68 protein-coding genes (1 of these 68 cut by a window edge) are annotated in these 53301 nt (G+C 69.8%); 45 read left to right on the top strand and 23 right to left on the bottom strand.

Features of this window, described 5'->3' with window-relative positions:
- The 12 genes from ACIGW4_RS11955 to ACIGW4_RS11900 form a co-directional block, all read right to left on the bottom strand.
- A protein-coding gene (locus ACIGW4_RS11955; protein ID WP_359590053.1) for a peptidoglycan-binding protein crosses the window boundary here: on the bottom strand, positions 1–546 show its 5' portion. It extends 366 nt beyond the left edge of the window; only the first 546 of its 912 coding nucleotides appear in the window; its start codon is at positions 544–546; the stop codon falls past the left edge of the window.
- Positions 547–621: 75 nt separating this feature from the next.
- Positions 622–1005, bottom strand: a complete 384-nt coding sequence (locus tag ACIGW4_RS11950) for an ATP-binding protein (protein WP_399579973.1) — start codon at positions 1003–1005, stop codon at positions 622–624.
- Positions 1006–1036: 31 nt separating this feature from the next.
- A complete protein-coding gene (locus tag ACIGW4_RS11945; RefSeq protein ID WP_123454634.1) occupies positions 1037–1672 on the bottom strand; it encodes a hypothetical protein in 636 nt (211 codons plus the stop codon).
- Complete coding sequence (locus ACIGW4_RS11940; protein ID WP_399579970.1) at positions 1672–2781, bottom strand: hypothetical protein; 1110 nt, start codon at positions 2779–2781, stop codon at positions 1672–1674. The genes ACIGW4_RS11945 and ACIGW4_RS11940 overlap by 1 nt, the downstream gene beginning before the upstream one ends.
- A gap of 12 nt (positions 2782–2793) precedes the next feature.
- The gene (locus tag ACIGW4_RS11935) at positions 2794–3930 is read right to left on the bottom strand and encodes a hypothetical protein (protein ID WP_399579968.1); all 1137 of its coding nucleotides are present in this window, start codon (positions 3928–3930) and stop codon (positions 2794–2796) included.
- Between the two features lie 31 nt (positions 3931–3961).
- A complete protein-coding gene (locus ACIGW4_RS11930; RefSeq protein WP_260174454.1) occupies positions 3962–5275 on the bottom strand; it encodes a hypothetical protein in 1314 nt (437 codons plus the stop codon).
- Positions 5276–5324: 49 nt separating this feature from the next.
- The gene (locus ACIGW4_RS11925) at positions 5325–6521 is read right to left on the bottom strand and encodes a hypothetical protein (protein WP_398710141.1); all 1197 of its coding nucleotides are present in this window, start codon (positions 6519–6521) and stop codon (positions 5325–5327) included.
- Between the two features lie 133 nt (positions 6522–6654).
- A complete protein-coding gene (locus ACIGW4_RS11920) occupies positions 6655–7578 on the bottom strand; it encodes a phage distal tail protein (protein ID WP_123454642.1) in 924 nt (307 codons plus the stop codon).
- A 45-nt stretch (positions 7579–7623) separates the two neighbouring features.
- The gene (locus ACIGW4_RS11915; protein WP_398710143.1) at positions 7624–8892 is read right to left on the bottom strand and encodes a tape-measure protein; all 1269 of its coding nucleotides are present in this window, start codon (positions 8890–8892) and stop codon (positions 7624–7626) included.
- Positions 8889–10100 carry a phage tail protein gene (locus tag ACIGW4_RS11910; protein WP_398710144.1) on the bottom strand — a complete coding sequence of 404 codons (1212 nt, stop codon included), beginning with the start codon at positions 10098–10100 and terminating at the stop codon, positions 8889–8891. Before ACIGW4_RS11910 ends, ACIGW4_RS11915 begins: the two co-directional genes overlap by 4 nt.
- A gap of 29 nt (positions 10101–10129) precedes the next feature.
- The gene (locus ACIGW4_RS11905) at positions 10130–11110 is read right to left on the bottom strand and encodes a hypothetical protein (protein ID WP_398710145.1); all 981 of its coding nucleotides are present in this window, start codon (positions 11108–11110) and stop codon (positions 10130–10132) included.
- 95 nt (positions 11111–11205) lie between these two features.
- Complete coding sequence (locus tag ACIGW4_RS11900; RefSeq protein WP_398710147.1) at positions 11206–11418, bottom strand: hypothetical protein; 213 nt, start codon at positions 11416–11418, stop codon at positions 11206–11208.
- 300 nt (positions 11419–11718) lie between these two features.
- Between ACIGW4_RS11900 and ACIGW4_RS11895 the strand changes: the two genes are divergently transcribed.
- Positions 11719–12531, top strand: a complete 813-nt coding sequence (locus ACIGW4_RS11895) for a hypothetical protein (protein WP_399579963.1) — start codon at positions 11719–11721, stop codon at positions 12529–12531.
- A 35-nt stretch (positions 12532–12566) separates the two neighbouring features.
- Here the strand turns inward: ACIGW4_RS11895 and ACIGW4_RS11890 are convergent, their stop codons facing one another.
- From ACIGW4_RS11890 to ACIGW4_RS11875, 4 genes are all read right to left on the bottom strand, one after another.
- Positions 12567–12866, bottom strand: a complete 300-nt coding sequence (locus ACIGW4_RS11890) for a hypothetical protein (protein WP_398710150.1) — start codon at positions 12864–12866, stop codon at positions 12567–12569.
- Positions 12867–12979: 113 nt separating this feature from the next.
- Complete coding sequence (locus ACIGW4_RS11885) at positions 12980–13270, bottom strand: hypothetical protein (protein ID WP_030687847.1); 291 nt, start codon at positions 13268–13270, stop codon at positions 12980–12982.
- Between the two features lie 154 nt (positions 13271–13424).
- A complete protein-coding gene (locus ACIGW4_RS11880) occupies positions 13425–14033 on the bottom strand; it encodes a phage tail protein (protein WP_123454656.1) in 609 nt (202 codons plus the stop codon).
- Positions 14034–14225: 192 nt separating this feature from the next.
- Complete coding sequence (locus ACIGW4_RS11875; RefSeq protein ID WP_398710152.1) at positions 14226–14633, bottom strand: hypothetical protein; 408 nt, start codon at positions 14631–14633, stop codon at positions 14226–14228.
- A gap of 348 nt (positions 14634–14981) precedes the next feature.
- On the opposite strand from ACIGW4_RS11875, the gene ACIGW4_RS11870 reads away from it, so the two are divergent.
- A complete protein-coding gene (locus ACIGW4_RS11870; protein ID WP_399579959.1) occupies positions 14982–15806 on the top strand; it encodes a hypothetical protein in 825 nt (274 codons plus the stop codon).
- Between the two features lie 64 nt (positions 15807–15870).
- Here ACIGW4_RS11870 and ACIGW4_RS11865 read toward each other — a convergent pair whose 3' ends face one another.
- Genes ACIGW4_RS11865 through ACIGW4_RS11855 form a run of 3 tightly spaced genes read right to left on the bottom strand, consistent with a single transcriptional unit; the run spans position 15871 to position 17067 of the window.
- Positions 15871–16074 (bottom strand): hypothetical protein, encoded by a 204-nt coding sequence (locus ACIGW4_RS11865; protein WP_030687838.1) that lies wholly within the window; start codon positions 16072–16074, stop codon positions 15871–15873.
- A complete protein-coding gene (locus ACIGW4_RS11860; RefSeq protein WP_398710155.1) occupies positions 16068–16799 on the bottom strand; it encodes a hypothetical protein in 732 nt (243 codons plus the stop codon). Before ACIGW4_RS11860 ends, ACIGW4_RS11865 begins: the two co-directional genes overlap by 7 nt.
- Positions 16792–17067: a WhiB family transcriptional regulator gene (locus tag ACIGW4_RS11855; protein ID WP_123457441.1), complete on the bottom strand. Its 276-nt coding sequence runs from the start codon at positions 17065–17067 to the stop codon at positions 16792–16794. The genes ACIGW4_RS11860 and ACIGW4_RS11855 overlap by 8 nt, the downstream gene beginning before the upstream one ends.
- 252 nt (positions 17068–17319) lie before the next feature.
- Between ACIGW4_RS11855 and ACIGW4_RS11850 the strand changes: the two genes are divergently transcribed.
- From ACIGW4_RS11850 to tuf, 5 genes are all read left to right on the top strand, one after another.
- Positions 17320–17769, top strand: coding sequence for a helix-turn-helix transcriptional regulator (locus ACIGW4_RS11850; protein ID WP_123454664.1), 450 nt, complete (start codon positions 17320–17322; stop codon positions 17767–17769).
- Positions 17770–18290: 521 nt separating this feature from the next.
- Entirely contained in the window at positions 18291–18662 is a 372-nt protein-coding gene (gene rpsL, locus ACIGW4_RS11845; protein ID WP_003948652.1) for a 30S ribosomal protein S12, read from the top strand.
- Positions 18663–18664: 2 nt separating this feature from the next.
- Positions 18665–19135, top strand: coding sequence for a 30S ribosomal protein S7 (rpsG, locus tag ACIGW4_RS11840; RefSeq protein ID WP_015035567.1), 471 nt, complete (start codon positions 18665–18667; stop codon positions 19133–19135).
- Positions 19136–19174: 39 nt separating this feature from the next.
- Complete coding sequence (fusA, locus tag ACIGW4_RS11835; protein WP_123454668.1) at positions 19175–21301, top strand: elongation factor G; 2127 nt, start codon at positions 19175–19177, stop codon at positions 21299–21301.
- Between the two features lie 150 nt (positions 21302–21451).
- The gene (tuf, locus tag ACIGW4_RS11830) at positions 21452–22645 is read left to right on the top strand and encodes an elongation factor Tu (RefSeq protein ID WP_123454669.1); all 1194 of its coding nucleotides are present in this window, start codon (positions 21452–21454) and stop codon (positions 22643–22645) included.
- A 138-nt stretch (positions 22646–22783) separates the two neighbouring features.
- On the opposite strand, the gene ACIGW4_RS11825 is transcribed toward tuf, so the two are convergent.
- On the bottom strand, positions 22784–24778 hold the full coding sequence (locus tag ACIGW4_RS11825; protein ID WP_399579952.1) for a PIG-L family deacetylase: 1995 nt from the start codon (positions 24776–24778) through the stop codon (positions 22784–22786).
- Between the two features lie 177 nt (positions 24779–24955).
- On the opposite strand from ACIGW4_RS11825, the gene ACIGW4_RS11820 reads away from it, so the two are divergent.
- From ACIGW4_RS11820 to truA, 33 genes are all read left to right on the top strand, one after another.
- Positions 24956–25318: a YciI family protein gene (locus ACIGW4_RS11820; RefSeq protein WP_030687822.1), complete on the top strand. Its 363-nt coding sequence runs from the start codon at positions 24956–24958 to the stop codon at positions 25316–25318.
- Positions 25319–25349: 31 nt separating this feature from the next.
- Entirely contained in the window at positions 25350–26591 is a 1242-nt protein-coding gene (locus tag ACIGW4_RS11815; RefSeq protein WP_399579949.1) for an RNA polymerase sigma factor, read from the top strand.
- A gap of 430 nt (positions 26592–27021) precedes the next feature.
- Entirely contained in the window at positions 27022–27330 is a 309-nt protein-coding gene (gene rpsJ / locus ACIGW4_RS11810; RefSeq protein ID WP_003948644.1) for a 30S ribosomal protein S10, read from the top strand.
- Positions 27331–27343: 13 nt separating this feature from the next.
- Entirely contained in the window at positions 27344–27988 is a 645-nt protein-coding gene (gene rplC / locus ACIGW4_RS11805) for a 50S ribosomal protein L3 (protein WP_030687820.1), read from the top strand.
- Between the two features lie 7 nt (positions 27989–27995).
- Entirely contained in the window at positions 27996–28646 is a 651-nt protein-coding gene (gene rplD, locus ACIGW4_RS11800; protein ID WP_123454675.1) for a 50S ribosomal protein L4, read from the top strand.
- Positions 28646–28969 (top strand): 50S ribosomal protein L23, encoded by a 324-nt coding sequence (gene rplW / locus ACIGW4_RS11795; protein ID WP_041130775.1) that lies wholly within the window; start codon positions 28646–28648, stop codon positions 28967–28969. The genes rplD and rplW overlap by 1 nt, the downstream gene beginning before the upstream one ends.
- A 40-nt stretch (positions 28970–29009) precedes the next feature.
- A complete protein-coding gene (rplB, locus tag ACIGW4_RS11790) occupies positions 29010–29846 on the top strand; it encodes a 50S ribosomal protein L2 (RefSeq protein ID WP_030208986.1) in 837 nt (278 codons plus the stop codon).
- A gap of 12 nt (positions 29847–29858) precedes the next feature.
- Positions 29859–30140 carry a 30S ribosomal protein S19 gene (gene rpsS / locus ACIGW4_RS11785; protein WP_015035577.1) on the top strand — a complete coding sequence of 94 codons (282 nt, stop codon included), beginning with the start codon at positions 29859–29861 and terminating at the stop codon, positions 30138–30140.
- Positions 30141–30182: 42 nt separating this feature from the next.
- A complete protein-coding gene (rplV, locus tag ACIGW4_RS11780) occupies positions 30183–30530 on the top strand; it encodes a 50S ribosomal protein L22 (RefSeq protein WP_031012097.1) in 348 nt (115 codons plus the stop codon).
- Entirely contained in the window at positions 30530–31366 is an 837-nt protein-coding gene (gene rpsC, locus ACIGW4_RS11775) for a 30S ribosomal protein S3 (protein WP_123454677.1), read from the top strand. The genes rplV and rpsC overlap by 1 nt, the downstream gene beginning before the upstream one ends.
- A gap of 5 nt (positions 31367–31371) precedes the next feature.
- Positions 31372–31791 carry a 50S ribosomal protein L16 gene (gene rplP, locus ACIGW4_RS11770; RefSeq protein WP_017239579.1) on the top strand — a complete coding sequence of 140 codons (420 nt, stop codon included), beginning with the start codon at positions 31372–31374 and terminating at the stop codon, positions 31789–31791.
- A complete protein-coding gene (rpmC, locus tag ACIGW4_RS11765) occupies positions 31791–32015 on the top strand; it encodes a 50S ribosomal protein L29 (protein WP_017239580.1) in 225 nt (74 codons plus the stop codon). The genes rplP and rpmC overlap by 1 nt, the downstream gene beginning before the upstream one ends.
- Positions 32015–32296: a 30S ribosomal protein S17 gene (gene rpsQ, locus ACIGW4_RS11760; RefSeq protein ID WP_123454679.1), complete on the top strand. Its 282-nt coding sequence runs from the start codon at positions 32015–32017 to the stop codon at positions 32294–32296. The genes rpmC and rpsQ overlap by 1 nt, the downstream gene beginning before the upstream one ends.
- A 128-nt stretch (positions 32297–32424) precedes the next feature.
- On the top strand, positions 32425–32793 hold the full coding sequence (gene rplN, locus ACIGW4_RS11755; RefSeq protein WP_003956455.1) for a 50S ribosomal protein L14: 369 nt from the start codon (positions 32425–32427) through the stop codon (positions 32791–32793).
- Positions 32794–32795: 2 nt separating this feature from the next.
- The gene (rplX, locus tag ACIGW4_RS11750; RefSeq protein ID WP_041130777.1) at positions 32796–33107 is read left to right on the top strand and encodes a 50S ribosomal protein L24; all 312 of its coding nucleotides are present in this window, start codon (positions 32796–32798) and stop codon (positions 33105–33107) included.
- Entirely contained in the window at positions 33104–33661 is a 558-nt protein-coding gene (gene rplE, locus ACIGW4_RS11745; protein WP_123454681.1) for a 50S ribosomal protein L5, read from the top strand. The genes rplX and rplE overlap by 4 nt, the downstream gene beginning before the upstream one ends.
- A 5-nt stretch (positions 33662–33666) precedes the next feature.
- The gene (locus tag ACIGW4_RS11740; protein WP_003948630.1) at positions 33667–33852 is read left to right on the top strand and encodes a type Z 30S ribosomal protein S14; all 186 of its coding nucleotides are present in this window, start codon (positions 33667–33669) and stop codon (positions 33850–33852) included.
- Positions 33853–34072: 220 nt separating this feature from the next.
- Entirely contained in the window at positions 34073–34471 is a 399-nt protein-coding gene (rpsH, locus tag ACIGW4_RS11735) for a 30S ribosomal protein S8 (RefSeq protein ID WP_041130779.1), read from the top strand.
- Positions 34472–34492: 21 nt separating this feature from the next.
- Positions 34493–35032, top strand: coding sequence for a 50S ribosomal protein L6 (rplF, locus tag ACIGW4_RS11730; RefSeq protein ID WP_123454683.1), 540 nt, complete (start codon positions 34493–34495; stop codon positions 35030–35032).
- Positions 35033–35035: 3 nt separating this feature from the next.
- Positions 35036–35419: a 50S ribosomal protein L18 gene (gene rplR, locus ACIGW4_RS11725; RefSeq protein WP_030687809.1), complete on the top strand. Its 384-nt coding sequence runs from the start codon at positions 35036–35038 to the stop codon at positions 35417–35419.
- Positions 35420–35464: 45 nt separating this feature from the next.
- The gene (gene rpsE, locus ACIGW4_RS11720; protein WP_007265914.1) at positions 35465–36067 is read left to right on the top strand and encodes a 30S ribosomal protein S5; all 603 of its coding nucleotides are present in this window, start codon (positions 35465–35467) and stop codon (positions 36065–36067) included.
- A complete protein-coding gene (gene rpmD / locus ACIGW4_RS11715) occupies positions 36067–36249 on the top strand; it encodes a 50S ribosomal protein L30 (RefSeq protein WP_041130781.1) in 183 nt (60 codons plus the stop codon). The genes rpsE and rpmD overlap by 1 nt, the downstream gene beginning before the upstream one ends.
- 1 nt (position 36250) lies before the next feature.
- Positions 36251–36706: a 50S ribosomal protein L15 gene (gene rplO / locus ACIGW4_RS11710; protein WP_030209011.1), complete on the top strand. Its 456-nt coding sequence runs from the start codon at positions 36251–36253 to the stop codon at positions 36704–36706.
- A gap of 572 nt (positions 36707–37278) precedes the next feature.
- Positions 37279–38598, top strand: coding sequence for a preprotein translocase subunit SecY (gene secY / locus ACIGW4_RS11705; RefSeq protein WP_123454685.1), 1320 nt, complete (start codon positions 37279–37281; stop codon positions 38596–38598).
- Positions 38598–39245 carry an adenylate kinase gene (locus tag ACIGW4_RS11700; protein WP_398710166.1) on the top strand — a complete coding sequence of 216 codons (648 nt, stop codon included), beginning with the start codon at positions 38598–38600 and terminating at the stop codon, positions 39243–39245. The genes secY and ACIGW4_RS11700 overlap by 1 nt, the downstream gene beginning before the upstream one ends.
- Before the next feature lie 97 nt (positions 39246–39342).
- On the top strand, positions 39343–40194 hold the full coding sequence (map, locus tag ACIGW4_RS11695; RefSeq protein ID WP_399579934.1) for a type I methionyl aminopeptidase: 852 nt from the start codon (positions 39343–39345) through the stop codon (positions 40192–40194).
- Between the two features lie 340 nt (positions 40195–40534).
- A complete protein-coding gene (gene infA, locus ACIGW4_RS11690) occupies positions 40535–40756 on the top strand; it encodes a translation initiation factor IF-1 (RefSeq protein ID WP_003956442.1) in 222 nt (73 codons plus the stop codon).
- Between the two features lie 61 nt (positions 40757–40817).
- The gene (gene rpmJ, locus ACIGW4_RS11685) at positions 40818–40931 is read left to right on the top strand and encodes a 50S ribosomal protein L36 (RefSeq protein ID WP_003956441.1); all 114 of its coding nucleotides are present in this window, start codon (positions 40818–40820) and stop codon (positions 40929–40931) included.
- A 191-nt stretch (positions 40932–41122) separates the two neighbouring features.
- The gene (gene rpsM, locus ACIGW4_RS11680; protein ID WP_123454691.1) at positions 41123–41503 is read left to right on the top strand and encodes a 30S ribosomal protein S13; all 381 of its coding nucleotides are present in this window, start codon (positions 41123–41125) and stop codon (positions 41501–41503) included.
- 66 nt (positions 41504–41569) lie between these two features.
- The gene (rpsK, locus tag ACIGW4_RS11675; RefSeq protein WP_003956432.1) at positions 41570–41974 is read left to right on the top strand and encodes a 30S ribosomal protein S11; all 405 of its coding nucleotides are present in this window, start codon (positions 41570–41572) and stop codon (positions 41972–41974) included.
- Between the two features lie 157 nt (positions 41975–42131).
- A complete protein-coding gene (locus ACIGW4_RS11670; protein ID WP_004946635.1) occupies positions 42132–43154 on the top strand; it encodes a DNA-directed RNA polymerase subunit alpha in 1023 nt (340 codons plus the stop codon).
- A 171-nt stretch (positions 43155–43325) separates the two neighbouring features.
- Positions 43326–43796 (top strand): 50S ribosomal protein L17, encoded by a 471-nt coding sequence (gene rplQ / locus ACIGW4_RS11665; RefSeq protein WP_123454693.1) that lies wholly within the window; start codon positions 43326–43328, stop codon positions 43794–43796.
- An 82-nt stretch (positions 43797–43878) separates the two neighbouring features.
- A complete protein-coding gene (gene truA, locus ACIGW4_RS11660) occupies positions 43879–44736 on the top strand; it encodes a tRNA pseudouridine(38-40) synthase TruA (protein WP_123454695.1) in 858 nt (285 codons plus the stop codon).
- Here the strand turns inward: truA and ACIGW4_RS11655 are convergent.
- Positions 44707–45690: a hypothetical protein gene (locus ACIGW4_RS11655; protein WP_398710173.1), complete on the bottom strand. Its 984-nt coding sequence runs from the start codon at positions 45688–45690 to the stop codon at positions 44707–44709. The two genes, truA and ACIGW4_RS11655, sit on opposite strands and share 30 nt — an antisense overlap.
- 56 nt (positions 45691–45746) lie before the next feature.
- Between ACIGW4_RS11655 and ACIGW4_RS11650 the strand changes: the two genes are divergently transcribed.
- The 4 genes from ACIGW4_RS11650 to glmM all read left to right on the top strand — a co-directional run bounded on the left by ACIGW4_RS11650 (position 45747) and on the right by glmM (position 50084).
- Positions 45747–47369: an ABC-F family ATP-binding cassette domain-containing protein gene (locus ACIGW4_RS11650; protein ID WP_398710175.1), complete on the top strand. Its 1623-nt coding sequence runs from the start codon at positions 45747–45749 to the stop codon at positions 47367–47369.
- Positions 47370–47607: 238 nt separating this feature from the next.
- Positions 47608–48051, top strand: a complete 444-nt coding sequence (gene rplM / locus ACIGW4_RS11645) for a 50S ribosomal protein L13 (protein ID WP_041130788.1) — start codon at positions 47608–47610, stop codon at positions 48049–48051.
- A 44-nt stretch (positions 48052–48095) separates the two neighbouring features.
- Positions 48096–48608, top strand: a complete 513-nt coding sequence (gene rpsI, locus ACIGW4_RS11640; RefSeq protein ID WP_015035601.1) for a 30S ribosomal protein S9 — start codon at positions 48096–48098, stop codon at positions 48606–48608.
- A gap of 117 nt (positions 48609–48725) precedes the next feature.
- Positions 48726–50084, top strand: coding sequence for a phosphoglucosamine mutase (glmM, locus tag ACIGW4_RS11635; protein ID WP_123454701.1), 1359 nt, complete (start codon positions 48726–48728; stop codon positions 50082–50084).
- Positions 50085–50209: 125 nt separating this feature from the next.
- On the opposite strand, the gene ACIGW4_RS11630 is transcribed toward glmM, so the two are convergent.
- Entirely contained in the window at positions 50210–51160 is a 951-nt protein-coding gene (locus tag ACIGW4_RS11630; RefSeq protein WP_123454703.1) for a DUF389 domain-containing protein, read from the bottom strand.
- Between the two features lie 18 nt (positions 51161–51178).
- Positions 51179–52288: a type I pantothenate kinase gene (gene coaA / locus ACIGW4_RS11625; RefSeq protein WP_399579925.1), complete on the bottom strand. Its 1110-nt coding sequence runs from the start codon at positions 52286–52288 to the stop codon at positions 51179–51181.
- A gap of 243 nt (positions 52289–52531) precedes the next feature.
- Here coaA and ACIGW4_RS11620 point away from each other — a divergent pair.
- Positions 52532–53301: hypothetical protein (locus tag ACIGW4_RS11620; protein WP_399579922.1), on the top strand; the 770-nt coding region annotated here is incomplete at its 3' end.

The following is a 53301-nucleotide window of genomic DNA, read 5'->3' as shown; positions in this document are numbered from 1 at the left end:
GTCCGACCACTCCTTGTGGCCGATGACGGAACGGGCGCCCCAGCCGTGGGCCCGGCACAGGGCGGCGGAGACCCGTTCGATCGCGTCGAGCTGGGCGGGCGGCCAGGGGTCGGTGCCGTTGCCGAGGTTGACGCACTCGAAGCCGTAGAAGCGGGAGTTGCCGTCGACGGCGCCGGAGCTGCCCTGGTGCTCGCGGGGGGCGGGCGGCCGGTCCCCGTACGTCTCGGAGACGACGGCCTTGAGGACGGCCGGGTCGCCGCCGCCGGCGTGGTTGGCGCGCCCGTTGCCGACGAGGTGGACGGAGCCGTCCTTGGCGATGACGCCGTGGCAGAGCGGGCCCGGCAGCCCCTCGTATCCGTCGAAGCACATCTCGACGGTGTTGGCGGTGCCGGCGGAGACGGTGTGGTGGATGATCACGCCGGTGACGGGGCCCCAGGCGCCGTGGCCGTTGCGGTTGTGGGTGCGCCAGCCGGGGTGTTCGACGACGGTGACGCCTTCGGCGCGGAGCGCGGCGACGAACCGGTCCGCGGTGAGGGGAGTGGCCATCTGGTGTCCTCCGGGAATGCGAAAGCCCCGGCCGTGGTGCGGCGCGGGGCGGGCGTACGGATGGGGCGCGGCGGGTTACGGGGCGGGCGCCGGCGGGGCGGCCGGGTCCCAGGCCGCGCAGAGCGCCGCCTGGGCGGCGCGGCGGGTCTCGAAGTCGGCGAGCGCTTCGGCGACGGCGCTCTGCACGGCGGTGGGGTCGGGCACGGCCTGCCGGCCGGCGGTCGGCTGGACCACGGTCGTGCCGTAGCCGCGCAGCGAGGCGCCGTTCTGGCCGTTCTCGTTGACCTGGGCGCTGACGTACACCGCCGGGTACTCGCCGGTGATCGGGTCGATCTCCAGCGGGCCGCCGAACGAGTTGTCGTAGAGGCGGACGGTGATGGTGTGGCCGTTCTCGATGACGGTGCCGCGGCCCGCGTAGTCGATGGCGAGGCCCCAGGGGTGGCTCGGGTCGGGGGTCATAGGGTGCTCCTTTCCGGGGGAGTGGGGCGGGTCAGGACTGGAGGCCGTGCATCCGGACGGGCTGGGCGTAGACGGTGCTGGTGCCGGTGACGTAGCCCTGGATCTCGACGGTCAGGTCCTTGCCGAAGTCGGCCTGCATGTCGGTGGTGACGGCGCCCGTGAAGTCGAAGACGGACGTGGTGGTGACGGTGGGGCCGAACTGGACGCCGTTGACCATCACCCGGATCTGGCCGGTTCCGACGACCTTGGTCAGCATCCGCAGCCGCAGCCTGGGCTGCCAGATCACGTTGGTCGAGGTGGCGAACGTGGTCCAGGCGGTGGCGGAGGTGTAGGGCCAGTTCGCCTGGTTGACGGAGTCCTGCGGCGGCAGCATCGGCAGCCAGGGGCGGGCGAGACCGCCGGTGAGGATGTCGTCGGAGAGGATCTCGTGGCCGTAGGCGTCGTTGATCCGCAGCACCGGCTTGCTGCCGCCCGGGCCGCTGGTGATGAACTGGGCGACGGTGACGGCCGTGGTGGGGTCGTCGAGGTTCGGCTGCCGCTTCACGGTGAACGAGCCGTTGACGATCTCGTTGAGCGGCGGGCGGGTGTTCACCGCTGTGGACAGGGCCTGGATCCGGCGTTCCATCTGGATCAGCCGGTCGATGATGTCCTCGGGCAGCAGTGCCATCAGGCCTCCTCAAGGGCGAGTTCGGCGGTGTCGGGGCGGCCTCGTTCGGCCGGCCGCACCTTGACGCCGACGATGCGGTAGCGGGTGTCGAGGCCCGCCGGGTGCCATTCGTCGGTGATGCGGATGCGGGCGGTGCGGCCGAGGAGTGCCGGGGGCACGATCCCGCCGAGCCGGATGCTGATCTCGGGGATCACCGCCGACCCCGAGGCCTCGTCGACGGCCGCCTTCGCCAGCGAGTTCAGCGTGGCCTTGTCGCTGACGTCGTTGTGGTCCGACGAGAGGTCGAGCGGGGGCCAGTCGCCGTCGATCTTGTCCGGAGTCATGAGGTCGGACAGGGTCGGCCGGGATTCGGTGGCGGCGTTGCCGTTGGTCGTGGCGCCGCGCGCCAGGGCGGCGGTGCCGCCGCGGGTGGCGTCGTCCGAGAAGGAGTACGAGAGGATCGCGCCGGGCCGGTCGAAGACCATGTCGGTGGCGCCGGTACGGATCTTGGGCGAGCCGAGCCGCAGCTCGCGGACCCGCCTGTTCTTGCCCGGGTCCGGGTCGCGGTAGACCAGGATCTGGTACTCGAAGCCCTTCACCTGGGCGCCGAGCTGGTCGAGGGCCTCCTGGTAGACGATCTCGTCGCCGTACCGCCAGGACGCGGTCCGCAGCACGTCGGACTTCTCCTCCCAGTCGCCGACGTCGATGGCGCTTTCGGCCAGCCCTTCCGAGAGGTCCCGCCAGAGGGTGCGGGCGATGACGAACTGGTCGGTGGGCTGGGTGAACTTGATCTCCTTGCGGATGCGCCGCCGGGACGCGTACGAGTCGAAGGTGGCGGCCTGGACGCTCAGGGTCAGGACGCCCCGGTCGCTGCCCTGGAGGGTGGTGGTCCAGACGATGCCGCCCCACCACAGGTCCCCGCCGCGCTCCAGGTAGACCGTGGTGCGGCCCGGCCGGATCTTGTGGACCCGGTCGGCCATGGCGCGGTCGGGGATGGGAACGGTGCCGGAGAGGGAGCCGGCCCGGCCGATGTAGTCCTCGAACGAGACGTCCCGCAGCGGCAGGATGTCCAGCGTCTGGTCGGTGACCAGGTCGCAGAAGATGGCCCGGTAGGGCGTGTCGAGTGCCATGGGGCAGCCCCCTTACAGGACGTAGGTCGCGGAGATGCGCACGGACCGGCCGGCCACCAGGGCGCCGTTCGGGGACCAGGTGCGCAGGTTGACCTGCCCGCTGGGGGCTATGTAGGCGCCGCCGTCGGCGAAGCCGTCGCAGGCGGAGGCCTCGTGGTCGAAGGCGGGGCGCCAGCCGGCGGGCAGGGTGCACAGGGGTTCGTCGTTGATGTTGCCGGCGCTGTTGGCGTTGATGTCGGCGCCGTTGCGGGTGACGCTGATGAGGACGGTCGCGATGCCCCGGGTGCGTCGGGCGGAGAACGCCAGCACCGTCCAGCCGGGCAGCGCCGTGATGCCGCTGGTGGTGGTCTCCACCTCCACCGGCGGCTGGTACGCGGCCCACGTGGTGCCGTTCCAGCGCTGGAGCGTGCCGTTGTTCTCGCGGAACTGGCCGATGTAACTGCCGACGGAGAGCGCGCCGTTGGGGGCGACGCCGCCGATCTCCTTCGGGTACGCGATCCAGCCGGTGCCGCTCCAGCGCTGGAGGTAGTGGGTGTTGTCGTTGTCCTGGTACTGGCCCGGGTAGGAGCCGGGCACACCGGCGTTGTTGTAGACGGGCAGGATGCCGCCCACCGCGGCGACCGTGGTGCGCAGGTCGGTCAGGTCGCCGCTCGTCCAGCCGATGCCGCCGGTGCCGGCCGAGGTCCCGGCCTTGACCTTGACCGAGAAGAGGACGAGCGAGGCGGGGGGCGCGCTCGGGGCCGTCGGCTGTGCCTTCGGCTCGCCCCTGACGATCTCCAGGACCGCCTCGCTCCTGGTCAGGTGGTCGAACTCGTCGTCGTACACGCGCAGGACGACGAGGTCGATGCGCGGGTTGAGCGGATCGCCGTCCCCGAAGGTGAGGACGGTGTCCGCGTCGAGGGCGACGGGGTACGCGCCCTGGTTGTTCGTCCCCTGGACGACGGCGCGCCCGGCGTGGATCGTCGCGCTCATCGGGCCGCTGGAGGTCAGGGAGAGGCCGCTGACCCGGTACGTGCCGTCGGTCGAGCCCGGCAGGATGCCGGAGCGCGAGACGAGCGGGTCGGCCGGGGTGACGGCCCCGAGGGAGGTGAGACGGGTGGTGACACGGGTCTGCCCGGTCGGCGGGAGCCATCCGCTGCGCAGTGCCATGGTGTTCTCCTGTGGGATGGGCGGATCGGGGCTACGGCAGCGGGTCGACCTTGATGAACGTGTTGTCGAACCCGGCCTTGAGGCTGAGGGTGTTGGCGATGACCCGGAAGTAGGCCGTGAGCGTGTAGGTCGCGCCCGGGGTCAGGGACGAGTACCGGCGCGTGGTGGAGACCGAGACCATGTGCTGGCTGGCGGCGATCGTCGCGTAGTCGTCGTCGAGGTCGTTGACGACCGTGGCGCCCTGGGTGAGCTTGAGCGCCATGTAGGCGTAGTGGTCGGGGCTCCCCGACCGCAGCTTGCAGCCGAAGCTGACGGCGACGGCCTTCGACGGCGGGGCGACGAAGTTGACCGTGAGCGGGTTCGTGGTGCGGCCGGCCAGCGTCGAGGTGTAGGTGGTCGACGGGGTGTCGCCGTAGTCGCCGTTGTCGACGAAGTACGGGCCCGGCGTGACCGTGACCCATGACGAGCCGTTCCAGCGCTGGAGCTGGCCGCTCGGCGTGTCGCGGTACTGGCCGACGTAGCTGGCGGGCGCGGTGGAGGAGGCCGGGATGATGCCGCCGAGCGCCGAGGGGTAGGAGACCCAGGCGTTGCCGTCCCAGCGCTGGAGCGCGCCGCCCGCCGCGTCGCGGTACTGGCCGATGTAGCTGGCCGGCGTGGTGGAGGCGGAGGCCGGGACGATGCCGCCGAGCGCCGAGGGGTACGAGACCCAGGCGCCGCCGTCCCAGCGCTGGAGCGCGCCGCCCGCGTCCTGGTACTGGCCGGGGTAGGAGCCCGGCAGGACCGGGCCCTCGACCGGGAGGATGCCGCCGAGGGAGACGACCGGGGTGCGCAGGTCCTTGAGGGCGCTGGCCCACGGGATGCCGCCGTTGCCCGCGCTGGCGCCGGCCGGGACGGTCACCTCGTACAGCGGGAGGCAGCGCGGCGGGGCGGCCGGGGGCTGCGGGTCCTGGTTCGCCTGGCCCTGGATGACCTCCACCACGGCCTCGTTGCGCTGCTGGCCGTCGTACAGGTTGTCGTAGATCCTGAGGACGAGCAGGTCGATGCGGTTGTACTGGGCGTTGCCCGGCGCGAAGGTGACGGTCTCGGAGGTGGGCAGCGTCACCGGGTACGCGCCCTGGGAGATCTCGCCCTGGATGACGGCCCGGCCCTCGGAGACGGTGGCCGTCATGGCGGCGGAGCCGAAGGTCCAGAAGCCGGAGAGCCGGTACTGGCCGCCGTACGAGCCGGGCAGGACGCCGGAGCGGACCTGGACCGGGTTGGTCATCGTGGTGACGCCGGTCTGGGTGAGACGGGTGTCCTCGCGGGTCTGGCCGGTCTCGGCGACCCAGCTGCTGCGCAGGTTCATGGGGTTTCTCCGTTCGAGGAGTCGGGGGACGGTTCGGCGGTCGCGGGGGTCAGGACTTGATCCACTCGGCGGAGAGGTTGCAGGCGTAGCCGGAGCCGCCGAGGGTCTTGATCGCCGCGGTGTGGCTGTGGAAGCCGGCGAGCTGGAGGAGCTCGCCGGCGGTGAGCCTGAGCAGGCCGCTGCCGCCCACGGAGACGGCGCCGTTGCCGGCGGGGGTGAGCCAGGTCAGCCGGGACTGCCCGACGCCGCCGACCATGACGCGGGCGCCGCGCATGCCGGTCTGGGAGTCGTTGGCCCAGGTGGCGTGTGCGGAGATCCGCCACCAGCCGGTGCGCGGCACGGTGTAGGTGTTGTTGTTCGTGGTCCAGGCGGCGGCGTCGTCGACCTCGACGGTGGGCAGGCTGAGCACGGTCCAGGTGTTGGGGGCGATGCTCTGCTGCTGCGCGGCGAGCCACTGCGTGGCGCTGAGCAGCACGGTCGAGGCGCCCTCGACGTACTGCCAGGCGGAACCGTTCCAGCGCTGCAGCCCGCCGCCGTTGTCCCGGTACTGGCCGGTGTAGCCGCCGGTGGCCGTGGTGCTCGGGGCGATGCCGCCGATGGCCTTGGGGTACGAGACCCAGGTCGTGCCGTCCCAGCGCTGGAGGAGGTTGGAGGCGTCCCGGTACTGACCGGCGTACGCGCCCTTGTAGCCGCTGGTGGGCATGATCCCGCCGAGCGCGACGACCGGCCAGTGCATGGTGGTGACGGCGGAGGACCAGAGGATGCCGCCGGTGCCGGCGGAGGTGCCCTTCGGCACCCGGATCGTGTAGAGCGGGATCGTGCTGCCGGGCCCGCTCGCCGGGACGACGGGGGCGGCGGTGGCCTCGCCCTTGACCAGGCGTATCAGGGCCTGGGTTTCGCCGGTCCGGTCGTAGGCGTCGTCGATGACGGCCAGCTCGATCAGGTCGATCCGGTCGTACTGGGGGTCGCCGTCCGCGAGGGTGAAGCTCTCCGGCGCGGTGGCGGAGACGAGATAGGCGCCCTGGGCGGTGTCGTTGCCCTGGACGATCGCCCGGCCGGTGCCGATGGTGCACTGCATGGGCGCGCTGTCCTTGAGGACGAAGCCGCCCGGCACGACGCCCGGACGCGAGCGGAGCGGGGTCTCCTCGGCGCTCTGGCCGCTGGGGGTCAGCAGGGCGGCGAGGGTCAGACGGGTGTCCTCGCGGGTCTGGCCGGTGGGCTGGAGCCAAGCGGCGCGTACGGTCATGGGGTCACCTCTCCGAAAGGGGTCGGGATGGTCGACGAGAAGGGAACGGCCCGGCCCGCGAAGGCGACTGACGGGCAGTCACCGTGCGGGCCGGGCCGGGATCACCGGTGGACGGCGGGCCGTGGGGCGCGGATCACCATTCGGCGCTGCGCCAGCGCACGGTCATGAGCGCTTCCTCGGTCCCCTTCTCGGGCCGGAAGGACAGGTCCGTGCGACCGGGTTCCACCACGAACAGCTCCTCCGGGGTGGAGTCGGCCATCGCGGTGTGCAGCCGGGAGGCGGAGTTGTTGAGCATGACCGTGCCCGCGCGGGTGTCGACGGTGAGCTCGTCGCCGGCGGCCAGGTCGATCGCGTACCGCAGCCGGCGGCGGCTGACCCGCTCGGTGACGGACGGCATGGAGCAGGGGCCGCGGAAGACGATCACCGGGTGGGCCGGGGCGGAGCCGGTGTTCTCGACGACGGCGTCACCGGTGCTCTTCGCCTGGCCCCAGCTGAGCGGCCAGGTCAGCGGCCAGGTGAGGCCCGATTCCGGCTGCGGGGGAGTGGTGGTGGCGATCTCCTCGTTGACCGCGTACCGGCGGGGGTCGGAGGCGAGCCACTGGACCGACATGCGCGAGCTGCCCTGGGTGGCGAAGCCCTGGTCGGCCGGGACGACGCGCTGCGCTATCCGGGCGCGGACGGTGAGCAGTTCGCCGTGCAGCCGCACGGTGAGCCACCGCTCCTCGTCGAGCAGGGCGAGCGCCTGCCGCAGCGCGCGGACGGCCTCGACCGCGCCGCCGTACTCCGGCATCAGGACGATCGTGCCGCCGATCTTGCGGGGCTTGGCGTAGCGGGAGCCGGGCCAGGCGCCGTGGGAGGTGGGCCGGTCGGCGTCGGAGGAGTCGTACTCGGGGAGGTCCTCCCAGCCCGTCAGACCGGACTTGTCGACGTTGAAGGGGGTGCCGGGTCCGATGAGGAGCCCGGCCCACTGCATCTGCCCGTCCTGGGTGATGAGCGAGCCGGGCGCGAGGTCGGCGGTGTAGGTGTTTCCGGCGTACGGGGGCGTGGTCTCGGCCATGGGGCCGTCACCTCACTTCTGAGGGGATGTCGGGGCGGGAGGGCGTCAGCAGTGGGCGCCGGCGAGGAAGAGCAGGTCCTCCGCGACCGCCCGCGGGCCGGCACCCGGGTCCTCGTGGAAGTCCCGGAGGCGGTGCGGCGCCCGGGGCGGCTCGTCGGCCGCCGGGACGCGGCGGCTCTCGAGGACGGTGAGCGGGTCGATGCGCGGCGCGGAGTCGGCACCGGGGAAGACGACACCGCCCTCGGCGAGCATCGGGATCTTGTCGATGTCGACGCCGAACTTCTTGTTCGTGAGCGGGACCTTGAAGCTCAGCTTGTCGAGGCCGTCGATGATCCAGTTCGCGAAGGCGATGAGACCGTTGATCGGTCCCTTGACGACACCGAGCACGGCGCTCAGGGCGCCCTTGACCAGGTCGCCCATGCCGCGCAGGGCCTTGGCGACGGCGTCCTTCGCGTGCCGGAAGAAGCCGGGGATCTTGTCCGTGATGAAGGTCAGGACCGGCTTGACCGCGTTCTTGACGGCGCCCATGGTGCGGGACGCGATCCCGCGCATGGCGTTGGCGGCGGAGGAGACGGCGCCGCCGATCCTCCTGATGCCGTCGATCGCGGAGCCGATGCCCTTGAGCGCGGTTTTGAACAGGGTGAGGTACGCCTTGACGTAGGTCCCGACGGCCGTGCCGATGAGCTTGATGACCGGCTGGAGGAAGTTCCAGACCGACTGGAAGCCCTTCAGCGCGGCCTGGAAGACCTGCTTCATGATCCGTTGGCCGGTCTCGGTCTGCATCGCGTACTCGATGAGCCAGGCGGCGACGGGCACGAGGATGCCGACGAGGAAGCCGATCGGGTTGGCGCGCATGGCGAGGTTGACGCCGGTCATGGCGACGGAGGCGACGGTCATGACGGTGCCGTACGTGTCCATCAGCTTGGTGATGACGTCGGCGACGGGCAGCATCGGCGCGAGGATCGACAGGATGCCGCCGATCGCGGGGCCGAACTTCCCGGCGGCCGTACGCGCCTTTCCGGCGGCGGTGCCGAGCTTCCTGACGCCGGCGCCGGCCTTGGACCGCTGGATCCTCCGGACGGAGGAGGCGGTGCCGGAGGCGGTGGAGCCGAGGGTGCGGACGGAGGCGCCGGCGGTGCGGAGCTCGGAGGCGAGCCTGCCGATGCCCCCGGCCGCCTGCTGGACGTCCCCCCTGAGCCGTTTGAGCGTGTCGGCCGCCTGGTCGGCGCCCTGGCGCAGGGACGACAGCCGCGGAGCGACCGCCTGGAACCTCGGCATCCTGACCCGCGGCATGACGGCCAGGGCGGCACTCATGCGCGGGCTCCTCGCGCCTTCACGAGGTACATGAGCGCGTCGGCGGTGGCGTGCGGGTCGCTGCCCCGGGCCGCGTGGTAGTGCTCGATGTGCAGCCCGGCGCCGGAGCCGCCGCCTCCGTGCAGCTGCGCCTGCATCCGGGCGCGGCGGGCGGTGAGGGCGAGCAGGCGGTCCAGCTTGGAGAGCGGCAGGACGGCCTCGGCCTCGCCGGCCTCGGCGATGATCGCCGGGACGCCGCCGGCGCGCGGCATGACGACACCACCGGTGGCGAGCATGGGGATGGTCGGGATGTTCACGCCGAAGGTCTTGCCGCCGACGATCGGCACCCAGCCGGGGACGCTGACCTTGACGCCGTTGACGGCGCTGATCATCCGGTTGATGAGGCCGATGACGGCGTTGATCGGGCCGGACACGCCGCTCTTGATGCCCTCGAAGGCCCGGGACGCGATGTCCTTGAGGCCGTTCCAGATGGAGGACATCTTGTCCTTCACGGCCCGGAAGGCGTTCGGGATCGCGCTCTTGATCCAGTTCACCACCGGGGTGATGACGGCCTTGATGCCCCTCCAGACGGCTCCGATGACCGTCTTGATCGCGTTCATGACCGTGGTGATGACCGTCTTCCAGATCTTCACGTAGGTCTTGATGACGGTGGCGACGGCCTTGACGACGCTGGAGATGGCCTTCTTGATGCCGTTCCACACCGTCTTGATCAGCTGGCCGGCCTTCTTCATGATCGGGCCGACGGCCTTCATGACCGAGCTGATCACGGTCTTGACGGCGTCGAAGGCCTTCTTCAGGATCTTCTGCATCGTCTTCGACTGCAGGGCCATGTCGACGATCTTCTCGATCAGCGGCATGAAGAGGTCGATGAGACGGGCGAGGAAGTTGCCCTTCATCGACTTGTTGAGCTTGTCCTGGCCCTTGGACGCCTTTCCGGCGCCGGACTCGTACTTGCCGAGCTTCTTTCCGGCGGACTCGGCGGTCTTGCCGGCCTTCGACATGGCCTTCTCGGCCTGGTCCGAGGCCGACTTGAGGTTCTTGAGCTGGGTGTTGGAACCCTGGGCGTTGGTCTTGAGGGTCTTGAGCTGACCGGACGCCGCCTTGCCGGCGTCGCCGACCTTCTTGACCGAGCCGCCGGCGCCGGACGCCTGCGTCTTGAGTGTGCGCAGACCGTCGGACGCGCCCTTGAGGGACTTGACGAGAGACATGGGTTACCTCCTTTCGTGGTGGGGTGGGATCAGCCGGTCGCCGTGCCGATGACGTCGTCGAGGGTGCGGACCGAGGCCGCGAACTCGTTCAGCTTCGTGCGCAGGGTTCCCGTCGCCGTGGCGAGGTCCTTGGCGGCGTCCGCGGTCGCCTGGAGCGTGCGGGGCTTGGGGAGGTCGCGCGGGTTGAACTTGTCCTGGGCGTCGCCGATCTTGCCGATGGCGTCGGCGAGCTTCTCGATCTCGGTCGGGTTGGCGGCGTCGGTCGCCTTCGTCACCGCTTCCACTCCGCCGGCGAGACGCTTGAGCGCGGCGGCGCTCTTCATCTTCCCCACGGCCTTGTTGAAGTTGATGATGCGTCGGTTGATCTGGCCGAGGGCCTGCTTCAGATCGTTCAGCCGCGCCGGGTCCGGAGGATCGGTGAGGACGACCGCGGCGCCCTGCGCCTCCCGGTCGCGGATGTTCTGGAGGGGCTGGCGCTGAATCCGGGTCTGGTCCTCGTTGAGGGCGTAGGCCTGGCCGCTGAACACCAGGGCCTGGAGCTTTCGGAAGCCGTCGAGGATGGCCTTCCGGAGGACGATGACCAGGCTGGCGGCCAGCAGGGGGACGAGGAGGCCGCCGATCGCGGTCCAGAAGTAGGCCCACTTGGCCTCGTGGTTCTCGTGGAACTTCTCGACCGCGCCACCGAGCGTGTCCAGGCCCCACGATTCGAGGAGTTCGGACGACAGCTCCTTGTGCAGCTCCTCGTACATCTCGGCGAACCGGGAGACGAAGGCGAACGGCAGCATCGCGTCGGTGACGATCCTGGGCTGGGCGTCGATGAGCGCCTGCTTGAGCTTGGAGACCTGGAAGGTCTCCTCCTTCTCCTTCTTCTTGGGGTCCTTTACATCGTCCCCCTGGTCCTTGGGGTCCTTGGGGTACGTCGCCTTGACCGGCTCGCTCCCCTTGATGAGGCTCTCGTGGAACTCGTCGAGCTGTTTCTTCAGCTCTTCTCTGGTCACTGCGTCTGACATGGTTGCTCCGCTTCCGGCCGGTGAGGCCATGCGCCGAAGAGCCCCTGCCGCAGGGATCGGCAGGGGCTCGTGCGGGGAGACGGGCGTTCGGGCGGCTAGGCGTCCTCGTCCGGGCGGGGGTCGCGGCGCAGGGTCGCGAGGGCGTCGTTCCAGCCCGCCGAGTACGCGAGGGCCTCGTAGCGGGAGACCTCGGCGTACAGCGTGCCGAGCAACGCTCTCTTGTCGAGGGCGACGGGTCCGTCGAGGAGCTGGCGGAGGCGGTCCTGGAGCGAGATGTGCGGTCGCGATGCCTCGGCCTGCTGAGTCATGGACGCCTGCCTTCCGGTTGCTTGCCCGTGCGTGTGTGGCGGCGCCGCGGAGTGAGGAGCGGGGGCACCACGTATTCGAACTACTGTACGAACAGAGTGTGGAACATCTGTTCTATGTTTGTCGAGCGGCAAACGTCTGACGGCGTGTCTACTGGCTTGCCCCGAACGGAATGGCGCCCGATCCGGCCTTCTGTTCGACCGGGTAACCTGGAGGGCGCGTTCCCCGGACGGACCACCCGGGGAGCGAGGGGCGCGAGAGGCGCGCGGGGACCCCAGGGGGCTGGAAGGCAGCACTGACGCATGGACACGGAGCCAGGAGCGAACCGGCGCGAGCGAGTCGTCGACTGGCTCGCGTCCCACCCCGACCTGCCCCACCTCTTCGCACGCCTCTCCGAACTCGTCCACGTCCACGGGTACGCACCCGAGGACCTCGTCGTGCTCCCCAGGTCCGAGGTCGACCGCCGGGAGACGGCCGCCTTCACCGCGGGCTGGGCCGAGGCCGTGGCGGACGAACTCCCGCGCATCCGCCGCGAGTACGAGCGCCGCGTCGCCGACGCCTACGCACAGGGTCAGGGTGACGCGCGTGGAATCCGCCGTCCCCAGCGCAGGGCCGACGGCGGAAGGGACGGCGCCCAGGTCATCGCGCTGCCCTTCGCACGGCTCCTCGAACCGCCGGCTGCCGTCGTCGAGGCCGAGGAGCGCGTCCGCAGGGAGCGCGAACTGTTCGAACAGCGCTCCGACGCCGGGCCCGAGCCCGAACCCCGGCCCGTGCCCGAGCCGGAGCCCGCGCCGGAACCGGAACCGGAGCACCGGGCCGTCACCGAGCCGGCGTCCGAGCCGGACGTCCTGCTGACCGCCCAGGGGAGCCGTGCCCGCAGGAACGCCCAGCCCGTACGGAAGGTCGTCCGGGGCAAGGGCGGGCGCCCGATCGTGCCGCCGCTCGCCGGGGTGCCCGGCGAGCGGGGTCCCGGGGGCGAGCGCCGGGAAACCGAGGGCGCCGGGACGGAACCGCGTCAGGGCAAGGGCGGCCGGCTCTCCGATCGGGCCAGGGCCCTGGAGGAGGAGCTGGCGTCCGAGCGAGCACAGGAAGCGCCCCCGGAGTCCGCTCCCTGAGGGGAACGGCCTCCGGGGGCCGCGGGGGTGTGACTTCAGCCGAAGAACCGGGCGAGCGCTCCCGGGGAGACCGCCTCGGCGGCGTCCTCCGGCGGGGAGTTCTCGTCCCGGCCTTCCTCGTCCTCGTCCTTGACGCCCGGACGGGGAACGGGCGTCGGCGGATCGGGCTGGTCGTTGTCCTCACCGGAGTTGACGCACTGGAACATCCAGTTGGCGACGGCCAGATGGTCCACGGCCGCCGCCAGCAGGTGATCGGTGATCGACCACTCGGCGGCCTCGCCGTGGAGGTCCCGCTGCACGGCGCTGTCCCGCGGCAGCTGCTTGATCAGGACCATGACCCGCCGGCTGGAGAGCTCTCCGCGGTGCCAGTCGAGGAGGTCGACCCCGTAGTAGCGGATGAAGTCAGCCTCGAGGGCCTCGGCGTGTTCTTCGACGAACTCGACGAGGCTCAGTCTTCCCCCAGGCCGAGCCCGGTCTCCTTGCCGTAGGCCTCCAGGATGGCGGCGATGTCCTGCATCGTGAGGTCGTGCTCCTCGAAGCGGACGTACTGCTCCTCACCCATCAGGAGTTCGAGCAGGCCGTCCACGTCGTTGTCGTCGAGCTTCCGCAGCGCCTTGGCGGTCTTGCGGGAGAGCTCGGTGGGAAGCGTGTAGGACTCGCCGTCCAGCTCGAAGGACCAGGTACGGCCGTGGGCCTCCAGGCGCTGGGCGCGGGCGGCGTTGACGTCGAAACGGGCCATGGTGTGCGTACTCCTTGTTCGCGTGGTGCGCGTGGGTGAAGAGGAGAGGGGGTGGGGCGGGACGGCGGTGCGCCGTCCCGCCCCGGACGGACCCCTGCCGAGGACGGACCCCTGCCGGGGACAGACCTCTGTCAGGGAGTCCTGTGGGGATGGATCAGACGGACGCGCTGTACTGCGTGTCCTTCATGAGGAAGGTCGCCAGCGGCTTGCCGTCGCCGTTCGACATCGCGCTGAAGGTGATGCCGAGGGTGGCGGCACCCTTGCGGTTCAGCTTGATGTCGTCGGTGGCGGTCACCTGGCCGCGCGGGATGATGAAGCGGTAGGTGACGGCGGTGGTGCCACCGGCCTTGACGTCGGTGAACTCCAGGCCGAGGGCACGGGCGTCCGCGAACGGACGCTCGGCGATGTCGTACGTGTAGACGTCGGTCGCCGGGGCCGGGGCGGCCTTGACGCTGCCACCGCCCATGAAGAACGGCAGCGTGTCCTCGTTGAACTGGAGCAGCGAGAACTTCAGGGACAGGTCACGGGCCGAGTAGACGTAGTGGATCGGGGAGACCGACTGCCACGAGTCGATGGCCTCCAGCTTGTCCTTCTTCGAGAACGTGACACCGTCACCGGTGGTGTAGCCGAGGTTCGTCCAGGTCGTGGACGCCCAGTCGGTCGCCGGGTCCGCGCCGAAGGCCGGGGCGGTGGCACCGGCGTTGGCGACGAAGAGCTTGCCGATGCCGGCGACGCGGATCTCGGCGGAGTTGTTTCCTGCCATGGTGGGGTTTCTCCTTGGTGAGAGGGTGAGGGCGCCGCCCCGGCCGGAGGGTTCCGGGTCCGGGTACGGCAAAGGCCCCGCCGGATGGGCCGGCGAGGCCTGGTCTGTGGGGAGCGGTCGCGGGGGCGACGCGCTCGGGGTGGGGCGCCGGGGCGCGGAGACGCGCGGGGGCGGCGCGAGGTGCGCGGAGGTCTAGAAGACGTCTAGCGCGAGCTGGATGACGCAGAGGTAGCGGTTGGCGCCGCGGTAGAGGTAGTCGGGCATCCAGCGCGGCCCGTCCTGCTCCTCGACGTCGCTCACGAAGACGGAGCCGAGCTGCTTGCCCATCGTGGCGAGCAGCGCCCTGCGGGCCGCGTTCGCGGTGACGTGGGCCGCGGGCTTGGTCGGCCCGTACACCTCGAACTCGATCAGCGGCTTGTCGACGTGCAGGTCGCCGATCCAGGCGCCGCCGCGGCGGTTCACCAGGACGGCGTTCTGCGTGCCGTCGAAGCCGGCCGGGGCCTGGGCCGCGATCGTGACGCCGGCCAGCGCCGGGTCGGCCTTGAGGACGTCGACGACCAGCTTCTCGACGTCCGGGAACGCACTCGGGGGAGTGGTCATGACGGTTCTCCTCGTGAGGAAGGGGAGGGGCGGGACGGGTGGTGCGGGGCCCGCGCGGTGCGCGGGTGGTGCGGGGTGCCGCCCGGGGCGCTCGACGCGGGGAAGGGGCGGGAGCCGCGGAGCGCTCCCGGACGGCGAACGGCGGAGACCGCGGCCCGTCTCGCGGGCACAGCTCCGCCGCTGCACCAACTGTGACAGAGAGCGTGCGCGCACGCAACTAGTTCCGGGGCCGGGCCGGGAAGCGGCGCGACGCCCCGTGCGCACGGGGCTCCGCCCGGAGTGACCCTTCGGCCCGGGCGGCGGAAGGCGAGCGTTAGGTTGGGCCTCCCGAATCACCAGGAGCCGCCCGTGTCCCCCCGCCCCCGCCTGCTCTACGTGACCGACCTCGCTTACCCCGCCCGTGGCCGTCGGTACGGCGACGAGGACGTGTGGCTCACCGCCCGGCTGCGCGGGAGCTTCGACCTGGCGCTCTGTCACCCGCTCGACGCCGCCGCCCTCATGGACGGCTTCGACGCCCTCGTCGTCCGCAACAGCGGGCCGGTCATCGGGTACCAGGAGGAGTACGAGGCCTTCCGCGAGCGGGCCCGCGCGCTCGGCGCCCGGGTCTACAACCCCCTCCACGGCCGCGGCGACATGGCCGGCAAGCAGTACCTCCTCGACCTCACCGCCGCCGGGCACCCCGTCATCCCCACCGTCGACCGGGCCGAGGACCTCCCCCTCCTGCCGGAGGCCGCCGCGTACGCGGTCAAGCCGAAGGCCGGCGCCGACTCCATAGGGCTGCGGTTCCTCCCGTACGAGAAGCTCTCGGGGCTCACGTACGGCGAGATCCTCGTCCAGCCGCGCGTCGACTTCCGGTACGAGGTTTCCTTCTACTTCGTCGACGACCTCTTCCAGTACGCCCTGTACGCCCCCGACCCCGAGCGCCGCTGGGTCCTGGAGCCGTACGAACCCACCGCCGACGACCTCGCCTTCGCGCGCCGCTTCATCGACTGGAACACCCTCGACCACGGCATCCAGCGCGTCGACGCCTGCCGCGCCCCCGGCGGCGAGCTGCTCCTCGTCGAGCTGGAGGACCTCAACCCGTACCTCTCCCTCGACCGCGTCCCCGAGGAGACCCGCGACCGCTTCGCCGCCGCCTTCACCGACTCCCTCCACCGCTTCCTGGAGGCGTGACACGGCGGCACGACGAAGCGCCCCGCGTCCGGGAGGGACGCGGGGCGCTTCGGGTACGGGGCGGTCAGGCGGTGCGGGGGCGGCGGCGGGCCAGGCGTTCCGCCGCGAAGACGTCCTCCAGGCGGAAGAGCTGCGCCCGCCCCGCCCGGCCCGCGGCGCGCAGGTGCCCGAGCTGGACCCACTTGCGGATCGTCGCGGGCGCCACCCCCGCCTCCTCGGCGGCCAGCGGGCCGGGGACCAGCGTGGGCAGGGCGGGCGAGCTCAGCATGAGGTCTCCTTCGGGTCGTCCATCGCGGTCTCGATCTCCTCGGTGCGGGTCCCCGCGGCCTCCGACAGCTCCTCCCACCGGTCCTCCGGCCACAGGTGCCGGTAGGCGGGGTCGTCCTGGCAGCCGCACACCTCGTCGGTGCAGACGCAGGCCGGGTTCACGCACAGCACCGCGCGCCGGTCCGGGAACGCCCGCAGCGACACCGAGTCGCACCAGGGGCAGCGGCCCGAGACCCGCACGATCGTCTCCGCGTCGCCGAGCGTCCGGGCGCAGCGCCGGGCCATCCTGCGGATCTCGTCCCGCACGTGCCGGACCAGGTCCGGATGGGCCGCGATCCGGTCGAGCAGCGCCACGAGGCGCCGGAGGCGGTCGATCACCCCGGCGCGGGGTGGGCGGGGCAGCGCGAGCCGGGCGCAGACCGCCTCCTCCAGTTCCACCACCCCGTCGGTGATGTCGCGGATGGCGTCGGAGACGTGCAGCCGGATCGGGGCGGCCCCGTGGCCGGGGACGGCGAGCCCGTGCCGCTGTTCGAGCAGCAGCGCCTCCCGGCGCTCCTCGCGGATCAGCTCGTCGCGGCCGGCGGGGGAGGGGCCGGTGGGGGAGGGGGCGGGCCCGCGCCGGCCGGGCGCGAGCTCCTCGGCGAGCTCGGGGAACTGCCGCACCAGGGAGGCGGTCCAGAGCGTGATGTCCCGCAGCACGGGCTCGGTGTCGGTGCGGTCAGCCACGGCGGGTGCTCCCCTTCGAGGCGAGCGCCTTCGCCACGCGGTGGGCGTCCGCCGGGCGGCCGTTGCGCCAGAGGCGGCCCGCGCAGACGCCGTCGAAGTAGCTCTCGGCCGGGGCCACCGCGGTCTCGCACTCGCTCCGTACGGGGCAGGAGGCGCAGGCCCGCAGGGCGGGGGCGGCCTCCTTGGCGCGGCGGGCGAAGACGACGGACGGGGAGAGGCCGGCGCACGCGGCGGAGGCCTGCCAGGGGGACGGGTCGGGATGGAACAAGGGGTTCTCCACGGTCCGGGGCCCGCCGGGGCCGTCCATGGGGCCGGTGGGGCGCCTGGGGCTCAGGGGGCCGACGAGTGCGGCGGCGAGCCAGACTTGCACGTTGCGTGCGAGCGCGCAACAAAAATCAAAAGGGTCATGACCAGCCCTTCACCGATTCGACACGATTGCGTGCCCGAAAGCACGTAATTCCGTGCGCGCAAGCACGCTAAGGTATGGGATCCGGAGGGTGGGGAGCGAGGAGCGGTACACATGAGCACTCACGGGCTCGACGAGTTCGCAGGCTGGGTGGAAGGCCTGATGAGACAGCGCGGCTACGACATCGACAGCCCGCGCGGTGGCGGGAAGTCCCGGATCGCGGACGAGGCCGGCGTCCATCGCGCCGCCGTCACGCGCCTGCTGCAGCGGCAGAGCATGCCGGACCTGGAGACCATGCGTCGGATCGCCCCGCTGCTCGGCGTCTCCGTCCGCGACATGCTCATCCGGTCCGGCCGCGTGACCCCCGAGGAGCTCCCGATGGCGGCGGACCTGCTGCCGCCGAGCGACTGGCAGCCCTCGATGGAGGACTTCGCGCGCTGGCTGGGCGTGCCGGACGAGCGCATGGGCGTCTTCGTCAAGGTCGTCAACCAGTTCCTGGAGCCCGACGCCGACGCGGCGGACGCCGGCGAGGCCGTCGAGCCCCGCCGCACCGCCCGGGACTGACCCGCGCCGACCCGCGCCGACCGGCGCCGGATCGCTTCCGGGTGACTGCCGGACCGCTTCCGGGCCCGCGCCCCGGGCCGTCCCGGAGGGCTTCTGTCCGGGCCCGGGCCGCGGTCGTTCCGGATCTCGTCCGGGCCTGCGGCCCGGCCTGCGCCCCGGCCCGGCCCGGGCCTCGTCCCGGAGTGGCCGGGCCCGGGTCGGGGGCCTGTGGCGGAGTCTCCCGGAGCCGGGCCGGGGCGCCGTGCAGGAACGATCCGGTCCCGCCCCCGGCCGGGGCCCCGTGCGCGTGGGCATTTGTTTTGACCGGAGTCCGTGCGATAGGTACGCTCAAGCCTTGTGCCTGGGGTGTGCCTGGGCTCCCGTGCGTGTCCTCAACCGCACGGCGAGTCATATACCGGCCGCCGCGATCCGCGCTTTTTCCGCCCCGTGCGGAGGTCCGCGAGATTCGACACGCCCGACCGCGTGGGTCGGTGAATGTTCCAGGTTAGTTTTACCGACGGCACACAGAAACCGGAGAAGTAGTGCCTACGATCCAGCAGCTGGTCCGTAAGGGCCGGCAGGACAAGGTCGAGAAGAACAAGACGCCCGCACTCGAGGGTTCCCCTCAGCGTCGCGGCGTCTGCACGCGTGTGTTCACGACCACCCCGAAGAAGCCGAACTCGGCCCTCCGTAAGGTCGCGCGTGTGCGTCTGACCTCCGGCATCGAGGTCACGGCCTACATCCCGGGTGAGGGTCACAACCTGCAGGAGCACTCCATCGTGCTCGTGCGCGGTGGCCGTGTGAAGGACCTGCCGGGTGTTCGCTACAAGATCATCCGCGGTTCCCTCGACACGCAGGGCGTCAAGAACCGTAAGCAGGCTCGCAGCCGCTACGGCGCCAAGAAGGAGAAGTAAGAATGCCTCGTAAGGGCCCCGCCCCGAAGCGCCCGGTCATCATCGACCCGGTCTACAGCTCTCCTCTTGTCACCTCGCTGATCAACAAGATCCTGCTGGACGGCAAGCGTTCCACCGCCGAGCGCATCGTGTACGGCGCCATGGAGGGTCTTCGTGAGAAGACCGGCCAGGACCCGGTCATCACGCTGAAGCGCGCTCTCGAGAACGTCAAGCCGGCCCTCGAGGTCAAGTCCCGCCGTGTCGGTGGCGCCACCTACCAGGTGCCGATCGAGGTCAAGCCGGGCCGCGCGTCCACGCTCGCCCTCCGCTGGCTCGTCGGTTACTCCCGCGCCCGTCGCGAGAAGACCATGACCGAGCGCCTCATGAACGAGCTCCTCGACGCCTCGAACGGCCTCGGAGCTGCGGTCAAGAAGCGTGAGGACACGCACAAGATGGCCGAGTCCAACAAGGCCTTCGCGCACTACCGCTGGTAGTCGCAACCCACATCGAGACCGAGAGAAGACTGAAGCCTTATGGCTACCACTTCGCTTGACCTGGCCAAGGTGCGCAACATCGGCATCATGGCCCACATCGACGCGGGCAAGACGACCACCACCGAGCGGATCCTGTTCTACACCGGCGTTTCGTACAAGATCGGTGAAGTCCACGACGGCGCTGCCACGATGGACTGGATGGAGCAGGAGCAGGAGCGCGGCATCACGATCACGTCCGCCGCGACGACCTGCCACTGGCCGCTCGAGAATGTCGATCACACGATCAACATCATCGACACGCCGGGTCACGTCGACTTCACCGTCGAGGTGGAGCGTTCGCTGCGCGTGCTCGACGGTGCTGTCACCGTGTTCGACGGTGTGGCCGGCGTCGAGCCCCAGTCCGAGACCGTCTGGCGTCAGGCGGACCGCTACGGCGTTCCGCGCATCTGCTTCGTCAACAAGCTCGACCGGACCGGTGCCGACTTCCTCCGCTGCGTCGACATGATCGTGGACCGCCTCGGCGCGACCCCGATCGTCATGCAGCTTCCGATCGGTGCCGAGGCCGACTTCGAGGGCGTCATCGACCTCGTCCGCATGAAGGCTCTTGTCTGGTCCGCCGAGGCCACCAAGGGCGAGATGTACGACGTCGTCGACATCCCGGCGGACAAGCTCGAGCTCGCCGAGGAGTACCGCGGCAAGCTCGTCGAGACGGTCGCGGAGAACGACGAGGAGCTCATGGAGCTCTTCCTCGAGGGCGTCGAGCCCACCGAGGAGCAGCTCTACGCCGCCGTCCGTCGCATCACCATCGCCTCCGGCAAGGGCGGCGAGACCACGGTCACCCCCGTGTTCTGTGGCACCGCGTTCAAGAACAAGGGCGTTCAGCCCCTGCTCGACGCGGTCGTCCGCTACCTGCCGTCCCCCCTGGACGTCGAGGCCATCGAGGGCCACGACGTCAAGGACGCCGAGACCGTCGTCAAGCGCAAGCCGTCCGACGACGAGCCGCTGGCCGCCCTCGCGTTCAAGATTGCGAGCGACCCGCACCTCGGCAAGCTCACCTTCGTCCGGATCTACTCCGGTCGCCTGGAGGCCGGCACCGCGGTGCTGAACTCCGTCAAGGGCAAGAAGGAGCGCATCGGCAAGATCTACCGCATGCACGCGAACAAGCGTGAGGAGATCGACTCGGTGGGCGCCGGCGACATCGTCGCCGTCATGGGCCTCAAGCAGACCACCACCGGTGAGACGCTGTGCGACGAGAAGAACCCGGTCATCCTGGAGTCCATGGACTTCCCGGCGCCGGTCATCCAGGTCGCCATCGAGCCCAAGTCCAAGGGTGACCAGGAGAAGCTGGGTGTCGCCATCCAGCGTCTCGCGGAGGAGGACCCCTCCTTCCAGGTCCACTCGGACGAGGAGACCGGCCAGACCATCATCGGTGGTATGGGCGAGCTTCACCTCGACATCCTCGTCGACCGCATGCGTCGCGAGTTCAAGGTCGAGGCGAACGTCGGCAAGCCGCAGGTCGCGTACCGCGAGACGATCCGCAAGGCCGTCGAGCGCGTGGACTTCACCCACAAGAAGCAGACCGGTGGTACCGGTCAGTTCGCCAAGGTGCAGATCGCGATCGAGCCCATCGAGGGTGGCGACGCCTCCTACGAGTTCGTGAACAAGGTCACCGGTGGCCGCATCCCGAAGGAGTACATCCCTTCGGTCGACGCGGGTGCGCAGGAGGCCATGCAGTTCGGCATCCTGGCCGGCTACGAGATGACGGGCGTCCGCGTCATTCTTCTCGACGGTGCCTACCACGAGGTCGACTCCTCCGAGCTCGCGTTCAAGATCGCCGGTTCGCAGGCCTTCAAGGAGGCCGCGCGCAAGGCTTCTCCCGTCATCCTCGAACCGATGATGGCCGTCGAGGTCGTCACGCCCGAGGACTACATGGGTGAGGTCATCGGCGACATCAACTCCCGCCGTGGCCAGATCCAGGCCATGGAGGAGCGCAGCGGCGCCCGCGTCGTGAAGGGCCTCGTGCCGCTCTCGGAGATGTTCGGCTACGTCGGAGACCTCCGCAGCAAGACCTCGGGTCGCGCAAGCTACTCGATGCAGTTCGACTCCTACGCCGAGGTTCCGCGGAACGTCGCCGAGGAGATCATCGCGAAGGCCAAGGGCGAGTAACTCTCCCGAGTTCACGCTTTAGGCTTGACACCAGTCACCGGGGCTCAGCCCCCGAAACCCGAGGGATCGGGCCCCGGTTACTGGCATCCCAGCAAAGATCACCTGGCGCCGATGAAGCAAGGCGTTCAGAACCACTCCAGGAGGACCCCAGTGGCGAAGGCGAAGTTCGAGCGGACTAAGCCGCACGTCAACATCGGCACCATCGGTCACATCGACCACGGTAAGACGACCCTCACGGCCGCCATTACCAAGGTGCTGCACGACGCGTACCCGGACCTGAACGAGGCCTCGGCCTTCGACCAGATCGACAAGGCTCCCGAGGAGCGCCAGCGCGGTATCACCATCTCGATCGCGCACGTCGAGTACCAGACGGAGTCGCGTCACTACGCGCACGTCGACTGCCCCGGTCACGCCGACTACATCAAGAACATGATCACGGGTGCCGCGCAGATGGACGGCGCCATCCTCGTGGTCGCCGCCACCGACGGCCCGATGCCGCAGACCAAGGAGCACGTCCTCCTTGCTCGCCAGGTCGGCGTTCCGTACATCGTCGTCGCCCTGAACAAGGCCGACATGGTGGACGACGAGGAGATCCTGGAGCTCGTCGAGCTCGAGGTCCGTGAGCTCCTCTCCGAGTACGAGTTCCCGGGCGACGACCTGCCGGTCGTCCGCGTCTCCGCGCTCAAGGCCCTCGAGGGCGACAAGGAGTGGGCGGACAAGCTCCTCGGTCTGATGAAGGCCGTCGACGAGTCCATCCCGCAGCCCGAGCGTGACGTCGACAAGCCGTTCCTGATGCCGATCGAGGACGTCTTCACGATCACCGGTCGTGGCACCGTCGTCACCGGTCGTATCGAGCGTGGTGTCCTCAAGGTCAACGAGACCGTCGACATCATCGGCATCAAGACCGAGAAGACCACCACCACGGTCACCGGCATCGAGATGTTCCGCAAGCTGCTCGACGAGGGCCAGGCCGGTGAGAACGTCGGTCTGCTCCTCCGTGGCATCAAGCGCGAGGACGTCGAGCGCGGCCAGGTCATCATCAAGCCGGGCTCGGTCACCCCGCACACCAAGTTCGAGGCCCAGGCCTACATCCTGTCGAAGGACGAGGGTGGCCGTCACACCCCGTTCTTCAACAACTACCGCCCGCAGTTCTACTTCCGTACCACGGACGTGACCGGCGTCGTGACCCTCCCCGAGGGCACCGAGATGGTCATGCCGGGCGACAACACCTCCATGTCCGTCGAGCTGATCCAGCCCGTCGCCATGGAGGAGGGCCTGAAGTTCGCCATCCGTGAGGGTGGCCGGACCGTCGGCGCCGGCCAGGTCACCTCGATCACCGCCTGATCGTGATCTGACCTGGTAGCTCGTACGAGCTGCTGAGCAGTGAGGGAAGGCCCCGCACCGAGAGGTGCGGGGCCTTCTCGCATGTCCGGAGCCCTACGGTCGCCAGCCCTACGGTCGCCAGCCCTACGGTCGCCAGCCCTACGGTCGCCAGCTCCACGGGTGGGCGTCCGCGCCCAGACCCACCACGGTCGCCCCGTGGGGGCCCAGGTGGAGAGCGGTCGAGACGGCCGTCCCCTTCCGGGAGTGGAGCCGGCCGCCGCTCCTGAGCGCCGTCCGCCCCTTCCCGTCCGTGCCGAGCAGCACGGTCCCGAGCGCCGCCGACCGCGCGGCGACCACGGCCCCGTACCCGTCGAGACCGGCGTCGCCGCCCGGGCCGGTGAGCCGGGCGGACGCCGGCGCCCGGTGGTACAGCGCGCCGCCCGCGCTCGCCACCGTGGAACCGGAGAGCGGCAGCGCGGCCCGCTGGAGGACGCCGTCCACCCAGTGCCGTACGGCGTCCCGGCCCGCCGCGTACAGATGCACCCGGCCGGCCGCGTCCGCCGAGACGGCCAGACCGTCCTGGACCTCCGCGCCACCGGGCAGCGGCCGCCACGGGGACCAGGAGCCGTCCGCCGCCCGGACCCGCGTCGAGACGCCCTTGTCGGCGTTCCGTACGAAGAGGTGGACCCGGCCGTCGGGGGCCGCGAGGGCCACCGGGGCGCCGATCCTGCGGCCCCGGTCGTCCGAGCGCTCCGGGTTTCCCAGGCCCCGCCAGGCCAGGAAGGCGCCGCCGGGGGACCGCTGCTCCAGGAGCACCACCTCGCGCCGGTTGGCCCCGCCGTGCCCGTCGAGCGCGGCGAACCGCACCCCGAGGAGCAGTACCCGGCCGTCGCGGAGCACCGCCGAGCCGAGCGCGGGCGCGAGCGGGCCGCCGCCCAGGTCCACCGGCTCGCCCCAGACGCCGGGTGCGGACTCCCGCCAGCGGACCGCGCGCAGCCCGAGGACCCCGTACGCCGCGAGCCGGCCGCCCGGCTCCTCGACGAGGGCCGGGCCCGCGCCCGGCCAGCGGTGGTGCGTGGAGCGCACCCAGCCCTTGCGGTTGGTCAGCGGCCGGTCGCCGCCGACGCCGTAGTCACCGCAGCCGGAGGGGTTCCCGCACTCCCAGGACGGGTCGCCGCCGTACGGGACGAGCCGGGCGGCCTTCTCCGCCAGGACCGCGGGCGGGAGGTTCTTGGGCCAGTGGCGGTTGTAGTAGCCGCGGAAGGCGGTGGTGGTGAAGGCCGGGACCGGTTCGCCGTCCCGGACCGCGTCCGAGACCCAGCGGCACAGCGCGGCCCAGGTGAAGGAGGCGACCGCCGTGTGGTCCCCGTGGTCGGCGTACCCCGGCTGCTCGGAGTCCCGCCTCCGCGTCGCCTCGTCGCTGTGCTGGATGTCGGGGTCCGGGTCCAGGGTGTGCACGACGGTGGGCCGGTGGAGGCGGAGCAGGCCGACGAGGACGTCGACCAGCCGGTCGTAGTCGTAGGTGTCGGCGCGGGTGACGGGGGAGTCGGCCGACAGGTGGGTGCGCAGCTCCAGGGCCCGGTCCTGCCAGAGCGAGGGCAGGGCCATGTAGCGGCGGTGGGTGTGCATCGGCAGGTCGAGGAAGACCAGCTCGACCCTGCGGGAGCCGTGCGCGAGGGTGTCGGACTCGGCCCGCCGGCCGCCAGGGAGCGTCAGCACCTCGCGGCGCCACGGCGTGAACGCGGGCAGGCCGAGCGCCACCGCGTACGACTGGCGCAGGCCCTGCCGGCGGGCGGAGGAGTAGGCCGCCCGGTCCGGGGGAGTCTCCGGCATCCCCGCGATCCGGTTCCGGCCGGTGTGCTCGCCGGCCGTCACGTACACGGAGACGAGCGGGACGCCCGCGTCGAGCAGCCGCTGCGTGTCCGGGTTCATGAAGTACAGGTCGTCGTCCGGGTGCGCGGAGAACTGCATGAGCAGGGCCCGCCGGGTCCGAGCGGAGGCGATCGGCCTGCCCGGCGCCGGATCGGCCGTCGGCGCGGTCCGGCGCGGCTCCGGTACGGAACACCCGGCGGCGGCCGCGGTGACCGCGAGGGCGGCGGCGAGAACCGTCCGCCGGCGGGGTGGAGTCTGCAAGGCGTGGCCCCCTTCGCTCATCAGTCCACGGGAAGACGGATGTGCGAGCTGTGGGGTTGTGTCCCGAGGGCCCTTCGGGGAGATCTTCGAAAAAAGATCTTGAAAATGATGCGGGCGGATGTCGAGAGCGCGATCCTGGCAACGACCGAAGGGTGACAGCGCGCCACCGGGGCGGGCGGGACGGGGAGGACACCCGAGATGAAGTACGTCGCGATGATCTACGGCAACCAGGCCAAGTGGGACTCCTTCCCGGCCGAGGCCTGGCCCGAGGCGATCGCCCGGCAGGAGGCCTTCAACCGCAGGTACCGGGAGAGCGGCGAGCTGATCGGCGCGTACGGCCTCGCCGACGCGGCCGCCGCCCAGCTCGTCCGGCGCGAGGGCGGCGCCCCCGCGGTCACCGACGGCCCGTACCTGGAGACCAAGGAGTACCTCGCCAGCTTCTACCTGCTCGACTGCGACAGCCTGGAGCGGGCCCAGGAGATCGCCGCCGACATGCCCTTCGCGGACGTCGACCCCGTCGAGCTGTGGCCGGTGCTGCACGAGTCCGCGGCGGACGTGTGACCGGCGCGCACCGGATCGGAGACCGACCGCTGTGAGCGGCCCGTACGGGATCGAGGACCTGCTGCGCACCCACGCGCCGCAGGTCCTCGGCGCGCTCGTCCGCCGTCACGGCACCTTCGACCTCTGCGAGGACGCCGTCCAGGAGGCCCTGATCGCGGCCGCGCGGCAGTGGCCCGAGGAGGGGGTGCCCGAGAACCCGCGCGGCTGGCTGCTGACCGTCGCCGGCCGCAGGTTCGTCGACCTGGTGCGCGCCGAGGCCGCCCGGCGCCGCCGGGAGGACGCCGTCGCGCTCGCCACCCCGGACGCCGAACTCCTCGCCCGCGCCGCCGACGACGTGCCGGACGCCGACCGGGACGACTCCCTGTCCCTGCTCTTCCTCTGCTGCCGCCCGGAACTGTCGCCGCCCAGCCGGATCGCGCTCACCCTGCGGGCCGTCGGCGGCCTCACCACCGCGCAGATCGCGGCCGCCTTCCTCGTCCCCGAGTCGACCATGGCGCAGCGGATCAGCCGGGCCAAGCAGACGATCAGGGCCGGCGGCTGGACGCTCGCGCTGCCCGAGGGCGAGGACCGCACCGCCCGGCTCGCCGAGGTGCGGCACGTGCTCTACCTCGTCTTCAACGAGGGGTACACGACCAGCGGCGGCGACGCGCTCACCGCGCCCGAGCTGTCCACGGAGGCGATCCGGCTGACCCGGATGCTGCACCGGCTGCTCCCCGACGACGAGGAGACGGCGGGCCTGCTCGCGCTGATGCTGCTCACCGACGCCCGCCGCCCGGCCCGCACGGGCCCGCACGGGGAACTCGTACCGCTCGCGGAGCAGGACCGGGGGAGCTGGGACGAGGGGTTGGTCGCCGAGGGAGTGGAGCTGCTCGGCCGGACCCTGCCGCGGGGCCGGGTCGGCCCGTACCAGCTGCAGGCGGCGATCGCGGCCGTGCACGACGAGGCCCCGTCCGCCGAGGCCACGGACTGGCCGCAGATCCTCGCCCTGTACGAGCTCCTGGAGCGCACCGGGCCGAATCCGATGGTCACCCTCAACCGCGCGGTTGCCGTCGCCATGGTCCACGGCCCGCGGGCCGGTCTGGAGCTCCTCGACGGCCTCGCGGCGGACCGGCTGCTCGCCCGGAACCACCGCCTCCTCGCGACCCGCGCACATCTCCTCGAACTCCTCGGGGAGAAGGAGGACGCGGCCGTCGCCTACCGGGAGGCGGCCCGGCACACCACGAGCGCGCCCGAGCGGCGGCATCTGACGGAGCGGGCCCGGCGCCTGGGATGAGGGCGGAGCGGGGGCGTGCGCATGGGAAGTGCGCGCCCCGGCGCATGGGCATACGTGACGTGGGGTACAGTCTTCGATCCCGATTGGCGGCCGGATGGCCCCGTATGGCAGACTAGCGGGGTTGCTCGGTTGAGTGCCGATGCTGCGCGCCTCCCGTCGGGAGGACCGGAAGCGAGTCCCACAGTACTCGTCGCCCCTTCTCAGGGGCGGACGTACGGGAATCTTCTGGGAAGCGTCAGCGGGGTGCCGACCAGGCGCCCGGTGGGTGATTGCCCCCGAACCGCGGTCACGGCGACCGTGCCCCCTTGGTTGGGAAGTCCTCAGGGACTTCTGCGTAGAGGGAGCGCGACACGCCCGACCGCGTGGGTCGGAGGAAACCGCGAACGCACCGGGTTCCAGAGCGTTACGAGACAAAGGACTACTAGTAGCCATGGCGGGACAGAAGATCCGCATCCGGCTCAAGGCCTACGACCACGAGGTCATCGACTCCTCGGCGAAGAAGATCGTCGAGACGGTGACCCGCACTGGTGCGTCGGTCGCGGGCCCGGTGCCGCTGCCCACTGAGAAGAACGTGTACTGCGTCATCAAGTCGCCGCACAAGTACAAGGACTCGCGCGAGCACTTCGAGATGCGCACGCACAAGCGCCTCATCGACATCCTCGACCCCACGCCGAAGACGGTCGACTCGCTCATGCGTCTCGACCTGCCGGCTGGCGTCGACATCGAGATCAAGCTCTGAGGTGACGCGCGAGATGGCTAAGAACATCAAGGGCATCCTGGGCGAGAAGCTCGGCATGACGCAGGTCTGGGACGAGAACAACCGGGTCGTCCCGGTGACCGTCGTCAAGGCCGGCCCGAATGTCGTGACCCAGGTCCGTACGAACGACGTCGACGGCTACGAGTCGGTCCAGATCGCCTTCGGCGAGATCGACCCGCGCAAGGTGAACAAGCCCCTCAAGGGCCACTTCGCCAAGGCCGACGTCACCCCGCGCCGCCACCTGGTGGAGCTCCGCACCGCTGACGCCTCCGAGTACACGCTCGGCCAGGAGATCACCGCCGAGGTCTTCGAGGCCGGCGTGAAGGTCGACGTCACCGGCAAGAGCAAGGGCAAGGGCTTCGCCGGTGCGATGAAGCGCCACAACTTCCGTGGTGGCAAGGCCTCGCACGGTGCCCACCGCGTGCACCGCAAGCCCGGTTCGATCGGTGGCTGCGCCACCCCGGGCCGTGTCTTCAAGGGCATGCGCATGGCCGGTCGCATGGGCAACGAGCGTGTGACCACCCAGAACCTGACCGTCCACGCCGTTGACGCCGAGAAGGGTCTGCTGCTCATCAAGGGCGCCGTCCCCGGCCCCAACGGTGGCCTCGTCCTGGTCCGCACCGCGGCCAAGGGGGTTTGAGGAACCGATGAGCACCATTGACATCCTTTCGCCGTCTGGCGACAAGGCCGGGACCGTCGAGCTCCCCGAGGAGATCTTCGGCGCCAAGGTCAGCGTCCCGCTGATCCACCAGGTCGTCGTCGCGCAGCTGGCCGCGGCCCGTCAGGGCACGCACAAGACCAAGACCCGTGGCGAAGTCCGCGGTGGTGGCAAGAAGCCTTACCGCCAGAAGGGCACCGGCCGCGCCCGTCAGGGTTCGACCCGCGCCCCGCAGTTCGCCGGTGGTGGCGTCGTGCACGGTCCCGTGCCGCGTGACTACTCGCAGCGGACCCCGAAGAAGATGAAGGCCGCCGCCCTCCGCGGTGCCCTGTCGGACCGGGCGAACCACTCCCGCATCCACGTCGTCACCGGCGTGGTCGAGGGTGAGATCTCCACCAAGGCCGCCAAGACGCTGTTCGGCAAGATCTCGGAGCGCAAGAACCTGCTCCTGGTCGCCGAGCGCTCCGACGAGGCCGCGTGGCTGTCCGCTCGTAACCTGCCCCAGGTGCACATCCTGGAGCCGGGCCAGCTCAACACGTACGACGTGATCGTCTCCGACGACGTGGTCTTCACCCAGGCCGCCCTCGAGTCCTTCGTGTCTGGCCCCCAGACCGCTGAGACCGAAGGGAGCGACGCCTGATGACTGAGGCCGTCGTCACCAGCAAGACCTTCTCGGACCCGCGCGACATTCTCGTCAAGCCGGTCGTCTCGGAGAAGAGCTACGCCCTGCTGGACGAGAACAAGTACACGTTCATCGTCGCGCCTGGCTCCAACAAGACCCAGATCAAGCAGGCCGTCGAGGCGGTCTTCTCGGTCAAGGTCACCGGGGTCAACACGATCAACCGGCAGGGCAAGCGCAAGCGCACCCGCACCGGTTTCGGTAAGCGTGCCAACACCAAGCGCGCCATCGTGACCCTTGCCGAGGGCAACCGTATCGACATCTTCGGCGGTCCGACCGCCTGACGGCGGTCTGGATCGTCCGGAATCGGACGAGGACTGAGAAATGGGAATCCGCAAGTACAAGCCGACTACGCCGGGCCGTCGTGGCTCCTCCGTAGCCGACTTCGTCGAGATCACGCGGTCCACGCCGGAGAAGTCGCTGGTCCGCCCCCTGCACAGCAAGGGCGGCCGTAACAACACCGGTCGTGTGACCGTCCGCCACCAGGGCGGTGGCCACAAGCGTGCCTACCGTGTGATCGACTTCCGTCGTCACGACAAGGACGGCGTGCCGGCCAAGGTCGCTCACATCGAGTACGACCCCAACCGCACCGCGCGCATCGCGCTCCTCCACTACGTGGACGGCGAGAAGCGCTACATCATCGCCCCCAAGGGTCTGACCCAGGGCGACCGCGTCGAGAACGGCCCGGGCGCGGACATCAAGCCCGGCAACAACCTGGCGCTCCGCAACATCCCGGTCGGTACCACGATCCACGCGATCGAGCTCCGTCCCGGTGGCGGTGCCAAGTTCGCCCGCTCGGCCGGTGCCTCCGTGCAGCTGCTGGCGAAGGAGGGCACGATGGCCCACCTCCGCATGCCGTCCGGTGAGATCCGTCTCGTCGACGCCCGCTGCCGCGCCACCATCGGCGAGGTCGGCAACGCCGAGCAGTCGAACATCAACTGGGGCAAGGCCGGCCGCAAGCGCTGGCTGGGCGTTCGCCCGACCGTCCGCGGTGTGGCGATGAACCCGGTCGACCACCCGCACGGTGGTGGTGAGGGCAAGACCTCCGGTGGTCGCCACCCGGTCTCCCCGTGGGGTCAGAAGGAGGGTCGTACTCGTTCGCCGAAGAAGGCTTCGAACAAGTACATCGTCCGCCGCCGCAAGACGAACAAGAAGCGCTAGGAGCGGGTTTAGATGCCGCGCAGTCTCAAGAAGGGACCCTTCGTCGACGGCCACCTCGTCAAGAAGGTGGACGCCCAGAACGAAGCCGGTACCAAGAACGTCATCAAGACCTGGTCCCGTCGCTCGATGATCATCCCGGCCATGCTCGGCCACACGATCGCGGTGCACAACGGCAAGACCCACATTCCGGTGTTTGTCACCGAGTCGATGGTCGGCCACAAGCTCGGCGAGTTCTCGCCGACGCGCACCTTCCGGGGTCACGTGAAGGACGACCGGAAGTCGAAGCGCCGCTAACAGCGGGGTGGAATGACCATGACAGACACTGGAAGGACAACCATGGAAGCCAGGGCCCAGGCGCGGTACATCCGCGTCACGCCCATGAAGGCCCGCCGCGTGGTGGACCTTATCCGTGGCATGGACGCCACGGAGGCTCAGGCGGTCCTGCGTTTCGCCCCGCAGGCCGCGAGCGTGCCGGTTGGCAAGGTGCTGGACAGCGCCATCGCCAACGCCGCGCACAACTACGACCACACGGACGCCTCTTCGCTGTACATCAGCGAGGCGTTCGTCGATGAGGGCCCGACCCTGAAGCGGTTCCGTCCGCGTGCCCAGGGCCGTGCCTACCGGATCCGTAAGCGGACCAGCCACATCACCGTGGTCGTCAGCAGCAAGGAAGGAACCCGGTAATGGGCCAGAAGGTTAACCCGCATGGGTTCCGGCTCGGCATCACCACGGACTTCAAGTCCCGCTGGTACGCCGACAAGCTGTACAAGGACTACGTCAAGGAAGACGTCGCCATCCGTCGGATGATGACGTCCGGCATGGAGCGCGCCGGCATCTCGAAGGTCGAGATCGAGCGCACCCGTGACCGCGTGCGTGTGGACATCCACACCGCCCGTCCGGGCATCGTCATCGGCCGCCGTGGCGCCGAGGCCGACCGCATCCGCGGCGACCTCGAGAAGCTCACGGGCAAGCAGGTCCAGCTGAACATCCTCGAGGTCAAGAACCCCGAGATGGACGCCCAGCTGGTCGCCCAGGCCGTCGCCGAGCAGCTCTCCTCCCGCGTCTCCTTCCGTCGTGCCATGCGCAAGAGCATGCAGGGCACGATGAAGGCCGGCGCCAAGGGCATCAAGATCCAGTGCGGCGGTCGTCTCGGCGGCGCCGAGATGTCCCGCTCGGAGTTCTACCGCGAGGGCCGTGTGCCCCTGCACACGCTCCGCGCGAACGTCGACTACGGCTTCTTCGAGGCCAAGACCACCTTCGGCCGCATCGGCGTGAAGGTCTGGATCTACAAGGGCGACGTCAAGAACATCGCCGAGGTCCGCGCCGAGAACGCCGCTGCCCGTGCGGGCAACCGCCCGGCGCGTGGCGCCGGCGCCGGCGACCGCCCGGCCGGCCGTGGCCGTGGTGGCGAGCGTGGCGGCCGCGGCCGCAAGCCGCAGCAGTCGGCTCCGGCCGCCGAGGCCCCCAAGGCCGAGGCTGCCGCCGCTGCTCCGGCTGAGAGCACCGGAACGGAGGCCTGACCGACATGCTGATCCCCCGTAGGGTCAAGCACCGCAAGCAGCACCACCCGAAGCGCTCCGGCGCCAGCAAGGGTGGTACGCAGGTCGCGTTCGGCGAGTACGGCATTCAGGCCCTCACGCCGGCGTACGTGACCAACCGCCAGATCGAGGCGGCTCGTATCGCGATGACCCGCCACATCAAGCGTGGCGGCAAGGTCTGGATCAACATCTACCCGGACCGCCCGCTGACGAAGAAGCCCGCCGAGACCCGCATGGGTTCCGGTAAGGGTTCTCCGGAGTGGTGGATCGCGAACGTCAAGCCGGGTCGGGTGATGTTCGAACTGTCCTACCCGAACGAGAAGATCGCGCGCGAGGCCCTGACCCGTGCGGCCCACAAGCTGCCGATGAAGTGCAAGATCGTGAAGCGCGAAGCAGGTGAGCTGTGATGTCGGCCGGTACCAAGGCGTCCGAGCTGCGCGAGCTGGGCAACGAGGAGCTTCTCAACAAGCTCCGCGAGGCCAAGGAAGAGCTGTTCAACCTCCGCTTCCAGGCGGCGACGGGCCAGCTCGAGAACCACGGTCGGCTCAAGTCCGTCCGTAAGGACATCGCCCGGATCTACACCCTGATGCGTGAGCGCGAGCTGGGCATCGAGACGGTGGAGAACGCCTGATGAGCGAGAACAACGTGACTGAGAAGACCGAGCGCAACGCCCGCAAGGTCCGTGAGGGCCTCGTCGTCAGCGACAAGATGGACAAGACCGTCGTCGTCGCTGTCGAGGACCGCGTCAAGCACGCGCTGTACGGCAAGGTCATCCGCCGTACGAACAAGCTCAAGGCTCACGACGAGCAGAACGCTGCCGGCATCGGCGACCGCGTCCTCCTGATGGAGACCCGGAAGCTGTCCGCCACGAAGCACTGGCGCGTCGTCGAGATCCTCGAGAAGGCCAAGTAAGGAATTTCCCGCAAGGGAAATCCCAAAGTTCAGCCTGAGGGGACTTTCCTCAGGTCAGTTCCGCCAGGCTCGGCAGGGGCTTCTTCCGAAGCCCCTGCCGGGAACCGGCAGACAATCAGGAGATAGACGTGATCCAGCAGGAGTCGCGACTGCGTGTCGCCGACAACACTGGTGCCAAGGAGATCCTTTGCATCCGTGTTCTCGGTGGCTCGGGTCGCCGCTACGCGGGCATCGGTGACGTCATCGTCGCCACCGTCAAGGACGCGATCCCCGGTGGCAACGTGAAGAAGGGTGACGTCGTCAAGGCGGTCATCGTTCGCACCGTCAAGGAGCGCCGCCGCCAGGACGGCTCGTACATCCGCTTCGACGAGAACGCCGCTGTCATTCTCAAGAACGACGGCGACCCTCGTGGCACCCGTATCTTCGGCCCGGTCGGCCGTGAGCTGCGCGAGAAGAAGTTCATGAAGATCATCTCGCTCGCGCCGGAGGTGCTGTAAGCATGAAGATCAAGAAGGGCGACCTGGTCCAGGTCATCACCGGTAAGGACAAGGGCAAGCAGGGCAAGGTCATCACGGCCTTCCCCGCCGAGAACCGCGTCCTGGTCGAGGGTGTCAACCGGGTCAAGAAGCACACCAAGGCCGGCCCCTCGCAGGCCGGTGGCATCGTCACGACCGAGGCTCCGGTCCACGTCTCCAACGTCCAGCTGGTCGTGGAGAAGGACGGCAAGAAGGTCGTCACGCGTGTCGGTTACCGCTTCGACGACGAGGGCAACAAGATCCGCGTTGCCAAGCGGACGGGTGAGGACATCTGATGGCTACCACCACTCCGCGTCTCAAGACGAAGTACCGCGAGGAGATCGCGGGCAAGCTGCGTGACGAGTTCAAGTACGAGAACGTCATGCAGATCCCCGGCCTCGTGAAGATCGTGGTCAACATGGGTGTCGGCGACGCCGCCCGTGACTCGAAGCTGATCGACGGTGCGATCCGCGACCTCACCACGATCACCGGTCAGAAGCCGGCCGTCACCAAGGCCCGCAAGTCCATCGCGCAGTTCAAGCTGCGCGAGGGTCAGCCGATCGGTGCCCACGTCACGCTCCGTGGCGACCGCATGTGGGAGTTCCTGGACCGCACCCTGTCGCTCGCGCTTCCGCGCATCCGCGACTTCCGCGGCCTGTCCCCCAAGCAGTTCGACGGCCGTGGCAACTACACCTTCGGTCTCACGGAGCAGGTCATGTTCCACGAGATCGACCAGGACAAGATCGACCGTGTCCGGGGTATGGACATCACCGTGGTGACCACGGCGACCAACGACGACGAGGGCCGTGCCCTTCTGCGTCACCTCGGCTTCCCCTTCAAGGAGGCGTAAGCGAGATGGCGAAGAAGGCTCTCATCGCGAAGGCTGCCCGCAAGCCCAAGTTCGGCGTGCGTGGCTACACGCGCTGCCAGCGCTGTGGTCGTCCCCACTCCGTGTACCGCAAGTTCGGCCTCTGCCGCGTGTGCCTCCGTGAGATGGCTCACCGTGGCGAGCTGCCGGGCGTGACCAAGAGCTCCTGGTAACTCCCTTCCGTCCTTTGGACGTTAGGGACAACCGGAGTCTCTCGGTAAGCATTGGGTCGGCGGAGGCCCACCCCCGCATGCCTTAGGCTTGTGGGGTTGGGCGTCCGCCGCCCGTACGACTTACTACGCCGTAGGTCCCCGCGCCGCACCCGTCCCGCCCCTGTGTGGGGAGAGGGATGGCGCACTGGAAACCCCGGCGAGAGAGGCCGAAGGCCAATTCATGACCATGACTGATCCGATCGCGGACATGCTGACTCGTCTGCGTAACGCGAACTCGGCATACCACGACTCCGTGACGATGCCGCACAGCAAGATCAAGTCCCACATCGCGGAAATCCTCCAGCAGGAGGGCTTCATCACGGGCTGGAAGGTCGAGGACGCCGAGGTCGGCAAGAACCTCGTGCTCGACCTCAAGTTCGGTCCGAACCGTGAGCGCTCCATCGCGGGCATCAAGCGGATCTCGAAGCCGGGCCTCCGGGTTTACGCGAAGTCCACCAACCTGCCGAAGGTCCTCGGCGGCCTGGGCGTGGCGATCATCTCCACGTCCCACGGTCTCCTGACCGGTCAGCAGGCGCAGAAGAAGGGCGTGGGTGGGGAAGTCCTCGCCTACGTCTGGTAGTCGGGAACGGAGGAATAGCTAATGTCGCGTATTGGCAAGCTCCCCATCACGGTTCCCGCCGGCGTGGACGTCACCATCGAGGGCCGCACGGTCACGGTCAAGGGTTCCAAGGGCACCCTGACCCACACCGTCGCCGCGCCGATCGAGATCGTTAAGGGCGAGGATGGCGTGCTCAACGTCAACCGTCCGAACGACGAGCGTCAGAACAAGGCCCTGCACGGCCTGTCCCGCACGCTGGTGGCCAACATGATCACCGGTGTGACCCAGGGGTACGTGAAGGCGCTCGAGATCAGCGGTGTCGGTTACCGCGTGGCCGCGAAGGGCTCCGCTCTGGAGTTCCAGCTCGGCTACAGCCACCCGATCGTGGTCGAGGCGCCCGAGGGCATCTCGTTCAAGGTCGAGTCGCCGACCAAGTTCTCGGTCGAGGGCATCGACAAGCAGAAGGTCGGCGAGGTCGCCGCCAACATCCGCAAGCTTCGCAAGCCCGACCCCTACAAGGCCAAGGGCGTGAAGTACGCGGGCGAGGTCATCCGCCGCAAGGTCGGAAAGGCTGGTAAGTAAGCCATGGCATACGGTGTGAAGATCGCCAAGGGCGACGCCTACAAGGGCGCCGCCAAGAAGCGCCGCCACATCCGCATCCGCAAGAACGTGTCGGGTACGGCGGAGCGTCCGCGCCTCGTCGTGACGCGTTCCAACCGCGGCATCACCGCTCAGGTCATCGACGACCTCAAGGGTCACACCCTTGCGTCGGCGTCGACCCTGGACGCGTCGATCCGCGGCGGCGAGGGTGACAAGTCCGCGCAGGCCAAGCAGGTCGGCGCCCTGGTCGCCGAGCGCGCCAAGGCCGCCGGCGTCGAGGCTGTCGTGTTCGACCGTGGTGGCAACAGGTACGCCGGGCGCATTGCCGCTCTGGCTGACGCCGCCCGCGAAGCCGGGCTGAAGTTCTAAGCCCCGGTTCCGGGACTAACGGACGTAACAGAGAGAGGTAATCCAATGGCTGGACCCCAGCGCCGCGGCAGCGGTGCCGGTGGCGGCGAGCGGCGGGACCGGAAGGGTCGCGACGGTGGCGCTGCCGCCGAGAAGACCGCGTACGTTGAGCGCGTTGTCGCGATCAACCGCGTCGCCAAGGTTGTCAAGGGTGGTCGTCGCTTCAGCTTCACCGCGCTCGTCGTGGTGGGTGACGGTGACGGCACCGTAGGTGTCGGTTACGGCAAGGCCAAGGAAGTTCCCGCGGCCATCGCCAAGGGCGTCGAGGAAGCCAAGAAGAACTTCTTCAAGGTTCCCCGCATCCAGGGCACCATCCCGCACCCGATCCAGGGCGAGAAGGCGGCCGGCGTTGTCCTGCTGAAGCCTGCTTCCCCCGGTACCGGTGTTATCGCCGGTGGCCCGGTGCGCGCCGTTCTGGAGTGCGCCGGCGTTCACGACATCCTGTCGAAGTCGCTCGGCTCCGACAACGCGATCAACATCGTGCACGCGACCGTGGAGGCCCTCAAGGGCCTGCAGCGTCCCGAGGAGATCGCGGCTCGCCGTGGTCTGCCCCTCGAGGACGTCGCTCCCGCGGCTCTGCTCCGTGCGCGTGCTGGGGCGGGTGTGTAATGGCTCGCCTCAAGGTCACGCAGACGAAGTCGTACATCGGCAGCAAGCAGAACCACCGCGACACCCTCCGTTCCCTGGGCCTCAAGCGCCTGGGTGACGTGGTTGTCAAGGAGGACCGCCCCGAGTTCCGCGGCATGGTGCACACCGTCCGCCACCTCGTGACGGTCGAGGAGGTTGACTGACATGGCGGAGAACAACCCGCTGAAGGCCCACAACCTCCGTCCGGCCCCGGGCGCCAAGACCGCCAAGACCCGTGTGGGTCGTGGTGAGGCGTCGAAGGGTAAGACGGCCGGTCGTGGTACGAAGGGCACGAAGGCCCGCTACCAGGTTCCGGAGCGCTTCGAGGGTGGGCAGATGCCCCTCCACATGCGCCTCCCGAAGCTGAAGGGCTTCAAGAACCCCTTCCGCACCGAGTACCAGGTCGTGAACCTGGACAAGCTGGCCGCGCTCTACCCGCAGGGTGGCGAGGTCACGGTGGCCGACCTGGTCGCCAAGGGTGCCGTTCGCAAGAACCAGCTCGTCAAGGTCCTGGGCCAGGGCGAGGTCTCCGTGGCGCTGCAGGTGACGGTCGACGCCGTCTCCGGCTCCGCCAAGGAGAAGATCGCCGCCGCCGGCGGCACGGTCACCGAGCTCGTCTGAGCCTCGGTCGACAGCTGAAGAAGCCCGGCCGGTTCCCCCTCGGGGGAGCCGGCCGGGCTTCTTTCGTGCGCGGTCGCACGTGTGCCCACGTGCTCGTGCGCGCTCGTGCGCATGCGTCCGCGGAGGATCCCGCGGAGCGGGGGCGGGACCGCTGCCGAGGCGGGCCCACGAGCCTCGGGGCAGGCCTGCCGGCCGCCCCCGGGGAGGGGCGCCCTCACAGGGTTCCCCCGGAAGTGGTAAAGGGGGGCGCAGGACCGTCCCGCCCGGTCGGTCCGGAACCGGCTCCACCGGTCCCACGAGGACGGGAGGCGCCGCCAGGACGGCTCCTGGTCGGAACGGGCGCCCGGCCGCGGTCGTACGCCCGGGAGCGGAGGACCGCCTCCCACCGGGGGCGCCTCCCAAAAGGTGCATCCTCGGTTGGTCGTTCCTAGGGGGGCATGGTCGCCGGTAAGGTGGCGTTCACTGTCTAAACTCCGTGCGGTATGCCCGCACGGGAGTGATGACCGATAACCAATCGTCGAACCTCAAGACCGTCACCCTTGACGCATAGCGCGGGGGTCGCAGGAGGCACCGTGCTCACCGCGTTCGCCCGGGCGTTCAAGACGCCCGACCTGCGCAAGAAGCTGCTCTTCACGCTCGGCATCATCGTGCTGTACCGCCTCGGGGCCCACATCCCGGTCCCCGGCGTCAGCTACGAGGCCGTCCAGCAGTGTGTCAAGCAGGCCAGCGAGGGCAACAACAGCCTGTTCGGCCTGGTCAACATGTTCAGTGGCGGGGCGCTGCTGCAGATCACCATCTTCGCGCTCGGCATCATGCCGTACATCACGGCGAGCATCATCCTGCAGCTGCTGACCGTCGTGATCCCGCGCCTCGAAGCCCTCAAGAAGGAGGGTCAGGCCGGCACTGCCAAGATCACGCAGTACACCCGGTACCTGACCGTGGCCCTCGCCATCCTCCAGGGCACCGGTCTCGTCGCGACCGCCAAGAGCGGTGCGCTCTTCAGCGGCTGCATCGTCGCCGACCAGGTCGTGCCCGACCAGTCGATCTTCACCATCGCCACCATGGTCATCACCATGACCGCGGGCACCGGCGTCGTCATGTGGCTCGGTGAGCTGATCACGGACCGCGGCATCGGCAACGGCATGTCGATCCTGATGTTCATCTCGATCGCGGCCGGCTTCCCGGGCGCCCTGTGGGCCATCAAGAAGAGCGGCAAGCTCGCCCAGGGCTGGATCGAGTTCGGCGTCGTCATCCTCATCGGCTTCGTGATGGTGGCCCTCGTGGTCTTCGTCGAGCAGGCCCAGCGACGCATCCCGGTCCAGTACGCGAAGCGCATGATCGGCCGCAGGTCGTACGGCGGTACGTCCACTTACATCCCTTTGAAGGTGAACCAGGCCGGTGTGATTCCTGTCATCTTCGCGTCGTCGCTGCTCTACATCCCGGCCTTGATCGCCCAGTTCTCGAACAGCACTGCGGGCTGGAAGACCTGGATCGAAGCCCACTTCGTCAAGGGTGACCACCCGTATTACATCGCCGCGTACTTCCTCCTGATCGTGTTCTTCGCCTTCTTCTACGTGGCGATCTCGTTCAACCCCGAGGAAGTTGCGGACAACATGAAGAAGTATGGTGGCTTCATCCCGGGTATCCGGGCTGGTCGACCTACTGCCGAGTACCTGAGCTACGTGCTCAACCGGATCACTTGGCCGGGCTCGCTGTACTTGGGTCTGATCGCTCTTGTGCCGACGATGGCGTTGGCAGGCTTCGGTGGGGCCAATTCCAACTTCCCCTTCGGCGGGACGAGCATCCTCATCATCGTGGGTGTGGGGCTGGAGACCGTGAAGCAGATCGAGAGCCAGCTCCAGCAGCGCAATTACGAAGGGTTCCTCCGCTGATGCGAATCGTCCTCGTCGGACCGCCCGGTGCGGGCAAGGGCACGCAGGCCGCGTACCTCGCCAAGAACCTGGGCATCCCGCACATCTCTACGGGCGACCTGTTCCGTGCCAACATCTCGCAGGGCACGCCGCTGGGCGTAGAGGCGCAGTCGTACATGAAGGCCGGCCAGCTCGTGCCGGACTCCGTGACGATCGGGATGGCCGAGGACCGCATGCGCCAGGCGGACGCCGAGGGCGGCTTCCTGCTCGACGGGTTCCCGCGGAACGTGGCCCAGGCCCAGGCTCTGGACGCGTTCCTCAAGGCCGACGGCATCGAGCTGGACGCGGTCCTGGACCTCGAGGTCCCCGAGGACGAGGTCGTGAAGCGGATCGCGGGTCGCCGCATCTGCCGCAAGGACTCCTCGCACGTGTTCCACGTGACGTACAACGCTCCGAAGACCGAGGGCGTCTGCGACGTCTGCGGCGGCGAGCTGTACCAGCGCGACGACGACACGGAGGAGACCGTCCGCAAGCGCCTGGCGGTCTACCACACGGAGACCGAGCCGATCATCGACTACTACCGGGAGCAGAACCTGGTCGAGACGATCCTGGCGCTCGGCAAGGTGGACGAGGTCACCGCCAAGGCGATGGCCGCGCTCAAGAAGTAACCCCTGGTTCGTTCGATACGGCCGCGGTGCCCCTCGGGGGCGTCGCGGCCGTATCGTTGTTCTGTTCCCCGTACTCGATGGAAAGGCCGCGGCCACGATGGTGCAGATCAAGACCCCCGAGCAGATCGCGAAGATGCGCGAGGCGGGGCTTGTCGTCGCCGCCATCCACGCGGCGACCCGCGAGGCGGCCGTGCCGGGCGCCACGACGAGGGACCTGGACGAGGTCGCGCGGAAGGTCATCGCCGACCACGGGGCGAAGTCGAACTTCCTCGGGTACGGCGGGTTCCCCGCGACGATCTGCACCTCGGTGAACGAGGTCGTCGTCCACGGCATCCCCGACGAGAAGACCGTCCTCAAGGACGGCGACATCATCTCGATCGACTGCGGCGCGATCGTGGACGGCTGGCACGGCGACGCGGCGTACACCGCCTTCGTCGGCACCGGTCACGCCCCGGAGCTGATCGAGCTCTCCCGGGTGACCGAGGAGTCGATGTGGGCCGGCATCGCGGCCATGAAGCTCGGCAACCGCCTGGTGGACATCTCGAAGGCGATCGAGACGTACATCAAGCGCCAGCCGCGCCCCGCGGTGGGCGACCACAGCCTCGGCCGCTACGGCATCATCGAGGACTACGGCGGCCACGGCATCGGTACGGAGATGCACATGGACCCGCACCTGCTGAACTACGTCTCCCGCAAGCGCGGCAAGGGCCCGAAGCTGGTTCCCGGCCTCTGCCTGGCGATCGAGCCGATGGTCTCCCTGGGCACCCCGCGCACGGAGGTCCTGGAGGACGACTGGACGGTCGTCACGACCGACGGCACCTGGTCCTCCCACTGGGAGCACTCCATCGCCCTGACGGAGGAGGGCCCGCTGGTCCTCACGGCGGTGGACGGCGGCAAGGCGAAGCTGGCGGAGCTGGGCGTCACGGCCGCGCCGGACCCGCTGGCGTAAGGCCGGGCCGGTCCGGGGCACGCTCGCCGGTCGGAGGCCGGCGCAGCCGCGCGAAGCTTGTGAGGCGCCCCGGGCGCCGAGCCCGCGAGCGGGGCGTCGGGGATCGGGACGGCGGCAAGGCGAAGCCGGCGGAGCTGGGCGTCACGGCCGCGCCGGACCCGCTGGCGTAGGGGCAGAGCCCCGGGACTGCGGCGGGCGTAGGGATCTTCTAGCGTGGGCAGACTTCCCGATTCGTCTTTTCCTGGGGCCTGACGTAGACTGATGCGTCGGCTCTCGTGTACCCGTGTGCCTGCACGCGGCGAAGAGAGTCGATCAAGGTAGCCGATTCGAAAGGCGAAGCGTGGCCAAGAAGCAAGGTGCCATCGAAATCGAGGGCACCGTGATCGAGTCCCTCCCGAACGCCATGTTCAAGGTGGAGCTCCAGAACGGTCACAAGGTCCTCGCGCACATCTCCGGCAAGATGCGGATGCACTACATCCGAATCCTCCCGGACGACCGGGTCGTCGTGGAGCTCTCTCCGTACGACCTGACGCGTGGCCGGATCGTCTACCGGTACAAGTAGATCTTGCCCGTACCCGCCTTCCGTGCGGGTGGTGGCACTGACCCGGAGAACCTCACATCCCATGAAGGTCAAGCCGAGCGTCAAGAAGATCTGCGACAAGTGCAAGGTGATCCGCCGTCACGGCCGGGTCATGGTCATCTGCGACAACCTGCGCCACAAGCAGCGCCAGGGCTGACGCACGCCGACCGACCTGCAACTTCGCAGTTCTTCGCGCGACGCATAGCAACACGTACATACGCAGAGCCCGTCGGGCCGTGTCCGCACGGTTGACGGCACCTCCGGCGGGGGCCGGGGACCCGACCTGTACCTCATACGGCAGCCGGGAACGGTTCTGCAGCAGACCCCCGAGAACACAGGAGCCATTGAATGGCACGCGTTTCCGGTGTTGACATCCCGCGCGACAAGCGTGTGGTGGTCGCACTCACCTACGTCTTCGGTATCGGGCGCACCCGGTCCGAGGAGATCCTCGCCGCCACCGGCGTGAACGAGTCCACCCGTGTCCGCGACCTTGCCGAGGAAGACCTCGTCAAGATCCGCGAGTACGTGGACGCCAACCTCCGTACCGAGGGTGACCTCCGCCGTGAGATCGCCGCCGACATCCGCCGCAAGGTCGAGATCGGCTGCTACCAGGGCCTCCGCCACCGTCGTGGCCTGCCCGTCCGCGGTCAGCGCACCAGCACGAACGCCCGTACCCGCAAGGGCCCGCGTCGCGCCATCGCCGGCAAGAAGAAGCCGGGCAAGAAGTAGTCCTCAGCGGACGCTTGACCAAGCGGTCTTCGCTGTAGGACCGACCACCTCCCGTAGGAGTAAGAGATGCCCCCCAAGGGTCGTCAGGGCGCTGCCAAGAAGGTGCGCCGCAAGGAAAAGAAGAACGTCGCTCACGGCCACGCGCACATCAAGAGCACGTTCAACAACACGATCGTCTCGATCACGGACCCGTCCGGCAACGTGATCTCCTGGGCCTCCGCCGGCCACGTCGGCTTCAAGGGCTCGCGCAAGTCCACCCCCTTCGCCGCGCAGATGGCCGCCGAGTCGGCCGCCCGCCGCGCGCAGGAGCACGGCATGCGCAAGGTCGACGTCTTCGTCAAGGGTCCCGGCTCCGGCCGTGAGACCGCGATCCGCTCCCTCCAGGCCACGGGCCTCGAGGTCGGCTCGATCCAGGACGTCACCCCCACGCCGCACAACGGCTGCCGTCCCCCCAAGCGCCGTCGCGTCTGACGCACGGGCTGCTTGAGCAGGACCTTTCGGGCGGTGCGTCCCCTTGTGGGGCGTACCGCCCGTACCCTTGCAGTACGCGCAGCAAAACCACCGGGCCACTGCCCGGTGGCTGTCGGGCGTCAAATAGTGGGCGTCCACGACTGAAGGAAACACAGACATGCTTATCGCTCAGCGTCCGTCGCTGACCGAAGAGGTCGTCGACGAGTTCCGCTCCCGGTTCGTCATCGAGCCGCTGGAGCCGGGCTTCGGCTACACCCTCGGCAACTCCCTCCGCCGGACCCTCCTCTCCTCGATCCCGGGTGCCGCTGTCACCAGCATCCGCATCGACGGTGTCCTGCACGAGTTCACCACCGTGCCGGGCGTCAAGGAGGACGTCACCGACCTCATCCTGAACATCAAGCAGCTGGTCGTCTCCTCGGAGCACGACGAGCCGGTCGTGATGTACCTGCGCAAGCAGGGCCCGGGTCTGGTCACCGCCGCCGACATCGCGCCCCCGGCCGGTGTCGAGGTGCACAACCCCGACCTCGTTCTGGCGACCCTGAACGCCAAGGGCAAGCTGGAGATGGAGCTGACCGTCGAGCGCGGTCGCGGCTACGTCTCCGCCGTCCAGAACAAGCAGGTCGGCCAGGAGATCGGCCGCATCCCGGTCGACTCGATCTACTCGCCGGTCCTCAAGGTCACCTACAAGGTCGAGGCGACCCGAGTCGAGCAGCGCACCGACTTCGACAAGCTCATCGTCGACGTCGAGACCAAGCAGGCCATGCGCCCGCGTGACGCCATGGCGTCCGCCGGCAAGACCCTGGTCGAGCTGTTCGGTCTCGCCCGCGAGCTCAACATCGACGCCGAGGGCATCGACATGGGCCCGTCCCCCACGGACGCCGCCCTCGCCGCCGACCTCGCGCTGCCGATCGAGGAGCTCGAGCTCACCGTTCGTTCGTACAACTGCCTCAAGCGTGAGGGCATCCACTCCGTGGGTGAGCTCGTCGCCCGCTCCGAGGCCGACCTGCTCGACATCCGCAACTTCGGTGCGAAGTCGATCGACGAGGTCAAGGCGAAGCTGGCCGGTATGGGCCTCGCGCTGAAGGACTCGCCGCCCGGATTCGACCCGACCGCCGCCGCCGACGCCTTCGGCGCCGACGACGACGCGGACGCCGGTTTCGTCGAGACCGAGCAGTACTAGTCGCAGTCTCGCTGCGGACCGGTTCCGGCTGGTCCCGCCCACGCGGCGGTAGCAGCAGATTGACACCTCCCCGCGCCCCTCTGGGGCGCGGGGTCTCCGACGGGTGACCGCCCGCTCGGACACTGACACCGGTACCTCATACGGCCGGTGCAGATCACAAGGAGAAACACCATGCCGCGTCCCGCGAAGGGTGCCCGCCTCGGCGGTTCCGCCGCGCACGAGAAGCTGCTCCTCGCCAACCTGGCGAAGTCGCTCTTCGAGCACGGCCGCATCACCACGACCGAGGCCAAGGCCCGTCGCCTGCGTCCGGTCGCCGAGCGCCTGATCACCAAGGCGAAGAAGGGCGACATCCACAACCGTCGCCTGGTGCTGCAGTCGATCACGGACAAGGGCGTCGTCCACACGCTCTTCACCGAGATCGCCCCGCGCTACTCGGAGCGCCCGGGTGGCTACACCCGCATCACCAAGATCGGCAACCGTCGTGGCGACAACGCCCCGATGGCCGTGATCGAGCTGGTCGAGGGCGAGATCGCCAAGAAGGCGACCGTCGCCGAGGCCGAGGCCGCCACCAAGCGTGCCGTCAAGGAGGCCGACGAGGCCGCCGCCGTCGAGGCGACCGAGGACGAGGCGAAGGACGCGTAAGCGTTTTTCGTACGTTTCTCGTGAGCGGGCCCGTACCCCCTGGGGTGCGGGCCCGCTCCCGTGTGTTTGAGAGGATCTCCGCGTGAGCGATGACGTGCAGGACGGTTTCGTACGGGTTCGGCTGGACCTCTCGTACGACGGCAAGGACTTCTCCGGGTGGGCCAAGCAGGCCCAGGGGCAGCGGACCGTGCAGGGAGAGATCGAGGACGCCCTGCGGACCGTGACCCGGTCCAGGGAGACGTACGAGCTGACCGTCGCCGGCCGGACCGACGCCGGCGTGCACGCGCGCGGCCAGGTCGCCCACGTCGACCTCCCCGTGGAGGTGTGGGAGGAGCACCGCGACAAGCTGCTCAGGCGGCTCGCCGGGCGGCTCTCCCACGACGTGCGGGTGTGGAGCGTGGCGGAGGCCCCCGCGGGCTTCAACGCCCGGTTCTCCGCCGTCTGGCGCCGCTACGCCTACCGCGTCACCGACGACCCCGGCGGCGTCGACCCGCTGCTCCGCGGGCACGTGCTGTGGCACGACTGGGCCCTCGACATGGACGCCATGAACGAGGCCGCCACCGCGCTCGTCGGCGAGCACGACTTCGCCGCGTACTGCAAGAAGCGCGAGGGCGCCACCACCATCCGCACGCTCCAGGTGCTGCGCTGGGAGCGGCGCGAGGACGGGATCCTGGAGGCGACCGTCAAGGCGGACGCCTTCTGCCACAACATGGTCCGCTCGCTCGTCGGCGCCCTGCTCTTCGTCGGCGACGGCCACCGGCCGGTCGACTGGCCCGGCAAGGTGCTCGCCGCCGGCGTCCGCGACTCGGCCGTGCACGTCGTGCGGCCGCACGGCCTCACCCTCGAAGAGGTCGGCTACCCGGAGGACGCCCTGCTCGCCGCCCGCAGCCGGGAGGCGCGCAACAAGCGGTCACTCCCCGGGAGCGCCGGCTGCTGCTGAGGCCTGGGCGCGGCCCCGGGCGTAGATCTGGTTGAAGGCGAAGGTGCCGAGGTCGTCGCTGGCCTGGAAGACGGGCTTGTCGGCCTTGGTGACCTTCCTGCCGTCGGCGAAGCCGGCCTGGGTGAAGTACGCGTACCGGCCGATCGCGTTCGAGCGGCGCAGGCAGACCGTGGCGTGGCAGAAATCACCCACGCCCGCCCCCGTCAGGGGCGCGACGCCGCCGGTGGCCTGGTCCTTCGCCTTCTGGGCGGCCGCCTCGGACGGGAAGACGGCGACGCCGACGGTGATCGCCACGCCGTCCTTCACATAGGTCGCGCGCAGCACCCGCTGACAGCCGTTCCGCGTCAGGACGCCGCCGAGGCCGCCCTGCGTGACGGCCGCGCAGTTCGTCGTGGCGGAGGTCGCGCCCTTCTGGTACGCGCGGCCGTTCATGGACATCTTCTTGCCCGGGAAGAGGCCCTCGGCGCTGAGCGGGGCCTTGTCCTTCTTCGGGTCCGAGATGTAGTCCTTCGGGTTCGGCGGGGGCGGCGGCGCCACCGAGGAGAAGGTCGGTTCGGGGGTCGGCGCGTCGGTGGGGGAGACCGTGCCGGTGGGGACCGGACCGTTCTTGGCCTCGTCGTTCTTCTTGTTGGTGCTCACGACGGCGGTCGCCACGATCGCGCCCACGGCCACCGTGGCCAGGACCCCGCCGGCGATCAGCAGGAGGCGCTTGCGGCGGCCCCGCGAGGCCGAGGCGTCGGCCAGGGCGCTCCAGTCGGGGGTGTCGGTGCTGCCCTGCGCGCCCGGGAAGGGGTTCGGCTGCGCCGGCTGCTGGGGGTGCGGGTACCCGTAGCCCGACTGCTGCCCCTGCCCCTGTCCCTGCTGCGGCGGGTACCCGTATCCGGGCTGCTGTCCGTACCCCTGCTGCCCCTGCTGCTGCGGCTCCTGCGGCCACTGCGGTCCCCCAAAGCTCATGCCGCGCATCCTAAACCGGTTGGGCGGGGCCCCGGCGGGCGGTGACAATGCATCCCATGGGACACGTCGAGGCCGCGCATCTGGAGTACTACCTTCCCGACGGGAGGGTCCTGCTCGGGGACGCCTCCTTCCGGGTCGGGGAGGGTGCCGTCGTCGCCCTCGTCGGGGCCAACGGCGCCGGCAAGACCACACTGCTCCGGATGATCGCCGGGGACCTCCAGCCGCACGGCGGCACGGTCAGGGTCAGCGGCGGCCTCGGCGTGATGCCGCAGTTCGTCGGCTCCGTACGGGACGGGTCCACCGTCCGCGACCTGCTCGTCTCGGTCGCCCACCCCCGGATCCGGGAGGCCGCGAAGGCGGTCGACGAGGCCGAGCACCTGATCATGACGGTCGACGACGAGGCCGCGCAGATGAAGTACGCGCAGGCCCTCAGCGACTGGGCCGAGGTGCAGGGGTACGAGGCCGAGACCCTCTGGGACATCTGCACCATGGCCGCGCTCGGCGTCCCGTACGAGAAGGCGCAGTTCCGGGAGGTCAGGACGCTCTCCGGCGGCGAGCAGAAGCGGCTCGTCCTGGAGTCGCTGCTGCGCGGCCCCGACGAGGTGCTGCTCCTCGACGAGCCGGACAACTACCTCGACGTGCCGGGCAAGCGGTGGCTGGAGGAGCGGCTGCGGGAGACCCGCAAGACCGTCCTCTTCATCTCCCACGACCGGGAGCTGCTCTCCCGGGCCGCCCAGAAGATCATCGCGGTCGAGCCGGGCCCGGCCGGATCGGACGTCTGGGTGCACGGCGGCGGCTTCGACACCTTCCACGAGGCCCGGCGGGAGCGGTTCGCCCGCTTCGAGGAGCTGAAGCGGCGCTGGGACGAGAAGCACGCGCAGCTGAAGAAGCTGGTGATCACCCTGCGGCAGGCGGCCGCGGTCAGCCACGAGATGGCCTCCCGGTACGCCGCCGCGCAGACCCGGCTGAAGAAGTTCGAGGAGGCGGGGCCGCCGCCGGAGCCGCCGCGCGAGCAGGACATCCGGATGCGGCTGCGCGGCGGACGGACCGGGGTGCGGGCCGTGACCTGCGAGAACCTTGAGCTGACCGGTCTGATGAAGCCCTTCTCGCTGGAGATCTTCTACGGCGAGCGGGTCGCGGTCCTCGGCTCGAACGGCTCCGGGAAGTCGCACTTCCTGCGGCTGCTCGCGGGGGACCCGTCGGTCGCCCACACGGGTGCGTGGAAGCTCGGCGCCCGGGTCGTGCCGGGGCACTTCGCGCAGACCCACGCGCACCCGGAGCTGGCCGGGCGGCCCCTCGTCGACATCCTGTGGACCGAGCACGCCAAGGACCGGGGCGCGGCGATGTCGATGCTGCGGCGGTACGAGCTGGAGCGGCAGGGGGACCAGTCGTTCGACAAGCTGTCGGGCGGGCAGCAGGCGCGGTTCCAGATCCTGCTGCTCGAACTGGCGGGGACGACGGCGCTGCTCCTCGACGAGCCGACGGACAACCTGGACCTGGAGTCCGCCGAGGCGCTCCAGGACGGGCTGGAGTCGTACGAGGGGACGGTGCTGGCGGTCACGCACGACCGCTGGTTCGCGAAGAGCTTCGACCGGTTCCTGGTCTTCGGGTCCGACGGGGTCGTGCGGGAGACGAGCGAGCCCGTGTGGGACGAGCGGCGGGTCGAGCGGGCCCGGTGACCGCGGGCGGGGGCGGCGGGGCCGGCGCGTTTTGACCCGCCCCGGGGGGCGCGGGTACTGTTGCGGTTTGTTATGCGTATCGGCTTCGTCGTTCTCACGCGAAGGGCCCTTACGCAAGTTCCCTGGAGCAGTTACCAGTGGCTCGCATACGGGCGGTGTCCCGGCAGTGCAGGCCCCAGCTGCATGATCGCTTCAGGTGTGTCTGGACTCCATCCACTGAAGAAGCGAAGGCTACGAAGTGCGTACGTACAGCCCTAAGCCCGGCGATGTCACTCGCCAGTGGCACATCATCGACGCGCAGGACATCGTCCTGGGCCGCCTGGCGACGACGGCTGCGAACCTCCTGCGAGGCAAGCACAAGCCCGTCTACGCCCCCCACATGGACATGGGCGACTTCGTCATCATCATCAACGCCGACAAGGTCCACCTGTCCGGCAACAAGAAGACCCAGAAGATGGCCTACCGCCACTCTGGCTTCCCGGGTGGTCTGCGCTCCGTCCGTTACGACGAGCTGCTCGACAAGAACCCCGAGAAGGCCGTCGAGAAGGCCATCAAGGGCATGATCCCCAAGAACTCCCTGGGCCGTCAGATGCTCTCGAAGCTGAAGGTCTACGCGGGCGAGAACCACCCGCACGCTGCCCAGCAGCCGGTCCCGTTCGAGATCACCCAGGTCGCGCAGTAATTCCGGCCACACCCCCTAAGAACGAAAGAAATCTGAGGAGCATCGTGGCCGAGACCACCCCCGAGACCCCCGTCGACGAGTTCGAGGGCGTCGAGGAGTACACCACCGAGACCGAGCTCGTCGAGGGTGAGTACACCTCCGAGTCCCTCGCGTCCCGCTTCGGCGACCCGCAGCCGGCCGCCGGCCTGGGCCGTCGCAAGAACGCCATCGCCCGCGTCCGGATCGTTCCGGGCACCGGCAAGTGGAAGATCAACGGTCGCACCCTTGAGGACTACTTCCCCAACAAGGTGCACCAGCAGGAAGTCAACGAGCCCTTCAAGGTGCTCGAGCTCGACAACCGCTACGACGTCATCGCCCGCATCGCGGGTGGCGGTGTCTCCGGCCAGGCCGGCGCCCTGCGCCTCGGCGTGGCCCGTGCGCTGAACGAGGCGGACGTCGAGAACAACCGCCCGGCGCTGAAGAAGGCCGGCTTCCTCTCCCGTGACGACCGTGCGGTCGAGCGGAAGAAGGCCGGTCTCAAGAAGGCCCGTAAGGCTCCGCAGTACAGCAAGCGCTAATCACGCCTGCTCGGTCTGCTTTCGTACGCCCCGGCGGCACTGCCCGTGCCGTCGGGGCGTACGTTTTTTCATAACCTCTTTCTCTTTCGCTTGGGCACGTATTTTCGGAGGACAGCTGTGGGACGACTCTTCGGCACGGACGGCGTACGCGGCGTCGCCAACGCGGATCTGACGGCGGAGCTGGCGCTCGGTCTGTCGGTCGCGGCCGCGCACGTGCTCGCCGAGGCGGGCACCTTCGAGGGCCACCGGCCCACCGCCGTGGTCGGAAGGGACCCGCGCGCCTCCGGAGAGTTCCTCGAAGCGGCCGTCGTCGCGGGCCTCGCCAGCGCCGGCGTCGACGTGCTGCGCGTCGGCGTGCTGCCCACCCCGGCCGTGGCCCACCTCACCGGCGTCCTCGGTGCCGACCTCGGCGTGATGCTCTCCGCCAGCCACAACGCCATGCCCGACAACGGCATCAAGTTCTTCGCCCGCGGCGGCCACAAGCTCGCCGACGAGCTGGAGGACAAGATCGAGGCCGTGTACGAGGAGCACCGCACCGGCGCCCCGTGGGAGCGCCCGACCGGTGCCGGCGTCGGCCGCGTCCGCGACTTCGGCGAGGGCTTCGAGACGTACGTCTCCCACCTCATGGCCGTCCTCCCCAACCGTCTCGACGGCCTCAAGATCGTCCTTGACGAGGCCCACGGCGCCGCCTCCCGCGTCTCGCCCGAGGCCTTCTCCCGTGCCGGCGCCGAGGTCGTCACCATCGGCGCCCAGCCGGACGGCCTCAACATCAACGACGGCTGCGGCTCCACCCATCTGGAGCTGCTCAAGGCCGCCGTCGTCGAGCACGGCGCCGACCTGGGCATCGCCCACGACGGCGACGCCGACCGGTGCCTCGCCGTGGACGCCGCGGGCAACGAGGTCGACGGCGACCAGATCCTCGCCGTGCTCGCCCTCGCCATGCGCGAGGCCGGCACCCTGCGCGGCGACACCGTCGTCGCCACCGTCATGTCCAACCTGGGCTTCAAGCTCGCCATGGAGCGCGAGGGTCTGAACCTCGTCCAGACCGCGGTCGGCGACCGCTACGTCCTGGAGTCCATGAAGGACAACGGCTACGCCCTCGGCGGCGAGCAGTCGGGACACGTCATCGTGCTCGACCACGCCACCACCGGTGACGGCACCCTCACCGGCCTGATGCTGGCCGCCCGCGTCGCCGCCACCGGCAAGTCGCTCGCGGACCTCGCCGGCGTCATGGAGCGGCTCCCGCAGATCCTCATCAACGTCAAGGACGTCGACAAGTCCCGCGTGACCACCTCCGGCGAGCTCGCCGCCGCCGTCGTCGACGCCGAGCGCGAGCTCGGCTCCACCGGCCGCGTCCTGCTGCGCTCCTCCGGCACCGAGCCGCTGGTCCGCGTCATGGTCGAGGCCGCCGACATCGAGCAGGCCCGCGCGGTCGCGCAGCGCCTCGCGGACGTCGTGAAGTCCGCGCTGGGCTAGCCTTTCTGAGGCACCGTCATGCACACGGGGAGGCCCCGTCGCACCGGACTCCGGTACGGCGGGGCCTCTTCGCGTCGGAGTGCGGTGCGGCGGGGCCTCTTCGCGTCGGGCCGCGTCGTACCGGGTCAGCCCCTGCGCAGGCGGCGCTTCAGACGGCCGCGCTGGGTCCGCCACAGCCTCTTCTGGAGGGCCAGGGTCGCCGTCCCCGCCAGCATGATCCCCAGCAGGTTGAGCAGCAGCTGCTGGATCGACCCCCACATCTGCCCGACCTCGCCGTAGCTGAGCGCCACCGCCGCGTTCGCCGCCGCCGGGACCGTCGTCACCGAGATCGCCACCCCCACCATGGCGCCCGACTTGGACGAGGTCAGCGAGAGGGTGCCGGCGGCGCCCGCGAGGACCGCCACCACGAAGGAGAACGGGTCGGGCTGCCAGATGAAGCTGGTCTGCGGCCGCTCCGCGTCGAGCATGGACTGGCTGAACAGGTCCATCCAGTCCATGAGCAGGCTGAACAGGGTCGTCGCCAGGATCGCCGACGCGAAGCCGACGAGGAGCGCGATCAGCGAGCGGGCCGCCAGCCTCGGCGCCCGCTGCACGATCGCCGTGCACACCCCGGCGAGCGGACCGAACTCCGGGCCGACCGCCATGGCGCCCACGATCAGGATCGCGTTGTCCAGGACGACGCCGCAGGCCGCGATCATCGTCGCCAGGCCCATGAAGGAGAAGTACGTGAAGGAGAGCGTCGAGTCCTCGTGGGTCGCCTCCGCCAGCTGCTCCCAGATGACGGCGTCCGCGCCCTCGCCCGGGGCCTCCTCCTCGGCCGTGTCCGCGCGCGTGGACATCGACAGGTCGATGTTCTCCACCGCGATCGACCCGTCCTGGTCGATCCCCAGCTGCCGCAGTCCGTGCAGCAGCTCGTCCCCCGCCTCGCGGGCCACGTCGCACAGCACCAGGTCGCCCGAGGGGTCCCGGGCGGCTCCGGGCAGCACCACCAGATGGGCGGTGCCGACCGTCGACTCGATCAGCCGGACCGCGGCGGAGGTGCGGTCGGGCGGGACGATCATCCTCAGATGCAGCATGGGGAGAGCGTACGGAGGTCAGAGCTTCCGGAGGCTCAGGCGCTGCACCTTGTGGTCGGATCCCTTGCGGACGACGAGGGTCGCCCGGCCGCGGGTCGGGGCCACGTTCTCCAGGAGGTTGACCTTGTTGATGGTCCGCCACATCGTGCGGGCGTAGTCGAACGCCTCCTCCTCGGAGACCTGCGTCCAGCGCCGGAAGTACGAGGACGGGTCCTGGAACGCGGTGTCGCGCAGCTTGCGGAAGCGGTTCAGGTACCAGCGCTCGATGTCCTCGGGGCGCGCGTCCACGTACACCGAGAAGTCGAAGTAGTCGGCGAGACCGACCCTGGTCCGGCCGTCCTTGCCGGGGAGGGCCGGCTGGAGGACGTTCAGCCCCTCCACGATGAGGATGTCCGGGCGGCGCACCACGAGCCGCTCGCCGGGCACGCGGTCGTAGATCAGGTGCGAGTAGACCGGGGCCGTGACCTCCTCCTTGCCCGCCTTGACGTCCGCGACGAACCGGGTCAGGGCCCGGCGGTCGTACGACTCGGGGAAGCCCTTGCGGGACATCAGGCCGCGGGCCTTCAGCTCCTCCATCGGGTAGAGGAAGGCGTCCGTGGTGACCAGCTCCACCCGCGGGTGCTCCGGCCAGCGGGCCAGCAGCGCCTGCAGCAGCCGGGAGACCGTGGACTTGCCGACCGCCACCGAACCGGCGACCCCTATGACGAAGGGGGTGCCGCGCTGCTCGGCGCTCTCGCCGAGGAAGGTGTTCAGCGCGCCGCGCAGGCCGCTGGTGGCCTGCACGTACAGGTTGAGCAGCCGGGACAGCGGGAGGTAGATGTCCCGCACCTCGTCGAGGTCGATGACGTCCCCGAGGCCGCGGAGCCGCTCGACCTCGTCGGCGGTCAGCGGGAGCGGCGTCTTGTCGCGCAGGGCGCTCCACTCGGCCCGGGTGAGGTCGACGTACGGGGTCGCCTCGGAGGGCCGGCGGTGCCCGGCCCCGTTCCGGGGGACCGTCCCGGGTCCGGCGCCCGCTTCGGGTCCGGTGCCCGCTTCGGGTCCGGCGCCCGTTCCGGGTCCGGCGCCGTTGCCGGGGTCTCCGTCGGCGGGGCCGTCCCCGTTGGCGCTTCGTGGCGGCGAAGTGATCACCCCGCCATTGTCGGGGGTCGGCGGGCTCCGTGGGCCGTGGGGTCGGTCACGCGACAAAAGCCGTTGTGCCGTCCCCGGGCGGCGGCGATCATGCTGGAGCCGCGTGTGCCCCGCACCTCACACGGAGGCGGCCGCCGCCGGGCGGCCCGGAGAGAGCCGCCGTACAGCCGCGCAGAGCGCCGCCGCACGGCCCCGCAGAGAGCCGTCGCCGCGGCCCGCAGAGAAAGCAGAGAGCCACCACCGATGCGTACGTCCCTGAGAAGTGCCGCCGTCACCACCACCGCCGTCTCCCTCGCGCTGCTCGTCACCGCCTGCGGGAGCGGGGGCGACACCGGGTCCGGCAAGGACACCGCGCCGAGCGCTTCCGCCACGGGCGCCACGAGCACCGCGCCCTCCGCGCCCGCCGCGAAGGCGCTGTCCGCCGCCGAGCTGGAGAAGCTGATCGTCGAGCAGGCCGACCTGCCGGGCCACCAGGTCCAGAAGGCCAAGCCCGCGGACGTCGTGAAGGCCGACTCCGTCTCCGCCGACAAGGCCTCCTGCACGCCCCTCGCCCACGTGATGTCGGCCGTCGCCCCCGGCGACCCGGGCGCGTCCACGCAGCGCAAGGCCATCGAGCTGCCCAAGAGCGGAGGGGCCCCGGCCTCCCCGAAGGACGCCCTCGGAGCCCTCGCCGCGCCGATCACGAGCGTGACCCTCGGCTCGTACGACGGGCAGGGCGCCCAGGCGGCCTTCGCCTCGCTGAAGACCGCCGGCACCGACTGCGCGGGCGGCTTCACGCTCCTCGGCGGCGGCGAGAAGACGAAGATCGTCAAGGTGGCTCCGGAGACGGTGTCCGCCGGCGAGGAGTCGCTCGCCTGGACGGTGACCGCCGGCGTGGACGGCGAACCCTTCGTCACCAAGCTGGTCGTCTTCCGCAAGGGCAACCTGCTCGCCTCCTTCTCCACCCTCAGCCTCGGCGGCACGGTCAAGGAGCTGCCGAAGGCCGTGATCGACGCGCAGGCCGCCAAGCTCGG

It is taken from the genome of Streptomyces sp. NPDC053513, from assembly GCF_044544765.1.
In the GTDB taxonomy this organism is placed as follows: Bacteria; Actinomycetota; Actinomycetes; order Streptomycetales; family Streptomycetaceae; genus Streptomyces; species Streptomyces litmocidini.
The sequence above is the reverse complement of the archived record's forward strand: the minus strand, read 5'-3'. Positions and strand labels throughout refer to the sequence as shown.

Excerpts from the sequence above, each read along its gene's own strand:
- rplF (WP_123454683.1), top strand. The coding sequence starts at position 34,493 with ATGTCGCGTATTGGCAAGCTCCCCATCACGGTTCCCGCCGGCGTGGAC.
- ACIGW4_RS11825 (WP_399579952.1), bottom strand. The coding sequence starts at position 24,778 with ATGAGCGAAGGGGGCCACGCCTTGCAGACTCCACCCCGCCGGCGGACG.
- rpsH (WP_041130779.1), top strand. The coding sequence starts at position 34,073 with ATGACCATGACTGATCCGATCGCGGACATGCTGACTCGTCTGCGTAAC.
- rplP (WP_017239579.1), top strand. The coding sequence starts at position 31,372 with ATGCTGATCCCCCGTAGGGTCAAGCACCGCAAGCAGCACCACCCGAAG.
- ACIGW4_RS11945 (WP_123454634.1), bottom strand. The coding sequence starts at position 1,672 with ATGGCACTGCTGCCCGAGGACATCATCGACCGGCTGATCCAGATGGAA.
- rplR (WP_030687809.1), top strand. The coding sequence starts at position 35,036 with ATGGCATACGGTGTGAAGATCGCCAAGGGCGACGCCTACAAGGGCGCC.
- rpmC (WP_017239580.1), top strand. The coding sequence starts at position 31,791 with ATGTCGGCCGGTACCAAGGCGTCCGAGCTGCGCGAGCTGGGCAACGAG.
- ACIGW4_RS11900 (WP_398710147.1), bottom strand. The coding sequence starts at position 11,418 with ATGACTCAGCAGGCCGAGGCATCGCGACCGCACATCTCGCTCCAGGAC.
- ACIGW4_RS11910 (WP_398710144.1), bottom strand. The coding sequence starts at position 10,100 with ATGTCTCTCGTCAAGTCCCTCAAGGGCGCGTCCGACGGTCTGCGCACA.
- ACIGW4_RS11875 (WP_398710152.1), bottom strand. The coding sequence starts at position 14,633 with ATGACCACTCCCCCGAGTGCGTTCCCGGACGTCGAGAAGCTGGTCGTC.
- rpsC (WP_123454677.1), top strand. The coding sequence starts at position 30,530 with ATGGGCCAGAAGGTTAACCCGCATGGGTTCCGGCTCGGCATCACCACG.
- ACIGW4_RS11655 (WP_398710173.1), bottom strand. The coding sequence starts at position 45,690 with ATGAGCTTTGGGGGACCGCAGTGGCCGCAGGAGCCGCAGCAGCAGGGG.
- map (WP_399579934.1), top strand. The coding sequence starts at position 39,343 with ATGGTGCAGATCAAGACCCCCGAGCAGATCGCGAAGATGCGCGAGGCG.
- rplX (WP_041130777.1), top strand. The coding sequence starts at position 32,796 with ATGAAGATCAAGAAGGGCGACCTGGTCCAGGTCATCACCGGTAAGGAC.
- rplD (WP_123454675.1), top strand. The coding sequence starts at position 27,996 with ATGAGCACCATTGACATCCTTTCGCCGTCTGGCGACAAGGCCGGGACC.
- ACIGW4_RS11920 (WP_123454642.1), bottom strand. The coding sequence starts at position 7,578 with ATGGCCGAGACCACGCCCCCGTACGCCGGAAACACCTACACCGCCGAC.
- ACIGW4_RS11885 (WP_030687847.1), bottom strand. The coding sequence starts at position 13,270 with ATGGCCCGTTTCGACGTCAACGCCGCCCGCGCCCAGCGCCTGGAGGCC.
- rpsJ (WP_003948644.1), top strand. The coding sequence starts at position 27,022 with ATGGCGGGACAGAAGATCCGCATCCGGCTCAAGGCCTACGACCACGAG.
- rpsS (WP_015035577.1), top strand. The coding sequence starts at position 29,859 with ATGCCGCGCAGTCTCAAGAAGGGACCCTTCGTCGACGGCCACCTCGTC.
- ACIGW4_RS11740 (WP_003948630.1), top strand. The coding sequence starts at position 33,667 with ATGGCGAAGAAGGCTCTCATCGCGAAGGCTGCCCGCAAGCCCAAGTTC.
- fusA (WP_123454668.1), top strand. The coding sequence starts at position 19,175 with ATGGCTACCACTTCGCTTGACCTGGCCAAGGTGCGCAACATCGGCATC.
- rpsG (WP_015035567.1), top strand. The coding sequence starts at position 18,665 with ATGCCTCGTAAGGGCCCCGCCCCGAAGCGCCCGGTCATCATCGACCCG.
- rpmD (WP_041130781.1), top strand. The coding sequence starts at position 36,067 with ATGGCTCGCCTCAAGGTCACGCAGACGAAGTCGTACATCGGCAGCAAG.
- rpsM (WP_123454691.1), top strand. The coding sequence starts at position 41,123 with ATGGCACGCGTTTCCGGTGTTGACATCCCGCGCGACAAGCGTGTGGTG.
- ACIGW4_RS11670 (WP_004946635.1), top strand. The coding sequence starts at position 42,132 with ATGCTTATCGCTCAGCGTCCGTCGCTGACCGAAGAGGTCGTCGACGAG.
- ACIGW4_RS11890 (WP_398710150.1), bottom strand. The coding sequence starts at position 12,866 with ATGGTCCTGATCAAGCAGCTGCCGCGGGACAGCGCCGTGCAGCGGGAC.
- ACIGW4_RS11915 (WP_398710143.1), bottom strand. The coding sequence starts at position 8,892 with ATGAGTGCCGCCCTGGCCGTCATGCCGCGGGTCAGGATGCCGAGGTTC.
- ACIGW4_RS11650 (WP_398710175.1), top strand. The coding sequence starts at position 45,747 with ATGGGACACGTCGAGGCCGCGCATCTGGAGTACTACCTTCCCGACGGG.
- ACIGW4_RS11935 (WP_399579968.1), bottom strand. The coding sequence starts at position 3,930 with ATGGCACTGCGCAGCGGATGGCTCCCGCCGACCGGGCAGACCCGTGTC.
- ACIGW4_RS11850 (WP_123454664.1), top strand. The coding sequence starts at position 17,320 with ATGAGCACTCACGGGCTCGACGAGTTCGCAGGCTGGGTGGAAGGCCTG.
- rpsQ (WP_123454679.1), top strand. The coding sequence starts at position 32,015 with ATGAGCGAGAACAACGTGACTGAGAAGACCGAGCGCAACGCCCGCAAG.
- ACIGW4_RS11630 (WP_123454703.1), bottom strand. The coding sequence starts at position 51,160 with ATGCTGCATCTGAGGATGATCGTCCCGCCCGACCGCACCTCCGCCGCG.
- ACIGW4_RS11905 (WP_398710145.1), bottom strand. The coding sequence starts at position 11,110 with ATGTCAGACGCAGTGACCAGAGAAGAGCTGAAGAAACAGCTCGACGAG.
- ACIGW4_RS11930 (WP_260174454.1), bottom strand. The coding sequence starts at position 5,275 with ATGAACCTGCGCAGCAGCTGGGTCGCCGAGACCGGCCAGACCCGCGAG.
- ACIGW4_RS11865 (WP_030687838.1), bottom strand. The coding sequence starts at position 16,074 with ATGCTGAGCTCGCCCGCCCTGCCCACGCTGGTCCCCGGCCCGCTGGCC.
- ACIGW4_RS11950 (WP_399579973.1), bottom strand. The coding sequence starts at position 1,005 with ATGACCCCCGACCCGAGCCACCCCTGGGGCCTCGCCATCGACTACGCG.
- rplB (WP_030208986.1), top strand. The coding sequence starts at position 29,010 with ATGGGAATCCGCAAGTACAAGCCGACTACGCCGGGCCGTCGTGGCTCC.
- ACIGW4_RS11925 (WP_398710141.1), bottom strand. The coding sequence starts at position 6,521 with ATGACCGTACGCGCCGCTTGGCTCCAGCCCACCGGCCAGACCCGCGAG.
- ACIGW4_RS11895 (WP_399579963.1), top strand. The coding sequence starts at position 11,719 with ATGGACACGGAGCCAGGAGCGAACCGGCGCGAGCGAGTCGTCGACTGG.
- rplO (WP_030209011.1), top strand. The coding sequence starts at position 36,251 with ATGGCGGAGAACAACCCGCTGAAGGCCCACAACCTCCGTCCGGCCCCG.
- rpsK (WP_003956432.1), top strand. The coding sequence starts at position 41,570 with ATGCCCCCCAAGGGTCGTCAGGGCGCTGCCAAGAAGGTGCGCCGCAAG.
- rplV (WP_031012097.1), top strand. The coding sequence starts at position 30,183 with ATGGAAGCCAGGGCCCAGGCGCGGTACATCCGCGTCACGCCCATGAAG.
- ACIGW4_RS11700 (WP_398710166.1), top strand. The coding sequence starts at position 38,598 with ATGCGAATCGTCCTCGTCGGACCGCCCGGTGCGGGCAAGGGCACGCAG.
- rpsE (WP_007265914.1), top strand. The coding sequence starts at position 35,465 with ATGGCTGGACCCCAGCGCCGCGGCAGCGGTGCCGGTGGCGGCGAGCGG.
- rplQ (WP_123454693.1), top strand. The coding sequence starts at position 43,326 with ATGCCGCGTCCCGCGAAGGGTGCCCGCCTCGGCGGTTCCGCCGCGCAC.
- rplC (WP_030687820.1), top strand. The coding sequence starts at position 27,344 with ATGGCTAAGAACATCAAGGGCATCCTGGGCGAGAAGCTCGGCATGACG.
- ACIGW4_RS11940 (WP_399579970.1), bottom strand. The coding sequence starts at position 2,781 with ATGGCACTCGACACGCCCTACCGGGCCATCTTCTGCGACCTGGTCACC.
- ACIGW4_RS11880 (WP_123454656.1), bottom strand. The coding sequence starts at position 14,033 with ATGGCAGGAAACAACTCCGCCGAGATCCGCGTCGCCGGCATCGGCAAG.
- ACIGW4_RS11820 (WP_030687822.1), top strand. The coding sequence starts at position 24,956 with ATGAAGTACGTCGCGATGATCTACGGCAACCAGGCCAAGTGGGACTCC.
- rplW (WP_041130775.1), top strand. The coding sequence starts at position 28,646 with ATGACTGAGGCCGTCGTCACCAGCAAGACCTTCTCGGACCCGCGCGAC.
- rpmJ (WP_003956441.1), top strand. The coding sequence starts at position 40,818 with ATGAAGGTCAAGCCGAGCGTCAAGAAGATCTGCGACAAGTGCAAGGTG.